Source organism: Amycolatopsis sp. NPDC034160, from assembly GCF_055575355.1.
This window is the reverse complement of the sequence record NZ_JBVISU010000031.1, coordinates 56,512-98,863: the sequence shown is the minus strand read 5'-3', so window position 1 is coordinate 98,863 and position 42,352 is coordinate 56,512. Positions and strand designations below refer to the sequence as shown.

Genomic DNA, 42,352 nt, shown 5'->3' with positions numbered 1-42,352 from the left:
AGAGGGGTGGGTTGGTTTGGTTGTGAGTGGCGATTCGGGTTCTAACCCGAATCGCCACTCACGACCACCTGGACCGACGCCCCACCGCCGCGCTCCCCCCAACTCCACTACGACACCTTTGGCTCACCCTCGATTCCGCTCCGGAAGGATCGCGAGGCCGTCGACCTCCATCAGGAGCTCCGGCCGGAACAGCGCCACCACCTGGACGACGGTGCTCGCGGGAGGGCGGGCGATGTCGATGAATTCGTCGCGCACGGCAAGGATCGCCGGGACCTGACTGATGTCGGTGAGGTAGTAGTTGAGCCGGACGATGTCGTCAAAGGTCGCCCCCGCCGCCGCCAGGCATCGGCCCATGTTCTCGAACACCTGCCGGGCTTGTACCGCGGGATCGCCTTCACCGACGATCTCGCCTTCGGGGGAAAACGGCATCTGACCCGCCAGCGCGATCACGCGGCCGGGGCCGGTGACGACGTGGCTGTAGCCGTCGCTGGGGAAAACGCCATCAGGGGCGGAGAAGTGAGTAAGTGCCATGGTCCTTTCCCAGGCCGCAGGATCAGTGGTCGACAATCGGTCACATGTTGCCCCATTGGACTACTTTAAGGCAAGCTTGTGACAACTACTTGGCAACTCAGTTGGGCTTGGCAATCCTGTCGAGCTTGGCGACTCCCACCGAGGGGACACCGTGCTGCCGGATACGACATGGACGAAGGGGCGCCCGAACATCGCCCTGGGCGAAGGCCTGCACCAAGCCGTCGCGCGCGGCGCGCTGCTCCGCCCGGAGGCGATCGCGCTCGTTTCCGTCGGCAGGCGGCTCACCTATGCCGACCTCGACCGCACAGCCGACGCCTGGGGGGCGCTGCTGGCGGAAGCCGGAGTGGGCCGGGGAGACGTGGTCCCGATCGTCCTGCCGAGGGGTCCGGAACTGATCATCGCGCTGCTCGCGGTGCTCAAAACCGGCGCGGCGTATGCCCTCCTCGACCCATCGTGGCCAGAGACCCGGGTCCGCGAAGTGATCGACCTGCTCGGTGCGCGGCTGCTGATCTCGGACACCGCGCACCGTCCCGCGCCCCGAATCTGGTCGCCACCACGGCACCGGGTCGAGCCATCACCCACGTTCCAGCCCGCGGCGGTGGCCGGAACCGATCCCAGCAACGTCTTCTTCACTTCTGGTACGAGTGGCCGGCCGAAAGGCGTGCTGGTCCCCCACCGGGCGACCATGCGACTGTTCCAGCGCAACGGATTCGCCCGCTTCACCGCCGGCACCGTCATGCCGCTGGCGGCGCCGGTGGCTTGGGACGCCTTCTCCCTGGAGCTGTGGTCGGTGCTGTTGAACGGCGGTACGTCACTGATCATCGACGAGCCGTATCTGTCCGCGGATGCCCTGAGGACGGGCGTGGCCGAACACGGGGTCGACTCGGTCTGGCTCACCAGCAGCCTGTTCAACATGATCGTCGACGAGGACCCGGCCGCGTTCTCCGGCGTGAGCCAGGTGATGACCGGCGGGGAACGCCTCTCCCCCCGGCACGTCGGCCGGTTCCTGGGCGAGCACCCGGAGGTAGCCCTGTTCAATGGCTACGGGCCGGTGGAAAGCGTCGTGTTCGCCACCACGCATCGGATCACCGCGCAGGATGCGGCGCGACCGGACGACATCCCCCTCGGCCGTCCCGTTCCCGGCACCGGGGTGCACGTACTCGACGACGGCAGACCTTGCGCGGTCGGTGAGACCGGCGAGATCTGCCTGTCCGGTGACGGGCTCGCGTTGGGCTATCTCGGCGATCCGGCGCTCACGGCCGAGAAGTTCACCGGCGCCGTGATCGACGGAGACGAAGTCCGCGTGTACCGCACCGGCGATCTCGGGGCCTGGGGCGCGGACGGGCTGCTGCGGTTCCGTGGCCGGGCCGACCGCCAGCTCAAGATCCGCGGCCACCGCATCGAGCCCGCCGAGGTCGAACGCCGGATCGAGCGGCTCGGCCCGGTGCGCCAGGCCCGTGTGCTCGCCCGCCGGGACGACGCGGGCACGGCGGTGGATCTGGTGGCGTTCTGCGTTCCCGCCGAACCGGGGGACCCACTCGAAGGCGTGCCGCGGCTGCTCGAGTCCACAATGGCCGCTTATCAACGTCCGGCGGAACTGCGCAGCGTCGACGCGTTTCCGGTCACCGCACAAGGAAAACTCGATGAGCGGGCACTGCTCGCGATGCTCACGGGCCCATCCGCACCCGACGGTTTCCGCCATGAAGATCCCACGGTCCGCCTGGTGGCGGAGACGTTCGCGGCGGTTCTCGACCGAACGTCCGTGCCCGCCGACCGGTCGTTCTTCGCGCTCGGTGGCGACTCACTGGGCGCAGGCCGGGTCTGCGCGCGCTTGGCCGCTCAGTCCGCCTCTCCGGTCCCGGTTTCGCGGCTCTACCGGCACCCGACGGCCGCCGGCCTGGCCGCCTGGCTGGAGTCCACCGGTCCGGAACCGGCGGACGTCCGCCCGGACGCCCTTGAAGTGGCGCTCACCCCGATGCAGGAGGTCTTCCTGACCCGGCACCTGCTCACGCCGGACGACCGGACCGCGAACTGCCTGCTGCTCTGGTCGGTCGAGGGCGACCTCGACCGCGCCGCGCTCCAAGCCGCCGTCGAGGAAGTGCATTGGCGGCACGAGCCGCTCAGCGCGACCTACGCCGCCGACCCTCGGCCCGCCGCCTGGCTGGACGACGTGTCCCCGCCGACACTCGAGGAGCTGGCACCGCAACCGTCACTGGACGCCGGAATCCGGGTGCTACGGGCGAATCTGTCCACGCGCTTGGAACCGGCCAAGAGCGAAGTGTGGCGCACGGCGCTGGTCGAGGCGGGCACCGTGACCCTGTTCGGCTGCGTGGTCCACCACATCGCCTTCGACGGGTTCTCTCAGTCGGTCCTCTCCCGTGACCTGGCCGCCGCTTACAACGGCACGACGATCGATCTCCCCGAGCCGCCCACCCTCGCCGAGGCCCGGTGCCGGTCCGCCTTGTCACGCGACGACATCCTCGCGCAGGAAACCCAGCTGGCGAAGGAATTCGACGGCGTGCCCGATCTTCGCTGGCCGGCCGCCCCCCCGGCGGCCGGGACCGGAGCCGGGCAGGGTGGAAGTCACCCTCTCTCCCGAGGTACTCGCGGGGGTGGACGCCCTCGCGGCCGCGGCGGGCCGGACGAGGTTCGTCGTCCTGCTCGCGCACTGGGCGAGCGCGCTGGCCGAGGTCACCGGGCAACGCGACTTCGCCGTCGGCGTGCCCGTGTCCCAACGCGCCGATCCGGTCTTGGAGCACGCGATCGGCTGTCACATCACCACCGTCCCGCTTCGCTTGCGCGGTGCCGCGCTGGACGGCGATCCGGAGCTGATCGGGCGGATCGTCGCGCGCGCGTTCGCCACGCAGGAGATCCCCTTACGAGACATCCTGAACCGGCTGAACCGGCCGCGATCGGCCCGGCCACCGCTGTTCCAGACGATGTTCGCCCTACAGGACAACCCGATCCCCCGGCTGGAGCTGGCCGGCCTGCGTACCGCATTTCTCCGTCAGCCGTATGTCGACCTGCCGCTGGAGCTGCACACCGAACTCTGGCCGCGGGAAGACGGCGGCCTCCGCGCCGAGATCGCCTACCGGCCGGAGGTGGTTCCCGTCCGGGTCGCCACCTCGCTGGCCCACTGTTTCGTGGACCGCCTACCCGCAGGAGCACGATCTCGAACGCGCCCGTGACCGAGCAGGAGATCCGGTTTATCGATCCGACGTCAGCGATTCGGCGAGTGCCCGCCAGATCTCGGCCGCGAGATCGATGTTGAGGGTCTCCTGTGCCTGCCTGGCCAGTTCCTGCAGCTCACGGCTCCCTGCCTCGACGTCGCCTCGCCGGATCGCGATACGGCCGCGCAGCATGTCCAGCCGTACCCGGTCGCGGAACGCGAGATGCGAACCGTCACCGACCGAGGCGGCCAACTCGGCCGCCTCGTCGAAGCGGCCCGCGGCGAAAGCGAGGTGTGCGCGCAGTGCGCGCAGTTCCTGGTCGTGCTGTACCGAACCGACCAGCGCCACGGCGGCGGCCGCTTCGTCGAGCCACCGTGCCGCGAGTTCGATTTCCGGATCGAGGCCCTGCAGTTCCATCGACGCCGCCGCGAGCCGTAGCCGCAACCACAGGATCACGTCCTGATTGCTGTCGACCCGTTCGAGCGCTTCGGTCATCAACTTCATCGCGCCACCGTCGTCGCCCTGGCGCTTGTACACCGATGCCGCGGTCCACAACGCCTTCGCCCGGACTTCCGGTGGCGCGTCACGAGTGAGGGCCGAAAGCTCGTCGGCGCGGGCCCGGGCTTCCGAGATCAGCCCGGCCTCGGTTTCGGCGGCCACGAGCGTCATGAGCGCGGCCGCCTTGTCCGCGACGGGCAGCCCGCCGTCCTGGCACAACTCGACCGCCGCCAGCGCCGTCGTCCTGGCGTCGTCGTTCCGGCCGAGCACGCGGAACAGGCCGGCGAGCTCCACCCGGGACCGAACCCGCAGTTCGAGTACCGCGAGTTCGTCGCTCAGCTCCACCAGTTCGGCCAGCAGTTCGCCTTGTTCCTCGTGCTCGCCCCGTCGGTTCATCGCCGCCGCCAGCAGCCACAGCGCCTGCCAGCGCAGGGTCAAATTCCCGGTATCGGCCCGCAGCGCTCCCGCGAGCGCTTCGACGTCGTCCACCACACCGTTCGCCGAGACGACGGTGGCGAGTTGCTCGGCGAGCCGGGACTCGGAAGCCTTCTCGAACGCCGACGACGAAACGCCGAGCCGGTCCACCAGATAGTTCAGCACTCGCGGGGTCGGCGGACGACCACCCGACTCCAGCCGGGACAGATAACCGGTCGACAGGCCGTCACTGGCCAGCGCAGCTTGGGTGAGCCCCTTCTCCAGGCGCAAGTCCCGCAAGCGCCTACCGAAATGCGGCTGCTCCAACACCTTGCCCACGCTCCATCAGCGATCGACGTCACGCGAACCCGGTTCGCGACTGCCGACATCTTACCCTGAGGCAACAACGGTGGCAAATCATGGAAACTCCGCCCGGCGAGCCGCTGGCCGTAGTGGCAAGTCGAGTTCTCGCCTGACTCCCCTTCAAGATCCCTTCAATGAGAAATCGTCGAGAACCTGGCGAAGCACGAAACGGGCGTTGGCGGAAATGACCGGGTTCGTCGCCCGGTAGTACGGGAGCTGGACGATCGCCATGCCCAGTGCCCAACCGCGGCCGCGCGACCAGGTAACGGCGTCGACGCCGACCTCGCCACGGAAGACCGCCCGCGCCGGTGGCGTCAGCAGGTTCCAGGCGGGAATGAGGTCACTGGCGGGATCGCCGACTCCGACAGTGCCGAAGTCGAGGACCGCGGCGAGCCCGCAGTCCGCGACCAGCAGATTGCTCGGCATCAGGTCGGAATGAATCCAGCACGGCGGCCCGGGCCAGCCAGGGATGGCGAGCGCGTGCTCCCAGGCCGCTACCGCGGCGCCCAGGTCCAAGGATTCACCGGTGCGGCCGAGCTTCTCGATCGCCGCGCGCACTTCCTGATCGATCTCGGCGAGCGGCCCGCCGCGGTGCGCGACGGGACCGCCAGGGAGATCGACCTCGCGCATCGCGATGACGAAGGCCGCGAGGTCACGCGCGACGCGCTCGGGTCCGGCCAGCTCACCTTCGATCGGCGGCCCGCCCTCGATCCAGCGATACACCGCCCACGACCAGGGGTACTCCCGCGAGGCTTCACCCACCGCGACGGATTCGGGGACGGCGGCCGGCAGCAGGGGCGCGAGCCGTGGGAGCCACCGCAGTTCGCGACGCAGATCCTCGGCGCCCCCTTCGGTGAGAGGCAGCCGGACGCTGAGCCGTTCGCCGAGCCGGTAGATCGCGTTCACCGTGCCACCCGAGGCCAACCGCCGTACCGGCAGCCCCGCCCACTGCGGGAATTGCGTGCGCACCAGCGACCGGACGAGCCCGGCGTCGATGTCCGCCTCGTCGGCATGCATCTTGACCATACGACGAATAAGACCACACCCAGGCTATGTTGCCAAATTTGTCAATCCTCCTTGCCAAGATTACCTGCCTGAGGCAAGCTGGTGCTGTCGGCTTCGTCCACGCCGGCTTTACCTGCGGGATGGGCATGGAGATCTGCGAGACAGTGAAGCCAGCGGCACCCGGAAGCTGGCTGGTGGTCGGCGGCGCCGGATACATCGGCTCTCACGTGATCCGACGATTGCGCGAAGACAGGCACGGTGTCGTGGCGTTGGACGACCTGTCCACCGGCGACGCGGCACGGGTGCCCAGCGACGTGCCACTGGTCATCGGTTCCGTCGCCGATCGCGCCGTCGTGAGCGCGGTGTTGCGTGAGCACCGAGTCGACGGCGTGATACACCTGGCCGCGCGGAAATCGGCGACCGAATCGGTCGCCTACCCGCGGCGCTACTACCGCGACAACGTCGAAGGCATGCGGATGCTTCTCGACGAGATGATCGACACGGGCGTGAACAGATTCCTGCTCTCGTCGAGCGCCGCCGTCTACGGCGTACCGAACAACCCGTTGGTCACCGAGACGACCCCGACGGCCCCGATCAGCCCGTACGGCGAGACAAAGCTGATCTGCGAATGGCTGCTTCGGTCCGCGGGAAGGGCCAACGGGTTGTCATGGGTGGCCCTGCGTTACTTCAACGTGGTCGGCGCCGCTCACCCCTTACTCGCCGACACCAGCAACGACAACCTGTTCCCGCTGGTGTTCCAGGAAGTGACCGCGGGCAGGCCCGCGATGGTCACCGGCATCGACTACCAGACGAAGGACGGCACGGGAGTGCGTGACTACGTGCACATCGCCGATGTCGCCGACGCCCACGCCGCGGCCGTCGAGCGGCTGGAAAGACAGCAGTCCGCGGACATCTACAACGTGGGCACCGGCGTCGGCTACTCCGTGCTGGAGGTGCTCGACGCGATCCGGGCCGTCTCGGGCCTTCCTGTCGAGGTGGCCGCACTTCCACGGAGACCGGGCGACGCACCCGAAATAGTCGCGAACGTGGACAAGATCGCTCACGATCTCGCCTGGAAAGCACGGCACGACCTCAGCGCCATGGTGCGGAGCGCCTGGCAGGCGTGGTCGCGGCTGGACACGGCGAGCGCGCGCTGACCCGTAGCCCTTGTCCATCACCACCGAGGGGAGTTCCGAACACCATGACACCTCACCGACGCCCAGCCTCGGCATCACCCGTGCTGGATGCCACCGAACTCGACCGGTTCCACCGGCTCGGCTACCTGATCTTGCCCGGATTCCTGCCGGCGAAGCTGGTGAACCGGATGCGCTCCGAGGTCGACCGGTGGGTCGACGACGGCTTGCGGGCGAAGTCGATCGCCGCGGCGAAGGATCCGGAAACCCAAGGGTTGCCTCCGGTCGTGGAACTGGAACTGCCTGCCCATGGCGAGCTCATCACCCACCAGCCGCTCATGGAACTGCTCGAAACCTTGCTGGGCACCGAATTTGTGTTTCACCACCTGCACAGTGACCGGCAGGCCCCGGATCTGCCGGGGAAGCCGTGGCACCACGACTACGAGCGGGGTGCGGGAAGCGACCTTTCCCCCCTCATGGTCCACACGTTGCACTATCTCGACGGACTCGCCGAGGACACCGCCTCGCTCGTCGTGCTGCCCGGTTCACATCTCGAAGAGACGAGCAAGACGGCGCGGGCGCATCTGGGCACCGCCGTGCTACCGGGCGAGGTCGTCATCGACCGGCTTCCTCCCGGCTCGACCGTGGTCCTGCACTCGGCGCTTTTCCACGCCCGGCGCACGAACGACGGTCAGTCGGCCAAGCCGCGGTACTTCGTGGACAGCTCCTACTGCCAGACCGGCACCCGGTGGCCGCCGGTGAAGCCGTACTGGCGGCACATCCTGAGCCGGGCGCGCGAACTGGGACTCGGTGGCGACAGGCCGGAACTGTTCGCGGAACGGCACTTCACCGAGTACTCCGCGCACGGCGCGATGTCATGACCGGCCGTCCCGTCCGAATCGGACTACAGTTGCAGCCCCAGCACGCCGGCTACCGGAAGATCCGCGACACCGCGGCGGAAGCCGAAGCGCTCGGTGTCGACATCATCTTCAACTGGGACCATTTCTTCCCATTGTGGGGCGATCCCGACGGCCCGCATTTCGAATGCTGGACCATGCTCGCCGCACTCGCGGAGTCGACCAGCCGGGTGGAGATCGGCCCGATGGTGTCCTGCAACGGTTACCGGAACCCGGAACTGCTCGCCGACATGGCACGTACGGTCGACCACATCAGTGAAGGCAGGCTGATCCTGGGGATCGGCTCGGGCTGGTGCGAGCGGGACTACGTCGAATACGGCTACGAGTTCGGCACCGACGGCATGCGGCTCGCCGACCTGGCGCGGTCGCTCCCCCGCGTCGAAGCCAGGCTAGCCAACCTGAATCCGCCACCGACCAGGAAGATCCCGATGCTGATCGGCGGCGTCGGAGAGAAGAAGACCCTCAGGCTGGTCGCCGAGCACGCCGACATCTGGCACGGCTTTCACGACCCGGATACGCTGGCACACAAGGTGAACGTGCTGGAGAAACACTGCGCCGCGGTGGGGCGCGACCCGCGGGAGATCGAGATCTCCACCGGGGTGTTCGGCACCCCGTCGCACGTCGGGCGGCCGGACGAGCTGGGCCCCCGGTTGCGTCGGCTCGGCGCCTCCTTGTTCACCGTCGGTATCGACGGTCCGGACTACGACCTGGAACCACTGCGAGACTGGATCTCCTGGCGCGACAGCCAGAATGGCTGACTTCACGCACACAAATACCTGATGTCATGACCGAGCCTCTGTCGCGGAGACCTTCGCGACAGAGGCTCGGTCATGACATCAGGCCGACGGGCACGCTTCACACCTGCCCGAAGATGTCGTCCACGAAGGCATTACGGAACTTGCCTTCGGGGTCGTATTTGCGCATCAACTGCGCGAAATCGGCGGATCGCTCGTGGACGGTGGCGATCTCAGAAGGTGCCATCGTGGTCAACTTGCCCCAATGCGGGCGGGCGCCGAGCGGCAACAGCCGCTTCTCCACTTCCGCGAGCACGGGCTCGACGGCGTCGAAGTAGTCGATCCAGGTGAAGTGGAAGGTCACAGTGTCACGGTCATAGGCGGGACTCAGCCACAGGTCGTCCCCGCGTACGGTGCGCACTTCCGCGATGTGCATGACCGGCGCCACGAGATCGCCGATCTCACGGATCGCGGTGAACGCCGCCGGTGCGGCCGCGCGGGGCAGATAGAACTCGGACTGGAGTTCCTCACCCGCCCCCGGGGTCAGTTCCGGCCGGAAGTGCGGCAACCGTTCGTGCCACGGACCGCCCACGTCCAGTTGCTCGGTGCTGAGCTCGACCGGCATGCCGGGCACGGGATGCATGGGCTCTTGTGCCCGCTGACCGCCGTCCCAGCCCGTCTCGGGCCTGCCCAAGCGACGCTTCAGCCAGACGTCACCGGTGTCGCGCCAGTCGGTGAACAAGCTGACACTGTAGGCGGCCCCGAACACCTCGTCCGGCGACGACGCGACCTCGTCCAGCGGAACGAGCAGGTGGACTCGCTGCGCCATGGCGAAAGCGGGCTCGATGTCGAGGGTCACCCTGGTCACGATCCCGAGCGCTCCCAGCGCCACCACCGAACCCGCGAACTCGTCCCCGTCGACAGAGCGGCTCAGCTGGCTCAGATCACCGTCCGGGCCGACGAGCTCCAGTCCGGCGACGGAAGAAGCGAGGCACCGCTGCGTGTCGCCGGAACCGTGCGTGCCGGTCGCACACGCTCCGGCGATCGAGATGTGCGGGAGCGAAGCCAGATTCGCCAGTGCGAAGCCCTGCCGGTGCAGCACGTAGATCAGGTCCGCGTACCGCATGCCGCCGGTCACGGTCACCGTCTGTGCGTCGTGGTCGATCACGACGCGGCGCGGCAACCCGTCCAGCCGCACGAGGTCGTGCTCGGTGCCGGCCACGCGGCTGAACGAGTGCCCGGTGCCGAGCGCGCGAACGCGCGGACAGCGAGCCACGACGCGCCGCAACTCGTCGACCGATTCCGGTCGGTGCATGCGATTCACGTCAAAGGTGACGTTCCCTGCCCAGTTCGTGATCGGGGCGTGTGTCGTTGTCATCTTCCCCCCAACGGTGGCTGGCTGCCGATGCTCGGCTCAACTGACGTGAAGCCGTATAGCTCATTCAGCCGCTGACAGGTCGTCGACGGCGACGAAGCGGAATTCGCGTTCCAGCAAGCCTTCGATCATTTGCGACAACGCGCCCACGGTCTGCGAGCGGTCACCGCCGGAATCGTGCAGGAGCACGACCGAACCGGGCCGGGTCTGGTCGAGGACCAGCCCGGAGATGAAATCGGTGCCCGGCATCGCCCAGTCGTCCGGCGCCACGTCCCACAGCACGGTCGTCAAATTCAATTCACCCAGCCAGCCGACCACCTCGGGAGAACACAAGCCGTAGGGTGGCCGGAACAACGCCGTCTTCGAACCGGACGCCTCGGCGATGGCGTCCCCGGTACGCTCGATCTGCGCGATCAGCTGCGGCCGGGTCAGCTCCGGCAGAAGCGGATGCGACCAGGTGTGGTTGCCGATGGAGTGCCCCTGCTCGGCCATTCTGGCCAGCGATTCCGGATGTGCCTGCGCATAGGTACCGACGCAGAAGAAGGTCGCGGGCACCCCGTAGCGTTCGAGGATGTCGAGAACCAGGTCGGTGTAGGGAGGCTGCGGACCATCGTCGAAGGTCAGCGCGACCTCGCGACGCTCCCGGCTGCCGTGACCGAACCAGCGGCCCTGTGCGGCGAGCCTGCCGGCCGCCGGTTCGCTGGCCGCGTAGCCCGCCGCGAGGTCGTCCTCCAGCCCGGTCTGGGTACCCCGCGCACGTTCCAGCTTGGTCAGCGCTCGCAGGTTCACCCGGGCCACCTGCGCGAGGTCGACGGCCGGCACGGAACCGAACAACGGACGTGCGGGCAACACGGCGGGATCCGCTCGGTGGACCTCGATCCCCGCCGCCATCAGGCGGCCGTCGAGTACACCGTTCGTGCTCTCCACGACCACGACCGGAGTCCGCGGCAACCCGCGCAGGTACGCGATCAGGTCCCGGACCCGCCCTGCGGCGAACCTCTCGGCGGGAAACGCGGGTTTTCCCTGGTCGTCGACGACCTGGACTTCGAAGCCGGTATCACTCCAGCCGATTCCCGAGTACAACATCCGACTCCCCCTCGTCCGGCGAAGACTGGTGGCCCGGCGAGCGAGCCCGGAATTCAGAATCAGCCATATTGCCAATCTTGTCAACATCTCTGACACAAATTTGCCTGTTCGGCTGGCAGCCTGGGGTTCCGCCGCGTTAGAGTACGGCTGTGGACGAATCTGACGGATACTTCGGAGAAGAAGTCGCGGCGACCTATGACCAGTCGTCCGCGAGCATGTTCGAGCCGAGCGCCGTGGACCCGGTGGTCGATCTGCTGGTGGAGCTGGCAGGCGAGGGTTCCGCACTGGAACTGGGGATCGGGACCGGACGCGTCGCGCTTCCACTGACGCGCCGCGGCGTCCCGGTCCACGGCATCGAATTGTCGCGGGCGATGGTGGCCAAGCTACGCGAGAAACCCGGCGGTGAAGCGATTCCGGTGACGATCGGCGACTTCGCGACGACCAAGGTCGACGGAACGTTCTCGGTCGCATACCTGGTCTACAACACGATCAACAACCTGACGACACAGGACGAGCAGGTGGCCTGCTTCCGTACTGTCGCCGAACACCTCGAACCAGGCGGCTGCTTCGTCGTCGAGGTCGGTGTGCCGGAGCTGCGGAAACTCCCGGCCGGCCAGAACGTCGTCCCCTTCCATGTCAGCCCCACGAAATGGGCATTCGACATTTACGACGTGGCGACCCAGGCGATGAGTTCGAACTACGTCGAGGTCGTCGATGGCCGCGGCAGCTATCACACGATCCCGTTCCGCTATGTGTGGCCGTCCGAACTCGATCTGATGGCCCGGCTGGCCGGGCTACGCCTGCGGGACCGGTGGGCGGGGTGGTCACGGGATCCGTTCACCAGTGAAAGCGATCAGCACGTTTCCGTGTGGGAGAAACCCGGCGCCTGACCTGGAACGCGGCCTGCCGGCGATGGTCATGAACCATCGCCGGCATTGCCTTTCGCTAAGCCGTCACGAGTTTACGCGAGACCCGGTTCGCTTCGCGATATACGGCTTCGCGGTATTTTTCGCTCAACTTCGGGATCGGCGCGAGAACGCGGCACTCCTCGAAGGACTGGTCCGCGAAGGGCATCGCGAATCCGACCAAGGGGATGACCTCCAGCTCGGACCGGCAGTCGAACCCTTCGCCGAGCTCGGGATCATCGAGTTCCGCCCGTCCATCCAGTACGGCGCCGACCACCAGGGTGGGGATCCCGTCGATCTTCCCGCGGACGAGCCCGAGCGAACCACCAGGGGCCACGCCTGCCAGCTCCCGCTCGATGTCCGGATAGATCGGATCGATCTCGAGCCAGCCACCGAAGGTCAGCGCCAGTTCCAGATCGAGACGCGGCCACTTGGCGAGGTAGTAGCGGTTGGTGATGGACGCCGAGACGTCCTGGGCCACCTGATCCCGCCGATGCGGAAGATGTATCCCGTACACGTCGTCCGCGAGCACGAGTGGCGTTCCGCTCCGGGAGATCCTCAGTGCCCATTCCTGATCCTCCGGCCCCCAGCTGACGAACCCTTCGTCCAACAGCAGATCGTGACGCCGGACGGTCTCCGCCGGAATGGCCATGAGGCCGGTACGGGCGAAGGCCCACGGGTACCTGGCATAAGCCGAGGCGTATTCCGCGGAGAAACGAGGATCCAGTTTCACCCTGTCCGCCGTCGCCAACTCCTCGAGCACCTTGCGGTAGTGCTCGAACGGCCGCACCTCGACATCGCCGACCTCGGTGGGGACGACCTCCTCGTAGCCGAGCACCTGGCCCATCGCGCAGATGTTGTGACCATGCTGGAAATACCGGTCGCACAGGGTCTGCAGCGCCGTGGGCGCCAGCACCACGTCCGCGTCCAGCAGGCAGATGATCTCGCCCGAGGCCAGTCGAAGACCCAGATTCGTGGCTCTGCTGGTGTTCCAGCCTTCCTCGACCTGCACGGAGAGGACTTTCATCTTTCCGGTGTACTCCCGGCACAACGCGGCGAATTCCGGGTCGTGCTCCAGCACACCCAGTACGACTTCGAACTTCGCACTGTCCAACGTCTGCTCGGCAAGCGACCGCAACACGGGTTTCAAGGTCTGCAGTCGCTGCTTGTACGGGATCACGATACTGAGCACGGGATTATTCACGGCCACTCCTCGCACGACTCGACACGAGCCGAAGCATAGGACGCGTGCTCAGGCCGTGGCAAGTTATTGACAACCCACTGGCAACATTGGGGTAGGATGGGGTGGCTCCGCCCGGAGCCGGCAAAACAGCGTTGAGACGACCTCTAACCGGGAGCAACCGTGACACCTCCTCCGATCCGGCTCTCCGGCGCCGTGATGACGCATCCGAAGCGGATCGACGCGGCGCGCGCCGTGGCCGATGGCCTGCCGGAACTGGGTTTGAAGGTCGTGGTCGACCCCAAACCCGAAGGCCCCCCGGCCGCGTTGCGCGCGGCCCGCCTCGCCTGGGCCGCGGTCGATCCCGACGCCACCCATCACCTGGTCATCCAGGACGACGCGGTGCCGTCCGCGGACTTCACCCGAAGGCTGAACTCCCTGATCGCGGCGCGACCCGACGCCGCGGTCAGCCTGTTCACCGAATGGGGCTCACGCACTTCGCATGTCATCCGGATCGCCGCGATGCTCGGCTACACCATGGCCCCGGTCGTCGACGACTACATTCCGGCCGTGGCACTGGTGCTGCCCGCCGAAGTCGCACGCGGCTTCGAGGAATACGTACAGGCCAAGGTCGACGAGGGCGCCCCGGACGACGTCGCGCTACTGGACTACCTGAGCGACCTCGGCATCCCGACGGTGATCCCAGTGGCCAATCTCGTGGACCACCGGGACGACATCAGCCTCGTCGGCAACAACGTCATGGGAAATCGCTCGGCCGCCTGTCTCCCGCCGTCGGACGCCGTCCCCGACGGTCCCCATTCCCTGCTGACCGCGCCGGCCACCGTTCCGTACTACGACTTCTGGGGTCAGTACTCCGACGCCTGCGTCCCCGATGAATCCTCTGTGGACGGACGAGTGCGGTCTTCGGCGCGGGTCTGGCTGCTCGAACGCGGTGTCACCTACCAGGACATGATGGTCCTGCTCGAGGAAGCACTGGACAGGCACCCGCAACGGGAGTTCCTCGTCGACCGGCTCAGCGAGATATCCCTGTCCGAGATGTGGATCGTCGCGTTCCTGCTCGGAGTGATCACGGCCGAACACGCCCGCGCCGTCGGCAGGACACCGGACTTCACCGGGCCGATGACGAAGGCCGCGCTCGCGACGTTCGGACCGGGTGCCGTGCGCCGCGTCGTACCGGCCCGCTGGCTGCCGACGGTCGGCTCACTGCTCGAACCGCTGATCCTCGACGGCGTGCGCGCCGGCGTGGCGCGGGAGTCGTCCCGCGCGTCTGACTGAGCACGGACTTCGAGCCGCGCGGGTCGTGGCCGCGGAAACCGGCTCGACGGGCGACGGCCCGCGTGGTGTGATCGACTGCGGAAGTCCAGGACCGCGAGACAGATCATCGAGGAGATGTCCGTGACGATCGAGGAGACCGGCGAGAACCCGGTGATCGATGCCCCCTTGGTCAGGCGACTTCTCGCCTCCCAGCTGCCGGATTTGGCGTCACTTCCCTTGAAACGCTTGGAGCCCGCCGGATCGGACAACGTGATCTACCGGCTCGGGGACGCCCTGGCGGTACGCCTGCCACGCGGAGACTGGTCCACTGGGCAACCGCGGAAGGAATTCCAGTGGCTCCCGCGCCTCGCTCCGCGACTGCCCTTGCCCGTTCCGACGCCCGTCGCGCTCGGCTCGCCGGGTGAAGGCTATCCATGGTATTGGTGCGTTTCGCGGTGGTTCGAAGGGGAGACCGCGACCATCGGCGGACTCGCCGACGCGGACAAGACCGCTGTCGAACTGGCGGAGTTCGTGAAGGCCCTCCAGCGAGTGCCGCCGGACGAGACACTCGTTCCCGGGCCGCACAACAGCTTCATCGGTGCCCCGCTGGCCCGTCGTGATCCCTCGACACGCGCCGCGATCGAGGCAGTGGACGGCGTTTTCGACGGCACCGCGCTCACCGAGGTCTGGGATGCGGCCATGGTGGCTCCCCCGTGGAGCCGGCCACCGGTCTGGATCCATGGCGACCTGCACCCCGGCAACCTCTTGACCATCGACGGCAAGCTCAGCGCTGTCCTGGACTTCGGCGGGCTCGGCGTGGGCGATCCGGCGTGCGATCTGCTGATCGCCTGGACCCTCCTGCCGTCGTCGGCCCGGGAGACCTTTCGTGCCACGCTGGACGTCGACGACGCCACCTGGACCCGGGGCCGCGGCTACGCACTGAGTACGGGGTTGAACGCTTACACGGCTTATGCGGCCACGAACCCACGCGTGGCGGAGAACACCCGCCACCAGATCACCGAAACGCTGAAGGATTTCCGATAGTGTGTCCGCCGGGCCGGAGCGCTCTGGACATGTATACGGCATCCTCGCCATAGCCTGCCGCAAGCCCTGCCCCGGGATACGGCCGGTAACCGTTCGCCGACCAGAAACCACTACTACCGGCGACGGACACCAGCGAAATCCGTTCGTAGGACAGCGATGCCGCGCGGAGCGTGAGGTGGCGCACGAGACGCGTGGCCAAGCCCTGGCGGCGAAAGTCCTTGGCGACGACCAGATCGTGCAGGTGCAGGTTCCGCGAGTCCCGGTCGCCCACGCTTTCCGGCCGGCCGAGGTCCGGGCACTCGAACATCGGATACGGCAACGCGATCAAGTACCCCGCCGTCCGGCGTCCGGCATCGAGCACGAAGCAGGTGAGCGGAGACAGCTCGGCGCGTGATCGCAGCGCATCCTCTTCCTCCGAGAGCCCGGAGGCTTGGTAGGCCGTGCTTTCAAGGCCGCAGATGTCCGGCCAGTCCCGCTCTGAGATCTGTCGGATCCGCATGTCGGCAGACATCTGCCCTCGACTTCCTGGAGTTCACGTGAAGCTCGTCGACCGCGCGGTCGGGAGATGTTTTGCTCGTCTACACAGGCCCGAGTGGGGAAGATTCCGGACGTTCGACGTCCGGAATCTTCCCCGCTCACCCACGCCGACCTCTCTCAACTGTCCATAAAGGACGCTACTCGCGACCATGGCGCCCGTTTCAGGTGGTTGCACAGTTTCACTGCGGGTGGCGAGTGCTGAAGAGCATTCTATTGACGGGTAAGGCAAACGTTGTGTGTTCCGCGTGATGTCGGCTCGCGCCGCGGCCCGAGTGACCAGCCTCCCCAAACCCTCACGAGGTGTTGCGACCCCAGAAGACGCCACGTTTGCCCTACCCCTCGAATTGACCCGAATCGCCACTCACGACGACCTGCAAAACCGGGCATGGAATTACCAAACGAACACTCAGTCATCAGTATGTGGTCCCCGCCCGGCCGTACCCCCGACTGCGAGAGCAGGGAACGGGACCTTCGCGAAATCCCCTGACGTGCGACTTCCGGTGGCCGTCACCGTGGTGAACACTCGCGTGGGCCGTTTTCGCTCATCGGTACCACCGCTGTGCGCCACCGTGTACGGGAGCGGGCTGAAGCCGTTGAACCCCAGCGTGGTGTAGCTGGTCGTGTAGGCGCCGCTGGAGAGTATCCACACCGGATCGCCAGAGGCCACGCCCAGGGGTACTCGGGCCGGGTACCGGCCATGACCGGCGGCATCGTCGCTGTCACAGCTCGGCCCGGCGACGATGGCAGGAACGTACTCGCCATCCCGGTGCGCCGGGAACTCCAGGCGATACTGGATCTGGTCCATCTCGTACAGGCCGTTGAACTTGCCACAGCTCAGGTACAGCCAACGCCGGCGCCGGCCGTCGAGCAGTTCCCGGTCGGACAGTCGTGCCACGTGGGCACGGATCGCGCCGTGGTCGGCGACCAGGTACCGGCCCGGTTCGATGACGAAGGCCAGGCCGGCCCCGGCCGCTTGCCGAAGCTGCGCCATGCCCGCCCGGATCGTCTCGAATATCCTGTCGAGCGGGGGAATCAGGGGCCTGCCCTGTTCGTCGAGGTAGCCGAGCGCGGGAAGACCGCCACCGAGGTTGACGTGTTCGAGCAGGATCCCCTTCCGCTTCAGGCCGATCAGCACCTCCGCCAGGGAATCGAACGCGCGCCGCCACGCTTCGGTGGTCATCTGCTGCGAACCGACATGCACCGACAAACCCGAGACCTTCAAGCCCATCGCTCGCGCGGTTTCCGCCACGCGCAACGCTTCCGGCCCTGAACATCCGCTCTTGCCGCTCAGCCCCCAAAGCGCTCCGTCCCCGGTGGTGGCCAGACGGCAGAACACTTTCGCCCCCGGGGCGTGCGCGGCGATCGCCCGCACGTCCTCGACGCTGTCCGTGGCGAAGTCCCGCACTCCCAGCCGGAACGCGTCGAGAATGTGCTGATCGGATTTGACGGTGTTCCCGTAATGCACCGAACCGGGCGGCGCTCCCGCGCCGAGCGCGGTCGCTATCTCACCGGGGCTCGCTGTGTCGAATCCGGCTCCCTGCCGTGCCAAGAACTCGACAACGGCGTCCACCGGGCAGGCCTTCATCGCGAACCTGACGGCGACACCGGGCAGTTCGCGTTTCAAAGAAGCGTAGCGGTCGCCGATCCCCGGGAGGTCGAAGACGATCTGGTCCTCGGAGGCCGCCGCCAAGGCGGTGAGCAGTCGCTTGTCGTCGAACATGGTGTGGCTTGTCCTCATCCGCCAGGCGGGGATACGAGATCCGCTTCCCTGCTCGCCAGCATCAGTCGTTCCCAGTGGTCGATCAGCAGTGCGAAATCCGCGATGTCCTGCCGAGCCTCGGAAAGCAAGCGGGAGCCTCTCGACGCGAGGATCTCAGCGAGTTTCGTGTACCTACCACCGAGTTTCCGGTAGCCGCGCTCGAGACAGGCCAGTCGCAGCAGGTTCTCCTCGTCGTCCAGCTCGAGACTTTCCCTGACAAATGCCGAGATCGCGGACGCGCGCACGTGATTCCGTTCGTCACACAAGGACTTGCCGGCCGTCTTCATCCGGCCGTAAATGAAGTTCAGGTACTGCATCGAAAGGAAGAACTTGGTCAATCGCAGCTGGTAGCCGACGAAGCCGGAATCGGTTCGCCGTTCCGGCGTATAGAAGTTCACGATATCGCGATTGTGCTGAACCGCGGGCAGTCCGGTGGCGTGGACGACGTGGAGCAGGAAATAGTCGCTGCCGATCGTGTCCGTGGCGGGCAGCAGCGGTATCTGCTCATGCACCCGCGAAAAGCCGATGTTGCACATGTCCACGCGCATCGGGTCGAGGACGGTCAGTGTCGAACGGTCCTGGGTGAACGAGCCGGTACCGGCCCCGCGGAAGGACTCCTTCACCAGGTTCCGCTTCTCTTCTTCCGAAGCGCCGACAGGAGCCCAAAGGCTCACGATGTCGTAGTAGACGTCCTCGTCCATGCGGTGGATCTCCTCGATGTCCACCGAGGGTTCGCCGACGAAGGAGCCACCCACCAGGACGACAGGCCGCTCCGCGACACCCGGCTCCAGCACGGATTCGGAAACACCGCGCGCCGCGTCGGCCGCGCTCTTGCCGAGCGAAGCGAGCTCATGGTGGATCGGGAAGATCTTGGCGTCGTTCAGGATCTGATAGTGGCTGTCGGAGTCCCGGCGATGGACCGACTCGCATCCGAGTGCCGCGCCGAACAGGAACGCACGGTTGGTGCAGGCACCATAGGACACACCGGCCGGAAGCATCAAGCCGGGCAGCCGAGTCTGCCGGTCGAGGCCTGCTCGCCGGATGACCCGGTTCAGGAAGCTTCGCTGGTACGCCTCGTCCAGATGCCACAGGCTCACCTTCGGCACTTGGCGAGCCGCGTGGAGGACCTGAGCATGTGCGGCGAAGTCGTGCGCGTCAGAACTGTCCAGTACCAGCACATGCACTTCGACGTCGAATCGTTCGACGGCGTACTGCGCCTCTTCGATGACCGCGGACAGGGTGCCCGCGCAGGCCCTGTTCGTCGGCAGAGTCAGACAGATCTTCCGCATGCCTTTTCTCCTCGTGGCGAAGTGTGCTGTCGTCGCCACGGTTCGAGGCCGAGCAGCTTCGCACCCAGGTCGTTCAGTTCGGCGGCCGGATACCTCTCGCATTCTGGCCTTTCCCCGGCACCGACCAGCGTGCGGTTCCACTCCGGCGTCTTCAGCCGGCGCCAGGACTCGACCCGCGATCGCTTCAGCGTGGTGTGCGATTCCAGCGAGGGCATCATGGCGAGGTACTGGACGGCCCGCACCCCCTCCCCGGAGGTGTTGGGCGCCACCCCGTGTGCCAGCATTCCGTTCCAGATCAGCAGGTCGCCCGCCTCGAGTTCCGGCCTGACGACCGGAGTCCGCGCCCGGTCTATCGACGGCCGGATCGGATCGCGATCCGGGGGCTGCGCCGCCTTCCACTCCTCGAACGCCCGGAACAGTTCCGGCGCACACTGAAAGCCGCCGAGATCGGGCCGCGTGTCGTTGAGCGCGATGATGCCCTGCACCCGTTGCGGTGGCTCCGGCGCCGTGCTGTCGAGATCCCAATGCAGCTCGATGTCGAACCCCTTCTCCGTGGGCTCGATGAGCGACCGGGACCGGTTCCCGACATTGGGCGGGTTGAGGTTGAGCCGGTCCAGGCTCACCCACAGTTCTTCGCAGTCCCACACATCCACGAACGCGTCGTACACCCGCCGCGTCTGCCGGGAGTCCCACAGGAGCTGGTGGTGGTAGGCCTCGACGAAGCCGTAGATGTACAGATCGCGCTCCAGTTCCGTCCGGAACCCGCGCTCGGCATACCAGCTCTCCGGCCGACGGGGATCGAGCCCCTGGAACTCCCAGGCGAAATCCAGCAGCGATTTCGCGGCCGAGGCCGAAATCGCCCTTCGCACGATGACATAGCCCCAGGTTTGCCAGAAGTCGAAATCCGCTTCGGAAAGGACCCGCAACGGCCGGGTCTTCCGGATCTCCTTCAACGGGACCTGCGCGACATACGACTCGCCGTCGGAACTCCAGTAGGGAATTTCCGAATCCGCTCGATACAGGTCGTGGCCACGTGGTGGCATCTACCCTCCAAAACAAGACATCATCCAGGCGGCGTCAGCTGTAACTCCGAGCCTGCAGCTCGAACAGATCGGCGTAGAGTCCCCGGCTCGCGAGCAACTCGGCGTGGTCACCGATCTCCGCTACCGTGCCGCCCTCCAGCACGACGATGCGGTCGGCCATCCGGACCGTCGAAAACCGGTGCGAAACGAACAGCGTGACGCCGCCGTGGCTTCCCACCTCATCGGCGGAGCCGGCGTACTGCTCGAAGGTCGCGTGCTCGGCCGCCGCGTCGAGTGCCGCGGCGGGCTCGTCGAGCACGAGCATCAATGGCTGATCGCGCAGTGCGGAACGAGCGAGTCCCAGGGTCTGCCACTGCCCGCCCGACAGTTCCGCGCCATCCGTGTAACCGTGCCCCAGCGCGCCGTCGAGGCCACCCGGTACCCGCCGCACGATCGGCTCGGCACCGGCCCGGCTGAGTACACCGTTCAAGACGTCGTCGTTCCCCAGCCGGGCGAGGTCACCCACACCCACGTTCTCGCGCAACGTGAACTCCAGCCGCGCGAAATCCTGGAACAACGTGGAGACCGCGGATCGCCATTCCTCGGGAGGCATTTCCCGCAGATCGACACCGTCGACCAGTATCCGGCCCGCCGTGGGCTCGTACAGCCCGCACAACAGCTTGACGAGTGTGCTCTTACCCGCGCCGTTCTCTCCCACCAGCGCGACGGTCCGGCCGGCGGGCAGGTCGAGGTCGACCTCCCGCAGCACCGGTCGATCGCTTCCGGGATAGGTGAAACTCACCGCCTCGAGCCGGATGCCGTGCCGCAACCGCGCCGGGACGGGCCTGACCGCGGACGGTGTCCGGGGCTCCCTCGTCGGCCAGGCCTTCAGCGAATCCAGCCTCCGCAAGGTGTGGCCCGCCGCGTGCAGGGTCGACAGCACGCTCAACGCGGCGGCGACCTGCGCGTTGACCTGCACGGCCAACGTGATGACGAGAACGACGTCGCCGACGGTCACCAGGCCGCGGACGGCCTGCAGCAACACGAGATAGATGGTGGCGCAGACAGCGGCGGCGAAGGACACCTGGCCGAGCGCGCGCAGCGCGGCTCCCGCCAGCTGCCCACGCCACAACCTCGTCGTCGCCTGCCGCCAGCTTTGGTCATGCCGCCGTCTCAGCGCCGTCTCCGCACCGAGGATCCTGGCTTCTTTCGCCGACGAGGACGAGGTCGCCACGTGCAGCAGATGCCGTGCCAGCCGGTTCTGTTCCACCGCGGCGTCGCGCGAGCGGTCGATGGACCGCTGCGCGTAGCGGCCCATGATCACCGGCGGCAGCGCGCCGAGTGGCAGGAGCAGCAGCCACGGTTCAAGCGAAGCCAAAATGACGGTCGTGAGGATCAGTTGCCCGCCGAGCAGCACCACCTGCAGCAGCGCTTCGATGTAGGCCCGCGCCTTCTGGATCTCCTCGCGCACGAGTGTGACCGTGTCGGCGAACTTCGCGTTGTCCAGATGTTCGACCCCGGGAGTGCCGTTGACGTAGAGGATGAGCTCCGAATTGATCCGCGACTCCGCCAGTTCGCCGACTTCGTAGTAGTACAGATGCGCGAAGTGCCCCATCATCAGTTCGGCCACGAGGACCAGGGCTATGAGCACCCCGATGACGAAGGTCGCCCGAAGCTGACCATCGAGCAGGTTGTCGGTGAAGGCTCCCAGGGCGAGCGCGATCCCCGGTGTCGCCAGGTAACCCAGTGTCAGCAGGACGATCGCCTTGAGCAGGCGGGCCCGGTCGGCCTGCCACGCGAGGGTGAGCAACCATCGTGCGGTGCGAGCAAGGTTCTTCATGAAACCTCGTCCATTGTGGATTCGGGAACCGGCGGCGCCGTTTCGTCGGTGAACCGTTCCGCCTGCAGGCGGAACAAGGTGGCGTACCGCCCGCCCGCCGCGACCAGTTGGTCGTGGGTACCGCGTTCGGCGACCCGGCCGTGTTCCAGGACCACGATCTGGTCCGCCCGGCGAACGGTGGAGAACCGGTGCGAGATGATCACCGTGGTCAGGCCGCGGGTGATGTCCAGGAAGCGGTCGAAGAACTCGACCTCGGCGCGCACGTCGAGTTGCGCGGTGGGCTCGTCGAGGACCATCACCGAGGCTCCCGCGTTCACCGCGTGCAGGGCGCGTGCCAGTGCCACCCGCTGCCACTGGCCGCCGGAAAGGTCCCGGCCCCCCTCGTACTGACGAGACAACACGGTCCGCGGACCGTCCGGCATGGACTCCAGCATCTCCGCGGCTCCCGCGCGCCGGGCGGCCGCCAGCAGATCCTCGGCCGAGGCGTCGAATTCGGGCGCGCCGAGCGCGATGTTGTCGGCGAAGGAAAGTTCGTAGCGCACGTAGTCCTGGAAGATCACGGCGAGCCGCCGATGCCAGTCCCGCGGTTCGATGTCACGCAGATCGTGACCGTCGACGGAGATCCATCCGGTGGTCGGGTCGTACAGCCGCGTCAGGAGCTTGACCAGCGTGGTCTTACCGGCGCCGTTGAGGCCGACCACTGCCAGTGAAGTGCCGGCCGGCACTTCGAGATCGAGGCAGGCGAGCACCTCCCGACCCTCGGGGCGATACCGGAACCCGACGTCGTGGAACCGGATCGACCGCAGCGGCAGGTCGTCGGCCGGCAAGGACAGGCCGGGTTCGAGCGGGCGCAGGGAGCGGCCTTTGGCGCGGAACGCCAGCAACGCCTCGTAGGCCAGCGACCCGTACTGGGTCTGCACGTCGCATTCCGGGAAGTAGACGCCGAACCGCATCAGGATCAGCACCGATTGCAGTGCGATGCCCAATTCCAGCAGGCTCAGCCCACCGTGCCCGGCCAGCAGGAGGAACACGACCGTGGCGCCGACGAGCCCGGCCGCGGACAGCCACAGGAACGGCGGCCCGAGCAGCGCCCGCCTGCCTCGCCACATCGTGCGCAGATAGCCGAGGTCGTCCCCGCGGTGCCGGTCGCGCAGCCAGTCGACCAGCCCGAGAAGACGGATCTCCTTGGCCGCTTGCGGACCGGACGCGAGTGCCTTCACATAGGACACCTTGCGCCGCTCCCCGGCCAGCCCGTCGTAGAAATCACCGAACTTGCCAAGGGAACCGCGTTGACCGAAGCGGATCACCACGGCCGTCACCCCGATCACGACGGCGGCCAGCGGACTCAAGGTGACGCCGACGAGGACGACCGCACCGACGAGTTGCGTGTACCTGGCCACCAAGGCCACGGCGCCGGCGGCCGCGTCGCCCGGCGACGCGGAAGCGCGGTCGAAGGCCTCCCGCGCGGCGTTGACGTCGTCGAGCAGATCCGGGTCGTCCAGCGCCATCGCCGGCGCGTCCACCAGCGCGGCGCGCATGAGCAGGCCACGGCATCGGCCGTCGACATGCCGCATGACCAGTTCACCGGCAGCGGCCTGAAACGGGGCGAGTGTCTGCTGCATCCCGAAAGCGACACCGGCCACGGCCAAGACGGCGAGCAGCTCCGTCCACGCGGCGGGATCGCCGCCGACCGCGGTGGGCACTCGCTGCAGCAGCACGCTCATGGCGACCACGAAGCCGATGGGGAGCAATCCGAGCAGCACGTTGAGCAGCAGCACCACCGCCAGCGTGGCGGGTGGAACATAACGCAGCAGACTCAGTATCCGCAGCCAGCGGCTCGCACGCCGCCACACCAGGCCCACCAGACCGGTCACGAGCCAACCTCCGTCACCGTGCATCACCGCCTCCCGCGTGATCACCGGAGGTTTCCACAGCTTGCCAGACCGTGCGACAATATGGCAAATCTTGCCCCCCGCTTGGCAAATGGGTTCCCGCAGCACACTCCGCGTGACGGATCGCCCGGTGCGACCGCCAGGACGAGGACGGTTCGGATGGAGCAGAGGACATTCCGCAGCACCGGGCACCGGGCTTCGGTGATCGGCCTTGTCGAAGAAGGTGCCGCCGGAGTCCGCGGCGCACCGCGGACGCGTATAGAGACGGGCGCAGCGAGCGACTGATCGGCCGGTTTCTTCGCGAACTCGACGGCCAGGCGACGGAGAACATCCTCGTGGCGACTAGAATCATTGCCATAGCCAAACAAGGCGAACGCGTCGCGATGAAGCGGACTCGCCCGAGAGGCACAGCCTGGGCTTTTGACTGTCCATAAGGGACACTTGTTGAGACAGAAGCGCCCGTTTGGGCTGGATTGTACGGTTTCACCAGGGGGTCGTGAGTGATTTGGGTTGTTCTAACCCTCATTAACACTCACGACCGCACGCAGAATCGTACACAGCGACATCAATCGGGCGCTCACTTGTCAGAAAAAGTCCCTTGTGGACATTGAAGCCGGCAGGCGTCCAGAATCAGGGCAGCCCTACCTCGACTTTGCCGGGACCCCGACTTCCAAGGTAAGGAAGGAGACCTTCACGGACTTCCCAGCTTTGAGGCTTCCGGTGAGGGATGGCTTGGGGCGGTCACGAGGGACGATTTTTTCTATTGAGGCGTATGGCAAAGGTAGCGTGTCGCGAAAGCCACTTTCGGGACGTCACATGTCCCGAAAGTGGCTTTCGCGACACGAGCAGCAGCGGCCGCAGCTTCGAGAGAACGCGCCGCAGAAGTGTCAGTCACGACAACCTTGCCTTGCCACTCAAGAACCCGAATCGCCACTCACGACCAACCGGACCGACGACCCACCGCCGGGCCGAGACCACGTCGCGAAGGTCTCGCGAAAACGGCTCGGCCACGCCATATTCGCCCTACCCTGCCTACCTCCGGCCAGACTGGCTCGGCCAGTCGACTTCCGAGGAGGTCGACCCCCCGGAACCCGAGAACCGGAATTCCCCTGTTTCACCGTTCGATGTCGCGTCGGAGGACTTTCGCACAGCCTTCCCCTATCTTTCTCAGGCGTAAACAAGAACAGGTGGAATGGGTTTTCCCTCGGCGCGATTCGCCGGGCGTTACCACCCAATTTCCCCAGCAGAGACCAGGTTCGGTTCCAGGAAACACCCCAGTGAACGTTCCTGCCTTCCAGAAAATTGTTACACGCGCCACTATCAGGTTGAGACTCGTCGACTACTCCTGCTGGTCAGGGGCCTGTCCGACCGGCCGGCGCCCGGTATGAACCCGTTACCGGCGCGGCGCCGCCAGCCGCTTTTCCACGGCGGGGAGCTCCTGCTGGACGGCGATCAGGGAACGCAGGGCCGTGTAACCCACCTCGCGGTTGACGCGGATCATGTGCGCGTTCTCGGCGCCGGTCGTGGTGCCGATCCGCTCCAGCGCGGGACAATCGACAAGCAGCCACCGCATCATGTGTGCCTTGACGCAACGTCCCAAGCCCACACCGCGGTGCGCGGCGAGCACGGCCGTGTCACGCTGATATCCCCAGTCGGGGCGCCGGGGATGGGTGCAGAGTTCGGTGAATCCGGCGACCGTCCCGGACACCTCGTGCAAGGCGACGACCACCCGCTGCACGAGCCCCTGTGCCCGCAACTCCGCTTCCTTCGCCCGCACCCGTGGCACCGACCACTCCGGCCACCGGAAACCCGATTCCCCCAAGGGGGCGTCGCGGATCGCCCCTCGTGCCACAGCGTACGAATCGACGACGCCGGGCGGGGCGGATCCCCGCCACCGCAGCAATCGGTACCCGGCGGGCACGTCGACCTCCCATGACCGCCGGTCGACGTCGGCGATCACCAGCACCTGTCTCGTGATCACGCGTACCGGCCGGAACCCCAGTGCCTCGGCCCACAGCTGTCCCGCGGTGCCCGCGACCACTTCCCAGCACTCGACGACCCGCCGCGCGTGGAGCTTCAGTTCCGGCAGCTGCGCACGCAACATCGCGGCCCCGATCCCCTGGCGGCGGTGTGCGGGATGGACCCGCACGTCGGTCAGCCCGATATCGCTGTTCTCCTCGTCCAGGAAACGCACCTCGGCGAACGCCACGACCTCCCCGCCGCGACGGCCCAGCCAGTACACGACCGCGCCCGAACCGGGCATAGGCCTTCTCATCCGCGCGGCCAGCTCCGCGAGTGGGAGCGGAAGTTCGCCCGGCCGGTCCACGACCTGACTGGCCAGCATCACCCGGTGGCAGACGACGAAGTCCGCCTCCGTGGCCAGAGACGGATCGAACCGCTCGATCACCAGATCGGTGGTCACGGCCCTCGAGCCGCTCTCACCGGTTCGGGCTCCGGCGCCGCCACGCGCCCACCGCCTGACGAACATCCCGCGCAGAGCAGCAACGCGATCATCACCGTTCCGAAGCCGGGCAGCCCCAGCAGCAGACCGATGGCGACGTGCAGGGCGATCCCGCATCCCAACGCCGGCTTTCCCCATCTACCGCCTGCCAGGATCGCGACGGCGATCAGGTACTGGAGCGCGACCACGCCCCAGGTCGCCGACGCGATGAGCCCGCTCGAAGCGAAAAGCGGGTCCAGGAAACCGCGGATCGGAAGGGGAAAGCCGAATTGCGCGTCGAAGGCCACCATGTGCAGGGCGTCACCCCGCGACCACGCCGGGTCCAGCACTTTGTGGGTGGCTGCCGTCAGGTAGATCAGCGCCATCTGGCCGCGAAGGCACCACTGGGCCGCGAACGAACTACCTCGCCACCGCATGGGCAGTGGGATCACGGGGGCGCTCCACTGCCATGTTCGGTCGTCCCCGAGGCAGATCGGGACGAACAGCATCGCTCCGATCGCGGCTGCTCTGTCGCCCCCGTTGGACAACGGCATGCTGACCGCGAGGCTGAAGGTGATGTACCAGTGGGGAAGGCAGGTCCAGCGAGGACGGTAACCCGACAGCACGACCAGCAGCGTGGCGATCGCCAAGAGCCTGGGGAGCACCTGCCCCGCCTCCGTTTCGGCGGCCAGGCACCACAAGGAGGCCGAACGGAAGCCACCACAGCGCAGGCCCTGCGGTGCGTCAGGCGAAGCCACGAACAGCGTGGTATCAGGATTGAAGAAAAGAACGCTCAACGTCGCGGCGGCGAGCAAGCTCCGCCCCACCGCGAAGGCCCGCCTCCGCGGTTCGTGCTGGTCGATCGCCGTACCGAGTCTGCGCCGGAGGCTGGTCAACCGCTGCATCGCAAATCCAGCGAGGCGACTCGGTAGGCCGCCCAGGGCCCGTCGCGCCGGGATCCGGCTTCCGATGACGACGCGCGTTCGATGGCGAGCACGGCGCGGCCGCAGAGTGTCGGTGACTTCAAAGGATTTTCCGCCCGGTAGAGCAAAGCCGGGTCCGGTACCTTCTCACAGTGCACCTCGCCTCCCAGGCCGCATTCCTGCCAGTACCGATCCGGGATCCGCTCGGCGATTTGCCGTACCTCGGTCGTGTACACGTCGTGTTCGCGGTTGAGTCCGCCGAGCCGCGGGCCCCAGACCTGCCGCTCGCGCAGGCGGACGAGCCGATCATCGCGCCCGGCGTGATAGGGCACGACCGAGTCCTTGTCCAAGCCGATGAAGAAGACCCATTCCTGTGGCCACAACACGCGATACGCGTCCAGGCGATCCCGGACTCCCCCGGATATCCCGAAAAGGTCGACCTGCGCGAGACACGCGATGACGAAGCCGAGCCCCAGCACCATCGAAGTGAGCACGAAACCCCGGAAGCCGTGCTCCGGATCCTCGCCCTCGGTGACGCCGTGAGCGCCGGCTCGACCTGTCCCCGAATCGCGGCTAGCCGTGGTCGGCATCTGAGACGTCGTCCCAGTTCACCCCCGAGAACGGTTCCTGTTCCACCACACTGTTCTGCGAGCGCGGTTTCCGGTCGTACGTCTCGTCGGAAGGCGTGCCGGTCGCGACCGCGATGACGAGCGTCGCGGCGACGCAACCTAACCCGAGCATGATCGTCCGCATCACTATCCCCCAGTTCAATGGTATACACCACCGCGATGCGATATTCCCGGCGATGGTGGTTCGTAGACGCCTACGAGGTTAGCCAAGGCGGCTACCTTGGAGCTACCGGTTCGCTACTCTTGAGAGGATCTTGAACTCATTGGCAGGTCGCACCCTGCCGGAGCCTCTTGCCGGGTACGGCGGTGAACGGTTCGCGGTGCAGCGACCAGCGCGAGAGGGGAGCCGTGGAGCTGCGGATCTTGGGGCCGATCGAATTGTGGGCGGTCGGTTGTCCGATTGGAATTCCGGGCGCCAGGCAGCAGAAGCTGCTCGCGCTTCTGGTACTCAGCGCCAATCAGGTGGTCCCCGACGGGCAGTTGATCGGTGATCTGTGGGAAGACCCGCCCCAGTCGGCACGGCAGCAGGTCCACAACGCCGTCGGCAGTCTCCGCCGGACACTGGAAGCCCTGGACGAAGAGGTCCGCATAACCAGGACCGACCTGGGGTACCGCCTGGACATTCCGCCGAATGTCGTAGACGCGTACCGCTTTTCCGACACGGCGCGGCAGGCGAGGGCGGCGGGCTCCGCCGGACGGATCCCCGAGGCGATCGAACTTTTCGAGGCAGGACTTCGTCTTTGGCGGGGTCACGCACTGGCAGGCCTCGAAGGGGACGCGATAACCAGTGCGGCCGCCAACCTCGACGAGCAACGTCTTTCCGCCATCGAGGACCTGATATCCCATCGCCTGCAGGCAGGTGAAGCCGCGTCGCTGGTCGCCGAACTACGTCAGCTGGTCGCCGACCATCCACTCAGGGAGTCACTGCGCAGCCACCTCATGCAAGCCCTGCACCTCAGTTCCCGGCAGGCGGACGCGCTCGCCGTCTATGACGAGGGAAGGCGGATTCTCGCCGGAGACCTCGGTATCGACCCTGGTCCAGACCTCCGCAGGCTCCATGCGGTGATCTTGAGCGGCGACGCCGATCCCGACATCGTCGTGCCGGGCCGCACGTCGTCCGACGGCGGCCCTCATCCTTCGGGCGACTCGCCTTCGCCCGCCACGAGCGGATCGGCCCGCCGGTTCTACCTTCCGCATGACATCGGGGACTTCTCCGGCCGCTCCGCCGAACTGACCCACTTGCTTTCCACGACGAGGGACACTTCGCCCACCGCCTTGGTGATCTCCGCCATCGACGGGATGGGCGGTGTCGGCAAGACGACCTTGGCCGTGCATCTCGCACACCAGATCGCCGAGCACTATCCGGACGGCCAGTACTTCGTCGACCTCCACGGATTCAGCCCCGGGCTGGAACCCGTCGCGCCGGAACAAGCGCTCGACACCCTCCTTCGCGGCAGCGGTGTACCGCCCGAACTCGTTCCTCCCCATCTCGAAGCCCGTAGCGCGCTGTGGCGGTCGCAAATGGCCGGGCAGCGGGCACTTCTGGTGCTCGACAACGCGATCGACGCCGACCACGTGCGCCCTCTCCTGCCGGGTACGGCCGGCGTGCTCGTGCTCGTGACGAGCCGGCGCAAACTCGCCACGCTCGACGGCGCCGTTCCGATGTCACTGGACGTGCTCACCCGTGACGACGCCGTCGCCCTGTTCGAGCAGGTCGCGGGCAGAGAAAGCCACGATGACGCCGACGAGGTGGCCACCGTCGCCGAGCTGTGCGGCCGGTTGCCGCTCGCGATCCGCATCGCGGCCGCGAGATTGCGCAGCAGACCACACTGGACGATCGCGGATCTCACGGACCGGCTGAAGGACCAGAGCCAGCGCGCGCGTTTCCTGGAGGTCGACGACCGCAGCGTGATCTCCGTGCTGCGCCTGTCGTACCGGTATCTCCGGCCGGAACAACAGCTTGTCTTTCGTTTGCTCGGCGCGCATCCGGGCACCGACTTCGACGCCTACCTCGTCGCGGCGATCTCCGGCCTGTCCCACGGTGAGGCCGAGGACATCCTGGAATCACTGTTCGACGACAACCTGGTCAAGCAGCGGGCGAGCAAGCGTTTCTACTTCCACGACCTGGTGAAGGACTGCGCACGCCAGATACTCGGAGAGCTCGAAGACGGCAACGAGCACCAACTCGCGTTGGAACGTCTGCTCGACTATTACCTGCACTGTGCGGCCACCTGGTGCGAGTATCTGGACAGCGGTGTCGACGGCGCCGCTGTGCAGGTCAAGCACCCACCTCGGTACGTCAAACGAGTCGGCTCCTCCGACGAGGCCGTCGATGCCCTGAATCTCGAATACAGCAACCTGCTTTCGGTCGCCAAGTACGCGGCGGAGAACAACTGGCTCAGGCACGCGTGGCAGCTTCCTTGCGTGATACAGCCGCTCATGAAGCTACGCAACAACTATGGAGGTGCCGCCTTTTCGCTGTTCCAAGGTGCCTTGCGCTCGGCACGCGGATTACGGGACAGCCAAGGGGAATCGACCTGCCTGCAGGGGCTGGCGGCGATCTGCCGCGAACGCAAGTCTCCCAATCAGGCCAAGGACTACATCGAGCAGGCCTTGAAGATCAGCCGTGACCTCGGCGACCGGAGGGCGGAGGCCGAGCAGCTGGTCGAACTGGGCAACCTGCATCTGGACGAAGACCGGCTGTGGGAAGGGCGGGACACCTTCATCTCCGCCGATCAACTGATCTCCTTCACCCCGAAAACCTTCGTCCGCGCCGCGATAGCGAACAACCTCGGGGTCATCTATCGCGATCTGGGGCAGTTCGACCTCGCCTTGCGGTATCTCCACCGGGCCATGGGCATCCTCGCCGACGACAGCCATCCGCGACGAAGGGCATTGACCTCCTGGTGTATCGCGGCGGTGCTCCATTACCGGGGTGATCACCGGCAAGCGATCCGGCTCTTCGGGAAGGTCCTCGAAGAGAGCACGAGAGGCAGGTTCGAGCACGGCCGGGCGGTGGCGATGCTGGGTTTCGCCGAAGCACACCGGTCGCTGGGAAACCTGACCGAATCCATCGAACACGGCCGAGCGGCGCTGTCCTTGTCCAGGAAATTCGACCTGTGGAAGGTCGAATGCGAGGCCTTGAACGTGCTCGGCGAGGCGAATCTCGCGCTGAACGACATCGACCAGGCTCGGCAGGTGTTCGACCACGCGCAGGAGCAAGCCGTCCATTACGGGTCCAAGCGCTACGAGGCGAGAGCTTTGGAGGGACTCGCGCATGTGGCGTTGCTTCACCGGGAACTCGCCACCGCGAAGGGGCGCTGGGAGCGGGCGATCGAGCTGTACCCGGACGGCATGGTCGACGCCGAGTTCGCTCGCGCGCACCTTGAGTCCCTTCGGCTCGACACACGCTGTTTTCGCTGCGGCGGCGCTCGCACGCGTTGACCGGCAGGTCAGCCGACGCGCCGGGGGTCCACCCCTTCGACATGGATCCGGTGCCACACCGCGAAACAGATCAAGACCCACAAGCGGCGCCAGTCGAATTCGTCCCCTCGCCGATAGTCCCGGAGCATCGTCAGCGCGGTGTCACGATGGATGTACTCACCGATCTCCGCTTCGGTGAGGACGGCCTCGGCGAAGTCGTAGAGCTCGTCGCGGAGCCAAAACCGGATCGGCACCGGGAAGCCCAGCTTCGGCCGTCTGGCGACCTCGGGAGGAACGAGGTCCGCGACCGCCTCGCGCAGCGCGGCCTTCGTCGTGTCCGGGCTGATCTTCTCGTCGTACGCCAGGGTCGCCGCCGCGGCGAGTACCTCACGGTCGAGGAAGGGCACGCGCAGTTCGAGCCCGTGGGCCATCGTCATGCGGTCGGCCTTGGTCAGGATGTCACCGGGGAGCCAGAGTGCCAGATCGACCGACTGGCGCAGGGTCACCGGATCCCATCCCGCCTTCCGCGCCCGTTCACGCAGCGGTGCCGCCAGGTCGTCGGCCGAGCCACCGGTCAAGGGGGTGACAAGCGCCAGCTCCGACGGCTCGTAGACCAGATCCGCTCCGAGGTAGCCCTCTCCGGTGCCGCGATAGACGTGGTAGCCGCCGAACAGCTCGTCGGCGCCTTCGCCGGAGAGCACCACCTTGACCTGTTTGCGTGCTTCCCTTGCCAGGAACCACAAAGCGACAGCCGCCGCGTCGGCGAACGGCTCGTCGAACTGCGCCAGGATCTCCGGCAGCCGCGCGGCGAACTCTTCCGCGCTGATGAAGTACGGATTGGCCTTCACCCCGAGCGCGTCCGCGGTGGCCACGGCGTGCTCGATCTCGCTGTAGCCTTCGCGGCCGAAGCCCACTGTGAACGTCTGCAAAGAACTGTCGTGCGTCGCGGCCAGCGCGCAGACGACCGCCGAATCGACGCCGCCGGAGAGGAAAGAACCGAGCGGGACGTCGCTGCGCAGGTGCGCGGCCACGGAGTCCTCGAGCGCCTCGCGGATCCGCCGTTTCGTGTCCGGCCCAGCCGCGGCCGCCGGGCGGAACACGTGCGAGTGATACCGCCGCACCCGTGGCTCACCGTCGGGGCCGTAGGTCAACTGGTGCCCCGGCGGGAGCACCCTGATCCGCGGCGACATCGTCCCCGGGCCGGGAACATACTGCAGCGAAAGAAAACGGCGGACCGACTCGGGGTCGACCGGGCCATGCGCGCCGGGCCGGACGAGTGCCTTCTTCTCCGAGGCGAACCGCAGCGACGTGCCGTCCAGGCGGTAGTAGAACGGCTTGATCCCGAACGGGTCCCGCGCGGCGAACAGCGTGCGTTCCTCGGTGTCCCAGACCGCGAACGCGAACATCCCCCGCAACCGGTCCAGGCAGGCGGGCCCGTACAGAGCGAACAGTTCGAGCAGAACCTCGCTGTCACTGGAGGACCTGAGTTCCACCCCCTTGGCCGCCAGTTCCGCGGCGAGCCGGGGGGCGTTGTAGATCTCGCCGTTGTAGACCATTCGGTAGCGGCCGTCGGCGGACGTCATCGGCTGGTGCCCCGCCTCCGACGGGTCGACGATGGCGAGCCGCCGGAATCCCAGCGCCACGCCGTCGCCGGTGTAGCGGCCCTCGTCGTCCGGGCCGCGGTGGGCGAGCAGGCCGGTGGCCTCCCGGACCCAGTCCACCTCGGCCTCCTCCAGCGGCGTCGCGCCGGTCACCCCGCAGAAACCACACATTTCCCCTCCAGCGTCAGGAAACCGAACCGACCAGTCCAGGCAGGACGGCGGGCAGCAAGTCGTCGACTCCGTACCGCAGCACGTCCGTCGCGGGCAGGCCGGTCTCGTCCGTCAACCGCCTCAAGGCCGCACGGGCTTCGCCGTCGTCGAGTCCCGCGGTGACCACCGACAGTCCGACCACCCGCGGGGCCCGCTCCGGATCGGCCCACCTGGCCGCTTGTTCGTTGATCTCGATCGCGCGTCGCATCGAGGGCAACGCGACCCCTGGCAGCAGGCCGAGCCCGGTACGCCGCAGGTCGTGGCACAGCACCATCGCGTCCGGCCGCGTGCCGTGCAACAGCCCGAGCGTGACGGCGGAGTAGCGAGGGTGGTTGAGAGCGCCCTGGCCTTCCACCAGGACGACGTCGTGCTCCTGGGCGGCCTGGAACACGACGTCCTCGACCGTGCTGTTGAGGAAGTCGGAGATCAGGCCGTCGACGGCGACGCCGCCACCTGAGATCATCATCCCGACCTGACCGGTGGCCAGGAACGACGCGTCGGTCCCGCCCTCGCGCAGTGCCCGCTCCAGTTCGAGCATCGTCGTCATCTTGCCGCTGGAGCAGTCGGTGCCGACCGCGAGCACGGTGCGGCTGCCGGGCCGGTGGTCACGGAAGTGCAGGACCGGCCTGCCCTCGGCGTCGAACGGGGTGAGGTATTTCTCGGCGGGTGGCTTGCGCAGGTCGTGGATCTTCGCCCCGGTACGCCGGGCGACGCCGCTGAGCTCCAGGTCGTCGGAGATCAGGAAGTGCAGGCCGCTGACGACATCCACCCCGGCCTCCAGCGCGACCCGGACCTGGTCCCGCCAATACGACTGCAGCGCCGCTCCGACCGGCTCGTCGGCCAGCAGCACCGCGTCGGGCCGGTGCGCGTCGAGCGCCGCCCGCACGTCCGGTACCACCGGGATACCCAGCTCCGCGGGGAAACCGGCGACTGTGGCCGCGTCCTTCCCCGCGGTGGTCCGGTCGATGACCGCGACTATCCGGTCGGAGCGATACCGCAGGATCGCGACCAGGGTCTTTGACGGCTCGGGGACGATCTCGTCGTCGGCGAGCACGGCGATACGGCCCAGCTTGTCCATTTCGGCTCCTCATCCGGTTCCGGCGGGCACCGGTTGGTGCACGCCCGGCCCGCCGCGGCCGGCGAGGCGGCGCGCGGCGAGACCCACGATCACGAAACCGGCACCGATCCCGGCCCAGCCCCAGAACCCGAAGGAGAGGGCGACGGTGGTGCACAGGATCGGCCCGGCCAGCACTCCGATGCCCGAGGTCATCTCGAACACGCCCTGGTACTGGCCGTGCGCGCCGGCGTCGGCCAGGTCATAGCTCAGCGTCCAGCTGCTCGCCGAGGTCCACATCTCACCGAAGGTCAGTACCACCGCTCCGGCCACCAGTACGGCGACCGTCCACAGCCCGCCGGTCCCCCCGGCCAGCCCGAACAGCACGCAGCCGCCGGCGAGGGCGACCCCGCCGACACACAGGACGCGGGCCGCGCCGCCCACGGTGGCCGCCCCTCTCGAAGCCCGCACCTGCAGGGTGATCACCAGCGCCGTGTTCACGAACAGCAGCGCCGCGACGACCGGCTTCGGCGCGTCGGTGTGCGAGACCACCCACAGCGGCAGGCCTACGGTGAGCACGCTGTCGCGGATTTCCATCAGCCCGCACAACAGGCCGACGGCCACGTACCGGCGGTCACGGATGGCCCGCCACGCCGTCCGGGCCCGGCGTGGGACGGGCACCGGCGCACCGGGGACCGCGCGAAGGAGCAAGGCACCGACGATGATCACGGCGGCGTTGCAGAAGATCACCACCAGGTAGGCGGCCCTCGTGTCCAGATAAAGCGGGATCGCCGCGGCGGCCGTCCCCAGCGAGAATCCGATGTTCTGCACGGATCGCTGATACGCGCGGAATTTCGTGCGGTCATTGAGCAGCTGGCCGATCAGGGCGTTCTCCCCGATTTGACGGCCCGTGCGCAACGCCGCCACCAGCAGATGCACCAGGACGAAGCCGAGGAGGTCGAAGACCAGCGCGTAGGCGGCCACCGCCCCGGCCACCGACAGCCCGAGGCGGAACGCGACTGCCCGCGCCCCGGTACGGTCCACGACCGGCCCGATCACCACCGCCAGCGCCATCGACGTCAGCGCCGCGGCGCTCTGCACCACCCCGACCTGACCGGGAGCCAGTCCGACGATGTGGACGAAGAACACCGCGTTGCAGGCCATCGCGGCACCCTGACCGACCGATTGGGCGAGGGTGGCGCCGAGCAGGTACCCGCCGCCGGAGGCGGTCAGCTCGTCCCGGAGCGCGGCCAACCGAGCGGGAAACTCCCGCCCCGTAGTCACGCTGTCGTTCCCTGGACCCGGTCGTCCACCCCCGCCGCCATCCCCCTGGTCGCGGACTCGACCACGAACGCGGTGATCTCCGCGGCCGCGCGGGCCACTTGCGCGGGCCCGGACGGCCCGTGGTGGCCTCCGTCGCCCAGTTCGGTGCGCAGCAGGACCGTGTTCCCGTGGGTGTCGGTCTGCCGCAACGCCGCCGTCCACCGCGCGGGCTCGTGCACCAGCACCCGGGGATCGTTGGCGTACGCGGTCACCAGCAGCGGCGGACGCGGCAGATCGGAGACGTTTTCGTAGGCGACGTACTCACGCATGCTTCGGTAGATGGCCGGATCCCGTGGATCGCCCCACTCCTCCCACTCGTTCACCGTGAGTGGCAGCTTCTCGTCCAGCATGGCGTTGAGCAGGTCGCACGCGGGCGCCTCGGCGACGACACCCGCCCATTTGCCCGGTGTGTCGGTGTAGGCCTGGCCGACCGCCACACCGCCGGCGCAACTGCCGTGGGCGACGACCCCACCGGGATGTGCCCAGCCGGTCGCGACCAGGTGGTCACGGGCCGCGGCCAGGTCGCGGAACGACTGGGGCGTCGCCAGCATGCTCCCGTCGAACCAGCCGCACCGGCCCAGCTCCCCACCACCGCGGACGTGCGCGATCGCGTAGACGAAGCCGCGGTCCAGCAGACTGAGCACTTCGTGGGAGAACACCGGTTCCCATGGCCGTTCGTAGGCGCCGTAACAGAAGACGACCGCGGGGTTGCCGCCGTCCGGCCGCACGTCGGCCCGGTGGGCGATCGTGACCGGTATGGCGGTGCCGTCCGCCGACTCCGCGAACAGCTTCCGGGTGCGGTAGTCCCTGGGGTCGAACCCCGCGACGGCGACCTCGTCGAGCGTGTCGTAGGCGCCGGTGCGCAGTGAGAGACGCTGGTACCGCGGAGGCCCGGACAACGTGTGCTCGGTCAGCACGATGTCGTCGGTCTCGTACGCGGTCCGCTGGTCCATCTGGACCCGGAGCGCGTCCCTCCTGCCTTCGAAGGTCAGACAGCCGCCGGGGCTGGCCGGCGTGACATCCCGGGTGGTGCCGTCGGGACCGAGCAAGGTGAACACCGTGGTCCCCCGCCGGTGCCCGCTGAGCAGCAGTCCGGCGGCGAACACGTCGAGCCGCTGCCAGGCGGTGTCCGCCCGGCGTTCGAGGATTTCCCGCCATTGCTGCGTTTCCAGCTCGGCGAGCGGGAGCCCGACCAGCCGCCGCTCCTCCCTGCCTTCCGCGACGAGTGCGACCAGCCGGTCCTGCCTGGTCGTCCGCTGGTGGTCGGCGAAGTACACCCGGCCGTGGCGCCGCGGCATGACCGGCCGTGGCGGGACGGTGAAATCGTCCGTGGGGAGCAGGAGTTCTTCGGTCGTGGTCCGGCTCTGGTTGGTGATGACGAGCCAGTCATGGGTGCGTGTGGTGCGGACGGTCGTGGTGAAATGCTCGTCCTCCTCGTTCCACAGGACGGCGTCGAGTACGCCGGGGTCCGCGGTGAGGTCGTGTGCCAGCACCCGGTACGGCCGCATGGCGGCGTCGTGGACCACGTACGCGAACGTGGACGAGGACGAGTCCCAGGCGCCGGTGTAGTACGTGTCCTGCCTGGTGCGCGGCAGATCGATGCCGGTGGCGAGGTCCCGGAACCGGAGCTCGTAGGACTCGTAGCCGACATGATCGACCGAGTAGGCCAGCCAGCGGCCGTCCGGGCTGGGCTCGAAGAGGCCGATGCGGGTGAAGTCGTGGCCCTGGGCGAGGTCACCGAGGTCCAGCACCACTTCCGGCTCCCCGTCCCCGCTCAGCTCCCTGCGCACGTAGCGGGTGTAGCGCCCGCCCTCGTCCGCGAGCCGGGTGGAGTACTCGTAATCGCCCAGCCGCCAACTGAAAGGTCGCTCGCCGACCTTGCGCCCGCCCGCTTCCGCTACCAGTTCGTCGACGAGCGGACCGATCTCACGTGCGTAACCGTCGAAGTACTCGCGTTCGCGCACCAGGTATTCCCGCAGGCGGGGATCGGCGTGGTCCCGCATCCACCCGAAGGCGTCGACGACCGTCTCGCCGTGCAGGGTCCGTTCGGTCGGCTGTACCGGGGCGGACGGGGGAAGCGGGACCGATTCGGAACGAGTGGTCTTCACAGTGCCTCCTTGGCAGCCGGATCCGCGATGATGTCCAGGCCGAACCGGCGCCACCACGAGGTCTCCCCCCGTGCGCCGCGACGACTGAACGAGATGTGGACGTGATCGGTGTGCGGGTGCGGCCCGGGGTACGGGCGCCATCCCTGGGCGGCCGCGTAGGCGCCCCAGATCCGGGAATCCCAGATCAGGTACATGATCCCGAACCGGCGGGCCGCCGCGAACGGGTTGCCGTGCCGGTCGGTGGCCAGCAGCCACGACAGCAGTTCCTCCGCCTGCTCGCCCTGGGTGTCACGGCAAACCTTCCAGTCCCATGCCCGGCCCTCCTTGTGCTCGCTGCGTCCCGGGACGTGCGCGGGCCGGACGATGCCGAGGCTGCCGGTGGCCGGAAACGCCTGGAGTACCAGATCCCGGAAGGCGAGTACACCTGGCTGGGCCACCGGGGAGGTGCCGGTCTGCGGCTCGTGGACGGCGGGATCGTCGATGCCCGGTCCGAACTCGCGGAGCGCCACGGCAAGGCCCCCGACGGTGTCGGGACGCCAACCCGCCGCCGTGGAACGGAGGATCTCCGTGGTGTCTTCTTCGGTGGCGGGCGAGCTGAGATGCCGCGATGTGATCACGTAGCACTTCCCATGTGGCCGTGACAACGAACAGCTTCAGCATGGCAATCTTTGGCAACTCTGTCAACAGAAGGCCACGCCGCCACGGTGCTGTTGGCAAGTCCCGCCCTGGTCTCGGCCTTGCCTATTCGAGCAAGGGTTTGGCAACCCGTCCTGGCCGACCGGTCATACCAGGCTGAAGCCCGCGATCAAAGGCTCATAGAGAGTACGAACGTAAGAGTCCGTGAGGTGATTGTCCCGGTACACCACGACGTTACCGACGACGGCCGGGCACACGTCGCGGACGCAGAGCCACGGGGTCAAGTCGACGACCGTCGAGCGCGGCACACGTCCGGCGGCCTCCACCAAGGGATCCTTGTCCGGGCCGAACGCGGCACCCAGGGCGGTGTCGCATTTCGTGGACCGGCCGGGGTTGCTTTCCAGACAACGCGGGGTGTTCTTGGCGGGCCGGGGCACGCCGCGGATCACTCCGGTCCGGATACCGGCGTCCGAGATACGCCGCAACATGGCTTCGTAACCGTCCACGATCCGCGCACGCGACTCCCAACGCCATCCCAGATCCTTGTCGTAGGACTCGGGGGCCATCGCCGAGGTCACCACGAGTTCCGGCTTCATGGCGAGGATTCCGGCGAGGACGAGTTCGTTCTGTTCGGAGCAGACGGCGAGGCCGGCCGGTGCGACGGCGGTGAACGGGCAGCCGTTGCGCAGCATCATCTTCACCCGCCACTCGGGATGTTCGCGCACGAACCGCGCGAACACCGTACTGAACATCGCCGCGTGCGAGTCGCCGACCAAGACGAGTGTCTTCGGCGCGGTCGCCGTGCCGTACGTGCACTTGTCGCCGGCGGGAGGCCAGTTCTCGATGTCATACGAAGCGCAGCTGACGCTCTGGTCCTTGAGTGGCCAATCCTTTCCCGCCACAGCCGGGTCGGGAACCGGCGGGACACCTTCCGGCGCCGCTCTCGGGTCGTCCGCGTCCAGCGCGAGGGCGCCTGGGTGATCTCTGTCGAGGCCGGTGGCCGACGCGAGGCGATCCAGCTCCGCCGAGGCGTACTGCCACGGTACGGTCGCGGTGACCGTCGTCACCGCGACCAGGGCCGCTCCGAACAGGTAGGCACTGCGGCGCCGGGGCAGGTGAACCCGGAACGGCGGAGACACGGACCCCCCGCCGCGGAAGGCGTCTTCGACCACGTGTTTGGACGCCACGGCCAACGCCAGACTCAGCACGAAGGCACCCACCGCCTGTTCCCCCGTCAGTTCCGTACTGCCCGCGAACTGCAGGACCACCACGATGACCGGCCAGTGCCAGAGGTACAGGCTGTAGGAGATGTCGCCGAGGTAACGCAGCGGCTGGAGACCGAGCACCACCGCGGTTTCCGGCCGTGCCACTCGCTGGTCCGCGGCGACGACCCCGGCCAGCAACAAGCCGACGGTGCCCAGCGTCGGCAAGAGCGCGACATAGCCGGGAAACGCCATCGCGGTGGTCAGCAGGAACGAACCGGCCACGACCGCGGCCATCCCGCCCCAACCGAGAATCAGCCGGACCGCACGCCTGAGACGGATCCGGTACACGGCCATCGCGGCGAGGCCGCCGAGGCCGAGTTCCCACATCCGGGTGGGCGTCACGAAATAGGCACGGCCGTGGTCGAGTTCGCTGTAGACCACGGAAAACACGAACGACGCGGCGGTGACGAGGGCGACCGCCGTGACGGCGTGACGGGCGGCCTTCGGACCGGCGCGGTGGGCCAGGCGCGCGCAGAACAGCAGGACCAGGGGGATGATCAGATAGAACTGCTCTTCGACGCTGAGGGACCAGAAGTGCTGGACCGGTGACACGGCGGCCGTGGCCTGTGCGTAGTCCGCGGCCTTGGCGGCCAGCGCCCAGTTATGAACGTTCAGCGAGGAGGTGAGGACGTCGCTCATGATGGCGGGCCAGCGGGAGATCGGCAGGATCAGCCAGGTCACGAGCACAGTGCTCAGCAGGACGACCGACGCGGCGGGCAGCAGACGCCGGATGCGACGGGCGTAGAACTCGCGCAGGCGGATGGTCCCGGTGCGGCGCAGTTCGCCGGTGAGGGTACCGATGATGAGGTAGCCGGAGATGACGAAGAAGACGTCGACACCGACGAAACCGCCAGGCAGCCATTCAGGCCGGAGGTGGTAGACGATCACCATGCCGACCGCCAGCGCACGCAGGCCCTGGATATCCCGTCGCTGGACAGGTGACCCGGCCGGCGGCGTTCTCAGCGGACCCGTCTCTTCGACCTGCGCAAGCGCCATCGCAACAACCCTTATCCCGTCGCTTCGGCCGCGCTGGGACAAGGACGGCCGCTCACCCAGGAGCGTAGAACGTCGATTCGAACACCTGCGTTCACCCTCCGGAGCGGCCGTCCGGTTACTACCGACCACCGGTGGCAACACCACAGAAACCGCCGTCGCCGGGCTCACCCCGGACGGTCACCCAACACAGCCGGTCAACCCACCGTGGTGGTCGCTCGCCGGTATGCCGTGTAAGCCAACGCTACGGCGCGTAGCGTATTCGAAAGTGCGTGCATGTTCGAGAAACCCACATAGAACGCACTTCGAAAGAACAGCGAATCGTTCATCATTGTGAGCCCGACAGTCGCGTAAGGCTGAATTACGCGCAGCACCTCGACGATATGGTCCATATCGATCTGCACCAGCACTTGAAAATAGATTTCATTGATGCCGTTGTCAGCCAGCAGATGGACAGGCTCGGCACCCTCGACCGACACGGAGACTTTCCACATCGCGGTCGGTCCGTCGATCCGCTCCAGCTGCACGACGTCATTGTCGTGTTGCATGAGGTACTGAATTTCAGAGCGACTGAGTCCGGCAGGAAATTCGCTGGCCATTCTGGATCCTAACTTCGTCTCATGCAGGCTTCACCTACCTCATCCGATGCTCGCCGTTGGCGAACTGTTGCCACCTGACGGCGAACTCAGGAGCAGCGGCCCCACTGACAACTGTGGCGAGAGACTGGAATCTTGAGCGCCTCGGCCTCTTTGCACCACGCGCATTTCGAGTGATCGGCTTTGACGCATGCACAATTCATGAGGTGATCTCCAAGTCGTTGAAGTTGATGAAGGTGGAAAAATCACAGCCGGTCGCTTGCGTTCACTCCCTGCTCGAGGGCTTTGCGGACCGTACAGCGAACTAGGTCGGCGCCGCGTCGGCAACCGTTACAGGGCGACCGGATCTACCGGTCCCCATAGTGGTGATTCTTCTACCCTCTTAAGAAATTCTTCGGTCGACACGCGAATCGCAGAGGCCAGTATCGGTGAGCCACGCTAGCCCCGTCTCTGAGCACGCGTGTCCCGTGTTTGAGCACGCGTGTCCCGTGTTCGAGCACGCGAGTTACGCCTTCTACCCCTCGATAGCCGCCTTCGCGGTCGCTCGGGCGACTCGTGGCGACGATCTCGGCACCGAGGACGCTGAAGACGAAGGACACCTTGAGCCGATCCGGCTATGATCGACTCGTGGTGCGATTCCACGGTGTGGCCGTACAGCCGGCCGGTTCCGCCGAGGGGGTGGAACGACCCGGTGTGATTCCGGGGCCAGGCGGTGAAACCCCGCGTTCCCCGCGTCCGGCCGTTGCCGGGCTCTCTGGGGTACGACCGTGAAAACGGGGTGTTGATCGATGTTCACTGGGAGAATCGGCGAGCTGGGTGCCGTCGAAGAGATCAAGGGCGACATGCTGCGAGTGCGGGCGCCGAAGAGCGCGGACCGCGTCCGCGACGGCGGATCGGCGTGTGTCAACGGAGTACGGCTCACGGTACGGCCGGTCGATGGCCTCCTGGAGGCGGCGCTCTCCGTGGAAACCCGCCGCCGGTCGACGTTCGACACGCTCACGGCCGGGGACGCCGTCAACGTCGAGACGCCGCTTCAGGTCGGCGATCCGCTGGACGGCCACCTGGTCCAGGGTTACGTCGACGCCGTCGGCAAGGTGATCCGGATCGATGACGAAGGCGACTCCCGCCGGATCTGGCTCCGGCCGCCGCAGCGTCTGCTGGACAGGCTGCTCGCGAAGTCCC

Annotated in this window: 32 protein-coding genes and 1 pseudogene (1 of these 33 cut by a window edge); 10 read left to right on the top strand and 23 right to left on the bottom strand. The window is 67.2% G+C overall.

Translation table 11 applies throughout. The features are described from left to right. Positions 1-123: 123 nt before the first annotated feature. Complete coding sequence (locus ACZ54P_RS37550; protein ID WP_465466366.1) at positions 124-531, bottom strand: RidA family protein; 408 nt, start codon at positions 529-531, stop codon at positions 124-126. A gap of 151 nt (positions 532-682) precedes the next feature. Here ACZ54P_RS37550 and ACZ54P_RS37545 point away from each other — a divergent pair. After that, a pseudogene (locus ACZ54P_RS37545) lies at positions 683-2,893 on the top strand (amino acid adenylation domain-containing protein); the annotation flags it as partial. Positions 2,894-2,909: 16 nt separating this feature from the next. Beyond that, positions 2,910-3,719, top strand: a complete 810-nt coding sequence (locus ACZ54P_RS37540; RefSeq protein WP_465466369.1) for a condensation domain-containing protein — start codon at positions 2,910-2,912, stop codon at positions 3,717-3,719. A gap of 18 nt (positions 3,720-3,737) precedes the next feature. Here ACZ54P_RS37540 and ACZ54P_RS37535 read toward each other — a convergent pair whose 3' ends face one another. After that, positions 3,738-4,943, bottom strand: a complete 1,206-nt coding sequence (locus tag ACZ54P_RS37535) for a helix-turn-helix domain-containing protein (RefSeq protein WP_465466368.1) — start codon at positions 4,941-4,943, stop codon at positions 3,738-3,740. Positions 4,944-5,096: 153 nt separating this feature from the next. Next, positions 5,097-6,002, bottom strand: coding sequence for an aminoglycoside phosphotransferase family protein (locus ACZ54P_RS37530; protein WP_465466365.1), 906 nt, complete (start codon positions 6,000-6,002; stop codon positions 5,097-5,099). Between the two features lie 143 nt (positions 6,003-6,145). Between ACZ54P_RS37530 and galE the strand changes: the two genes are divergently transcribed. The 3 genes from galE (at position 6,146) to ACZ54P_RS37515 (ending at position 8,789) form a co-directional block, all read left to right on the top strand. Then, positions 6,146-7,138, top strand: coding sequence for a UDP-glucose 4-epimerase GalE (galE, locus tag ACZ54P_RS37525; protein WP_465466364.1), 993 nt, complete (start codon positions 6,146-6,148; stop codon positions 7,136-7,138). A gap of 80 nt (positions 7,139-7,218) precedes the next feature. Continuing rightward, complete coding sequence (locus tag ACZ54P_RS37520) at positions 7,219-7,995, top strand: phytanoyl-CoA dioxygenase family protein (protein ID WP_465466363.1); 777 nt, start codon at positions 7,219-7,221, stop codon at positions 7,993-7,995. Further along, complete coding sequence (locus ACZ54P_RS37515; protein WP_465466362.1) at positions 7,992-8,789, top strand: LLM class F420-dependent oxidoreductase; 798 nt, start codon at positions 7,992-7,994, stop codon at positions 8,787-8,789. The genes ACZ54P_RS37520 and ACZ54P_RS37515 overlap by 4 nt, the downstream gene beginning before the upstream one ends. 97 nt (positions 8,790-8,886) lie before the next feature. Here ACZ54P_RS37515 and ACZ54P_RS37510 read toward each other — a convergent pair whose 3' ends face one another. Together ACZ54P_RS37510 and ACZ54P_RS37505 are read right to left on the bottom strand one after the other, a co-directional pair. Continuing rightward, entirely contained in the window at positions 8,887-10,080 is a 1,194-nt protein-coding gene (locus tag ACZ54P_RS37510; RefSeq protein WP_465466361.1) for an FAD-binding protein, read from the bottom strand. Positions 10,081-10,203: 123 nt separating this feature from the next. Continuing rightward, the gene (locus ACZ54P_RS37505) at positions 10,204-11,226 is read right to left on the bottom strand and encodes a polysaccharide deacetylase family protein (protein WP_465466360.1); all 1,023 of its coding nucleotides are present in this window, start codon (positions 11,224-11,226) and stop codon (positions 10,204-10,206) included. A 149-nt stretch (positions 11,227-11,375) separates the two neighbouring features. Here ACZ54P_RS37505 and ACZ54P_RS37500 point away from each other — a divergent pair, with 149 nt between their 5' ends. Beyond that, positions 11,376-12,116, top strand: coding sequence for a class I SAM-dependent DNA methyltransferase (locus ACZ54P_RS37500; RefSeq protein ID WP_465466359.1), 741 nt, complete (start codon positions 11,376-11,378; stop codon positions 12,114-12,116). Positions 12,117-12,171: 55 nt separating this feature from the next. On the opposite strand, the gene ACZ54P_RS37495 is transcribed toward ACZ54P_RS37500, so the two are convergent. Beyond that, positions 12,172-13,335: a glycosyltransferase family 2 protein gene (locus ACZ54P_RS37495; protein ID WP_465466358.1), complete on the bottom strand. Its 1,164-nt coding sequence runs from the start codon at positions 13,333-13,335 to the stop codon at positions 12,172-12,174. Positions 13,336-13,494: 159 nt separating this feature from the next. Between ACZ54P_RS37495 and ACZ54P_RS37490 the strand changes: the two genes are divergently transcribed. Both ACZ54P_RS37490 and ACZ54P_RS37485 read left to right on the top strand, forming a co-directional pair. Beyond that, the gene (locus tag ACZ54P_RS37490; RefSeq protein WP_465466357.1) at positions 13,495-14,607 is read left to right on the top strand and encodes a hypothetical protein; all 1,113 of its coding nucleotides are present in this window, start codon (positions 13,495-13,497) and stop codon (positions 14,605-14,607) included. Positions 14,608-14,721: 114 nt separating this feature from the next. Further along, entirely contained in the window at positions 14,722-15,630 is a 909-nt protein-coding gene (locus ACZ54P_RS37485) for an aminoglycoside phosphotransferase family protein (RefSeq protein WP_465466356.1), read from the top strand. Here ACZ54P_RS37485 and ACZ54P_RS37480 read toward each other — a convergent pair. From ACZ54P_RS37480 to ACZ54P_RS37435, 10 genes are all read right to left on the bottom strand, one after another. Then, positions 15,602-16,141 (bottom strand): GNAT family N-acetyltransferase, encoded by a 540-nt coding sequence (locus ACZ54P_RS37480; RefSeq protein ID WP_465466355.1) that lies wholly within the window; start codon positions 16,139-16,141, stop codon positions 15,602-15,604. The genes ACZ54P_RS37485 and ACZ54P_RS37480 overlap by 29 nt on opposite strands. A 432-nt stretch (positions 16,142-16,573) precedes the next feature. After that, complete coding sequence (locus ACZ54P_RS37475; RefSeq protein WP_465466354.1) at positions 16,574-17,887, bottom strand: type III PLP-dependent enzyme; 1,314 nt, start codon at positions 17,885-17,887, stop codon at positions 16,574-16,576. Between the two features lie 14 nt (positions 17,888-17,901). Beyond that, on the bottom strand, positions 17,902-19,215 hold the full coding sequence (locus ACZ54P_RS37470; RefSeq protein ID WP_465466353.1) for a DUF6271 family protein: 1,314 nt from the start codon (positions 19,213-19,215) through the stop codon (positions 17,902-17,904). After that, complete coding sequence (locus tag ACZ54P_RS37465; protein WP_465466352.1) at positions 19,197-20,258, bottom strand: phytanoyl-CoA dioxygenase family protein; 1,062 nt, start codon at positions 20,256-20,258, stop codon at positions 19,197-19,199. The genes ACZ54P_RS37470 and ACZ54P_RS37465 overlap by 19 nt, the downstream gene beginning before the upstream one ends. Before the next feature lie 34 nt (positions 20,259-20,292). Continuing rightward, positions 20,293-22,077 (bottom strand): ABC transporter ATP-binding protein, encoded by a 1,785-nt coding sequence (locus tag ACZ54P_RS37460; protein WP_465466351.1) that lies wholly within the window; start codon positions 22,075-22,077, stop codon positions 20,293-20,295. After that, positions 22,074-23,951 (bottom strand): ABC transporter ATP-binding protein, encoded by a 1,878-nt coding sequence (locus tag ACZ54P_RS37455; RefSeq protein ID WP_465466350.1) that lies wholly within the window; start codon positions 23,949-23,951, stop codon positions 22,074-22,076. Before ACZ54P_RS37455 ends, ACZ54P_RS37460 begins: the two co-directional genes overlap by 4 nt. Positions 23,952-25,362: 1,411 nt before the next feature. Next, complete coding sequence (locus tag ACZ54P_RS37450) at positions 25,363-26,391, bottom strand: GNAT family N-acetyltransferase (RefSeq protein WP_465466349.1); 1,029 nt, start codon at positions 26,389-26,391, stop codon at positions 25,363-25,365. Continuing rightward, positions 26,388-27,314, bottom strand: coding sequence for a hypothetical protein (locus ACZ54P_RS37445; protein ID WP_465466348.1), 927 nt, complete (start codon positions 27,312-27,314; stop codon positions 26,388-26,390). Before ACZ54P_RS37445 ends, ACZ54P_RS37450 begins: the two co-directional genes overlap by 4 nt. After that, positions 27,302-27,922 (bottom strand): hypothetical protein, encoded by a 621-nt coding sequence (locus ACZ54P_RS37440; RefSeq protein WP_465466347.1) that lies wholly within the window; start codon positions 27,920-27,922, stop codon positions 27,302-27,304. The genes ACZ54P_RS37445 and ACZ54P_RS37440 overlap by 13 nt, the downstream gene beginning before the upstream one ends. Next, entirely contained in the window at positions 27,906-28,085 is a 180-nt protein-coding gene (locus ACZ54P_RS37435; RefSeq protein ID WP_465466346.1) for a hypothetical protein, read from the bottom strand. Before ACZ54P_RS37435 ends, ACZ54P_RS37440 begins: the two co-directional genes overlap by 17 nt. 224 nt (positions 28,086-28,309) lie before the next feature. On the opposite strand from ACZ54P_RS37435, the gene ACZ54P_RS37430 reads away from it, so the two are divergent. Next, positions 28,310-31,405, top strand: a complete 3,096-nt coding sequence (locus ACZ54P_RS37430) for an AfsR/SARP family transcriptional regulator (protein ID WP_465466345.1) — start codon at positions 28,310-28,312, stop codon at positions 31,403-31,405. An 8-nt stretch (positions 31,406-31,413) separates the two neighbouring features. Here the strand turns inward: ACZ54P_RS37430 and asnB are convergent, their stop codons facing one another. From asnB to ACZ54P_RS37395, 7 genes are all read right to left on the bottom strand, one after another. Next, positions 31,414-33,156, bottom strand: a complete 1,743-nt coding sequence (gene asnB, locus ACZ54P_RS37425) for an asparagine synthase (glutamine-hydrolyzing) (protein ID WP_465466344.1) — start codon at positions 33,154-33,156, stop codon at positions 31,414-31,416. A gap of 13 nt (positions 33,157-33,169) precedes the next feature. Then, the gene (locus ACZ54P_RS37420; protein WP_465466343.1) at positions 33,170-34,273 is read right to left on the bottom strand and encodes a DUF1611 domain-containing protein; all 1,104 of its coding nucleotides are present in this window, start codon (positions 34,271-34,273) and stop codon (positions 33,170-33,172) included. 9 nt (positions 34,274-34,282) lie between these two features. Further along, entirely contained in the window at positions 34,283-35,533 is a 1,251-nt protein-coding gene (locus ACZ54P_RS37415) for an MFS transporter (RefSeq protein WP_465466342.1), read from the bottom strand. Beyond that, complete coding sequence (locus tag ACZ54P_RS37410; protein WP_465466341.1) at positions 35,530-37,680, bottom strand: prolyl oligopeptidase family serine peptidase; 2,151 nt, start codon at positions 37,678-37,680, stop codon at positions 35,530-35,532. The genes ACZ54P_RS37415 and ACZ54P_RS37410 overlap by 4 nt, the downstream gene beginning before the upstream one ends. Continuing rightward, positions 37,677-38,297, bottom strand: coding sequence for a VldE C-terminal domain-containing protein (locus ACZ54P_RS37405; RefSeq protein ID WP_465466340.1), 621 nt, complete (start codon positions 38,295-38,297; stop codon positions 37,677-37,679). Before ACZ54P_RS37405 ends, ACZ54P_RS37410 begins: the two co-directional genes overlap by 4 nt. A gap of 165 nt (positions 38,298-38,462) precedes the next feature. Further along, positions 38,463-40,577, bottom strand: coding sequence for an acyltransferase family protein (locus ACZ54P_RS37400; protein WP_465466339.1), 2,115 nt, complete (start codon positions 40,575-40,577; stop codon positions 38,463-38,465). 194 nt (positions 40,578-40,771) lie between these two features. Continuing rightward, positions 40,772-41,173: a hypothetical protein gene (locus ACZ54P_RS37395; protein ID WP_465466338.1), complete on the bottom strand. Its 402-nt coding sequence runs from the start codon at positions 41,171-41,173 to the stop codon at positions 40,772-40,774. A gap of 785 nt (positions 41,174-41,958) precedes the next feature. Here ACZ54P_RS37395 and ACZ54P_RS37390 point away from each other — a divergent pair. Then, positions 41,959-42,352, top strand: the 5' end (the start) of a protein-coding gene (locus ACZ54P_RS37390; protein ID WP_465466337.1) for a 3,4-dihydroxy-2-butanone-4-phosphate synthase. The gene runs 815 nt beyond the window's last position; only the first 394 of its 1,209 coding nucleotides appear in the window; the start codon lies at positions 41,959-41,961; its stop codon lies beyond the right edge, outside the window.

Bases quoted from the DNA above. Each gene is read 5' to 3' on its own strand.
- ACZ54P_RS37395 (WP_465466338.1), bottom strand. From the start codon at position 41,173: ATGGCCAGCGAATTTCCTGCCGGACTCAGTCGCTCTGAAATTCAGTAC.
- ACZ54P_RS37465 (WP_465466352.1), bottom strand. From the start codon at position 20,258: ATGCCACCACGTGGCCACGACCTGTATCGAGCGGATTCGGAAATTCCC.
- ACZ54P_RS37445 (WP_465466348.1), bottom strand. From the start codon at position 27,314: ATGCAGCGGTTGACCAGCCTCCGGCGCAGACTCGGTACGGCGATCGAC.
- ACZ54P_RS37505 (WP_465466360.1), bottom strand. From the start codon at position 11,226: ATGTTGTACTCGGGAATCGGCTGGAGTGATACCGGCTTCGAAGTCCAG.
- ACZ54P_RS37440 (WP_465466347.1), bottom strand. From the start codon at position 27,922: ATGCCGACCACGGCTAGCCGCGATTCGGGGACAGGTCGAGCCGGCGCT.
- ACZ54P_RS37510 (WP_465466361.1), bottom strand. From the start codon at position 10,080: ATGCACCGACCGGAATCGGTCGACGAGTTGCGGCGCGTCGTGGCTCGC.
- ACZ54P_RS37420 (WP_465466343.1), bottom strand. From the start codon at position 34,273: ATGGACAAGCTGGGCCGTATCGCCGTGCTCGCCGACGACGAGATCGTC.
- ACZ54P_RS37480 (WP_465466355.1), bottom strand. From the start codon at position 16,141: ATGTCTGCCGACATGCGGATCCGACAGATCTCAGAGCGGGACTGGCCG.
- ACZ54P_RS37515 (WP_465466362.1), top strand. From the start codon at position 7,992: ATGACCGGCCGTCCCGTCCGAATCGGACTACAGTTGCAGCCCCAGCAC.
- ACZ54P_RS37550 (WP_465466366.1), bottom strand. From the start codon at position 531: ATGGCACTTACTCACTTCTCCGCCCCTGATGGCGTTTTCCCCAGCGAC.
- ACZ54P_RS37530 (WP_465466365.1), bottom strand. From the start codon at position 6,002: ATGGTCAAGATGCATGCCGACGAGGCGGACATCGACGCCGGGCTCGTC.
- ACZ54P_RS37475 (WP_465466354.1), bottom strand. From the start codon at position 17,887: ATGTTCGACGACAAGCGACTGCTCACCGCCTTGGCGGCGGCCTCCGAG.
- asnB (WP_465466344.1), bottom strand. From the start codon at position 33,156: ATGTGTGGTTTCTGCGGGGTGACCGGCGCGACGCCGCTGGAGGAGGCC.
- ACZ54P_RS37400 (WP_465466339.1), bottom strand. From the start codon at position 40,577: ATGGCGCTTGCGCAGGTCGAAGAGACGGGTCCGCTGAGAACGCCGCCG.
- ACZ54P_RS37470 (WP_465466353.1), bottom strand. From the start codon at position 19,215: ATGCGGAAGATCTGTCTGACTCTGCCGACGAACAGGGCCTGCGCGGGC.
- ACZ54P_RS37485 (WP_465466356.1), top strand. From the start codon at position 14,722: ATGTCCGTGACGATCGAGGAGACCGGCGAGAACCCGGTGATCGATGCC.
- ACZ54P_RS37460 (WP_465466351.1), bottom strand. From the start codon at position 22,077: ATGAAGAACCTTGCTCGCACCGCACGATGGTTGCTCACCCTCGCGTGG.
- ACZ54P_RS37435 (WP_465466346.1), bottom strand. From the start codon at position 28,085: ATGCGGACGATCATGCTCGGGTTAGGTTGCGTCGCCGCGACGCTCGTC.